Here is a 57671-nt window from a genome sequence, read left to right as displayed (position 1 = left end):
GACACTCAGGAAAGCCAACGTCGTGGTCACGGTGGTGTGTGCCCTCGCGGGAGCGGGACTGGTGGCGGGCAGGGGCTGGGCGGAAGGGCCCGCGCCGCTGGACATCGGGCCCGTCATCCGGGTTCCCGCCGGTCATGGGCCCCTGCCGCCGGCCACCGCGCGTCCGGTTCCGCCGTCCCCGATGACCCCGGTGTCACCTTCCGCCTCGCAGGTGCCGACCAGGACCGTCACCCCCCGGGCCTCCGCCCCGCCCAGGCCGTCGAAGCCTCCCTCGGCGGCTCCTTCCTCCGCGCGTCCGCAGGGCGGCCGGCCCGTGCGGACCCTGCCTCCGGCGCACAGTTCCGACGAGGAGGACCCCTTCGCGCCGGACCTCGGCGACGAGGAAGGGGAGTGGGACGACGAGGACGGCTCCGACGGAGGCGGAGGCGGCGTCGGAGGTGGTGGCGGAAGGGCTCTGGGTGACGACTTCGGTGAGGACGACTAGACGTGCGACGAAGAACCGCCAGCGCGAGATCGCGCATCGTCGGCTGGATGCTGCTGCTCGTCGGAGCGGCGCTCGCCGCCCCCACCGTGGGGATCACCGTGGTCTGGCAGGCCCAGCTCGACCACCAGGTCGACGCCCAGCTGGAGCGGGAGGTCGACAAGCTGCGCAGGTTCGCGCGGACCGTCAACGACCCCTCCACCGGCCAGCCCTTCCGCGACGGCGCCTCGCTGCTGACCCACTTCATGACGGTGAATCTGCCCAGCCGGGAGGAGACCTTCTTCAGCATCGTCGACGGCCGCGCCGACCGGCGCAGCTCCGCCGAGGCGCCCATCCAGCTCGACCGCGATCCCGCCGTGGTGAGGAAGCTGGCGAGCGTCCACGGCACCACCGTGGGCTGGATCGACTCCTCGGAGGGCAAGGTGCGGTACGGGGTGGTCCCCGTCCGGGTCGCCGGGGACCCCCAGGACGTACGGCTGGTGGTGCTGGAGTTCCGGGACCGGCAGCTCCGCGAGGAGCGGCGGGTGGCCAAAATGCTGATGGCAACCGCCTTCGGCGCGCTGGTCTGCGCCGGGCTGGCGAGTTGGCTGGTCGCCGGGCGCATCCTGGCGCCCATCCGGCTCGTCCGGCAGACCGCCGCCCGCATCGGGGAGTCGGATCTGACCCAGCGGCTCGATGTGCAGGGCGACGACGACGTGGCCGCGCTCGCGCACACCTTCAACCACATGCTGGACCGTCTGGAGCGGGCCTTCACCGCCCAGCGCCGCTTTCTCGACGAGGTCGGGCACGAGCTGCGCACCCCGATCACCGTGGTCCGGGGCCATCTCGAACTGATGGAGGACGGCTTCGAGGAGCGGGTGATGACCCGGGCCCTGCTCGTCGACGAGCTGGACCGGATGAGCCGCATCGTGGACGATCTGATGCTGCTCGCCAAGGCGGAGCGCCCGGATTTCCTGAGCGTCGGGGAGACCAACCTGACCGATCTGATCGTGGATGTGGTCGCCAAGGCGAGAGCGCTGGGCAACCGGCACTGGCGGGTCGCCGCCGTCTCCGAGGAGACGGTGCTGGTCGACGGCCAGCGGCTCACCCAGGGACTGATCCAGCTCGCGGCCAACGCGGTCCGGCACACGCTCGACGGCGACCTGATCGAGATGGGCTCGGCGGTCCAGGAGGGCCGGGTCATGCTCTGGGTCCGGGACACCGGTCTGGGCGTCGGGCCCATCGACCGGGACCGGATCTTCGGCCGGTTCGTCCAGGCGGGCCGGGTCACCTCGCCCGCGCAGGCGGGCACGGGCATCGGCCTCGGGCTCGCGATCGTCCGCGAGATCGCCGAGGCGCACGGCGGCACGGCGTGGGTGGAGGACGCCGAAACCGGGGGAGCCCGGTTCGTACTGGACTTGCCGGCGTTCTACCCCTGGCAGAGAGGACATCATGCACCGGATTCTGATAGCGGAGGACGAAGCAGGAATCGCCTCCTTCGTCGAAAAAGGACTGCGCAGCAATGGGTTCATGACCGCGGTCGTCGCTGACGGGCTCTCCGCGTACGAGCACGCGCGGGCCGGCGACTGCGATCTGATGATCCTCGACCTGGGGCTGCCCGCGGTCGACGGACTCACGGTGCTGCGCAAGCTCAGGGAGCTGAGAGTGACCCTCCCCGTGGTCATCCTGACGGCGCGGGACAGCGTCTCCGACGTGGTCGCGGGCCTGGAGACCGGGGCGGACGACTACATCTCCAAGCCGTTCGCCTTCGAGGAGCTGCTGGCGCGCGTACGGCTGCGACTGCGCGGGGAGGCGGGCCCGGAGGCGTCGGTGCTGCGCGTGGGCGATCTCGTCCTCGATCTGCGCACCCGGCGGGTCCATGTGGACGGGCGGGTGGCGGAGCTTTCGGCGCGGGAGTTCTCGCTGGCCGAGGTGTTTCTGCGCAACCCGGACCAGGTGCTCACGCGGGAGCAACTGCTCAGCCGGGTGTGGGGGTTCGACTACGACCCCGGCTCGAACATCGTCGATGTGTATGTGCGCTATCTGCGGCGGAAGCTGGGGCCCGACCGGGTGGAGACCATCCGGGGAGTCGGATACCGGCTCCGGGCCTGAAGCCCGCGACCGGCGTCCGGCCCGAGCACCCGGCCCGAGCCCCTGATCTGATCCCCCGGCCGGAGGCCGGTACCCCATGGAGGTACCGGCACACAGGGGTGGACATCGTTGTCATGGCCATGAGAACTCTCTCACGGCGATCTCACAGGTGACTCATGACTTCGGCGCATGCTTCCGGGCCAAGACATCCAGCGCCGGATGTCCCTCCCCTCCAGCCCCCCGGCTGGACAGAGCCCGGAGTATGACCATGAAACGACTCCTCGACAACGCGCGTAACTTCCGTCACCGGATCGCCCCCGAGAGCGAGACCTTCAGCCGCTTCGCGGCCGGTCAGTCCCCCGGCACCCTCTTCATCACCTGCTCCGACTCCCGGGTGATCCCCGCCCTCATCACGGGCGCCGTCCCCGGCGAGGTCTTCGAACTCCGCAACGCCGGCAACATCATCCCCCCCTACGCGCACGGAGTGCAGTCCGGGGAGGCCGCCACCATCGAGTACGCGGTGGATGTGCTGAAGGTGCGCGACATCGTCGTCTGCGGCCACTCCCACTGCGGAGCCGTCGGCGCCCTCGCCAACGACCAGGACCTCACCACGCTCCCCAGCGTCGCCCAGTGGGTCGCCGTCGCCCGGCCCGCGCTCGCCCCGATGCTCGGCACGCCGCCGGACGACATCGCCTTCTCCAGCTACGTACAGCGCCATGTCACGGCCCAGCTGGAGGCGCTGCGGAACTACCCCAAGGTCAGCGCGGCCGTAGAAGAGGGCCGGCTCCAGCTGCACGGCTGGTACTACCGCGTGGACACCGCCGAGGTCCTCGAACTCGACGAACTGCACGGAGTGTTCCAGCGCAACTGATCAGGGCTCACCCGGCTCTCCCCACCCCCCACACGCACCGGTCCGCCGGTCATGGAGCACCCCCCGGCTCCCCGGCGCCCGGTCGCGGCGAAAGGAACCCTGTGTCGACTGAACGACTGCGTCCCGGTGCTGGACGGCACGCGAGAAAGGCCGCCGGCACCCCCGCCCCCAAGCCCGCCGGCTCACCGCCCCTCGCCAGTTCCTTCAGTGCGGACTTCACCGCCTCCATCGTCGTCTTCCTCGTCGCCCTTCCCCTCTGCATCGGAGTAGCGGCCGCCTCCGGTGTCCCCGTGGCCCTCGGCATCATCACCGGCATCGTCGGCGGACTGATCGTGGGCTTTCTGCCCGGCAGCAGCCTCCAGGTCAGCGGCCCCGCCGCCGGACTCGCCGTCCTGGTGCTGGAGTTCGTCACCGAACACGGTGTGGGCCTCCTCGGCCCCGTCGTCCTGATCAGCGGAATCCTCCAGATGATCCTCGGTACGCTGAAGATGGGCCGGGTCTTCCAGTCCATCTCGGTCTCCGTGGTGCAGGGCATGCTCGCGGGCATCGGCGTACCGCTGATCCTCAGCCAGATGTACGCCCTCGTCGACGCCAAGCAGCTCGGTACGGCCCTGAAGAACATCGCCGGCCTGCCCGGGCTCGCCTCCGATGTCCTCGGCAACCGGCAGATGGGCGCCGCGCTGCTGCTGGGTGTCATGGCACTCGCCCTGTGCTTCCTCTGGCGGAAGGTGCCCGCGCCGCTGAACAAGGTCCCCGCGCCCCTGGTCGCGGTGATCCTCGGCAGCGCCATCGCACTGCTGCCGGGCTTCGACGTGAAGAAGGTCTCGTTCGGCAACATGCTGGACGCGGTGGACTTCGTCGGCCCCTCGGCGCTCGGCGGGCTCATCGACCCGGCCGTCCTCACCATGATCGTCACCTTCACGGTCATCGCCTCCGCGGAGAGCCTCTTCAGCGCCGCGGCCGTCGACCGGATGCACACCGGACCGCGCACCAAGTACAACGCCGAACTCTTCTCCCAGGGCGTCGGCAACACCATCTGCGGCTTCCTCGGCGCACTGCCCATGACCGCCGTCATCGTGCGCAGCGCGGCCAATGTCCAGGCGGGAGCCAGGACCAAGGTCTCCCGCGTACTGCACGGCGCCTGGCTGCTGGGCTTCGGCCTGCTGCTGCCCGGGCTGCTCGGACTCATCCCGGTCACCGTGCTGGCCGGAGTGCTGCTGCACGCGGGATGGAAGCTCTTCAACCCCCCGGCCTTCGTGCAGATGTGGCGGACCGACCGCGGCGAGGGCTTCGTCATGATCACCACGACGCTGGCCATCGTGGTCGCCAACCTGCTCGAAGGCGTCCTGGCGGGCCTCGCCGTCGCCATCGTCCTGACCGCCCTGCGGATGTCGAAGATGACCGTCCGCAGGACCACGGACGGCGACACCGGACGGCTGGAACTGCGCGGGAACGCCACCTTCCTGCGGCTCCCCCGGCTGATCGAGGAGCTGGAGTCCATCTCCGGCAAGGACCGCGTCTGTGTCGACGCCTCCGGCATCTCCCATCTCGACCTCGCCTGCCGGAGCCAGATCGAGGAGTGGGCCGACCAGCGCCGCAGGGGCGGCACCGGGGAAGTGGAGATTCTCTTCCCCGGCGACCGGCCGGAGCAGCCGGCGGCCGGAGAGGGCGCCGACGACGACGGGACGCCGGCCACCACGGAACCGGCGAAGCCCGAGCCCGCACGGCCCGAGCCCGCACGGCCCGAGCCCGAGCCCGAGCCGGCACGGCCGTACGCCCCCGAGCCCGCGCCCGCCCTCCAGTACAGCGCCTCCGCCCCCGGGCACTCCCACGGACACCCGGTCCACAGCGGTCCGTACCCCCGTCAGCACCAGCACCCCCAGCCGCATCAGCACGGGAGCCACGCGCCCCACGCCCCGACCCATGGGCGCCCCGTGCATCCGCAGCCGCACCATCCCCATCCGCCCCAGCCACAGCACCAGCCGCAGGCACTCATACCGCCGCAACCGCAGGGGAACGGGCGGTCCCACCCCGCGTACCAGGCGTACACCCCGCCCCAGGGTCCCCCGGTCCAGGGCTACGGCCAGCAGGGATACGACAGGCCCGTGGGAGCGGGCGGCGACTGGAGGCCCGATGACGAGTGGGCCGTCCGGCACTTCGGCGAAGGGAACCGGCGATGAAGCCGTTGAGGACAGCGCTCGCGGACGCCCTGCACTTAAAGGATCTGCGCGACCTCCGGCACCACGGCGGCCATCGGGAGGACCGCGTCCGGCGCGGCCCGGCGGACCACCGCGGAGCCGGCCCGGCCCGGGCCGACCACCGCCGCACCGAGCGTCCGGACCATCCGGACCGCTCCATCTGCCCGGAGTACCCGGAACGGGCCGAACGGCACCCCGACTGGGCGGACCGGTACTCCGGCGGCGGACGGCGCCCGGCCACCGGGCCCTGTGAGCGGGACGCGCTCTTCGAGTTCCTGCGCTCGATGCACCACTTCCTCACCGCACCCCAGCACCCCGCGCGCCCCGGCCGCCCCGAACCACCCGACGGGACCGACCCACGGCCCGTCCGGCCCTCCTAGGTCGTTTCTTTCGGATCGTGCCGGGCTCGCGAGCCCTGGCACCGCGCCTCGCCGCGTTGCCGTCCCTCGCCGGCGCTCGGCGTGGGCTCGCTCCTCCGCCTCGCGATCCACGGCACCGGACCCCGCTCATCGATCCGGCCCGATCCGAAAGAAACTCCCGGGGCCGCACCCCCGGCGGGTCACCGGACCGCCGCCCACGGAGCCGACATCCCGCAGGGCTCCGTGGGCGGCACCAGGGCCTTGATGACAACTTCCCCCACCGAGGCCCTGGCCGAGCCCCCTCTCCGTCCCCCGCGGAGAGGGGGCTCCCGCCTGCCCGGAGCCGGTCCCTCCGGGGGCCGTCCCTCCGGAGGCCGTGCCGGGAAACGCGGCGTCCGACCGCTGCCCGGAGTCCGCCTGCGCCCCGTGGGCGCAGGCGGGTGCGGCCCGGCGGCCCTTCAGAGCAGTCCCGCCTCGCGCCACACCCGTCTGCCCCGGGAGTCCAGGGCCCCCACCTCGTCGAGGAGGGCCGACAGCCGCGCCGCGCCCTTGCGCAGCACCTCCCGGCGGTGGTCGCTCGCGCGCACCTGGGCCAGAGCGGTGCGGCGGTCGAGTCCGCAGTCGGGGTAGACGTTCGGATTGACGAAGGCGCGGGCGAACACCCGTGCGAGTTCGCCGGTGACGGCGCATGTCAGCCGCCGCTCCAGCCGTCCCGACTCGGCCATCTGGCGGCGGAGTTCCTCCTTCGCATACCGCACATGTCGGGCCTCCTCGATCACATGGATGCGGGTCACCCCGCGCACCAGGGGCTGAATCCGGTCATCGGCGAAGGTCAGCCGCTGCATCCAGTCGATGACCTCCTCGCAGAGCAGCGTGAAGATCAGTGAAGTCGCCGTATTCGAGCAGGACTTGAAAATCCGGGTGACGTTCTGAATGAGCGGCGACACGGGGTAGACGGCGGTGCCCGACTTGGCGAGAAAGCGGGAGAACATCATGGAGTGGCGGCATTCATCGGCGATCTCCGTCAGCGCATAGCGCACATGCTTGCTGGTGACGGGCTTGTCGTAGATATGCCGCAGCAGAAGTTGCATGACCACGATCTCGAACCAGATGCCGATCGAGGCCAGTGCGGCGCTCTCGGTGCGGGCGAGGAGGCGGCGCTGCTCATCGGACATGTCCCGCCACAGCGGAGTTCCGTAGAGGGAAAGGAGTTCCGGCGGCCAGAACCATTTTCCCTCGTCGAAAGGGGCCTCCCAGTCGAGTTCCCGCTCGGGGTCGAAGGAATGCCTGACGCTTGCCTGCAGTAGGCGTTCTGCCACCTCCTCACGGTCCTTCAGCAGGCGCTGCGCGGTGGTGGTTGCCGGTGTCTTCGCGGTCACTGCGGTTCCTTGGTTAAGTCATACGATCTGACCTGATGGCGAAAGAGTGGTGCGTGGATCACCCTCAGGCAAAGGTCTTTATATCGCCCAAGGATGACCGTTTCGCCCACCGTGGGCCGCGGCTTGGGCTTCTCCGGCACTCAAGGGATGATGATCACTCAAACGAGCGACAGCCCGAGCGGTGACCAGAACAGCCCATAATCGTTGAGAGGGCCGTGTTCACCCATGCCGACACCCCAGCCTATGCCCGTGCCGACATCTCGGCCGACGCCGTCGAATCGGCGCCGCCCGCCCGCCGTGAACTGACCTCCGTACTCTTCAAGGACGGCCCCGCCGATGCTCATTCACATTGGCGGAAAACCATCTCCACAGAGCCCTTCCGATTCCGTCCCGAGTTGCGGACGGAGGAGCGCTGGGAGTTGTCCTATACGCGACTGCGCGCATTCAACGAGGAAATCGAATCCGCCGAGGAACTGGCACGCGACCCCCGAGGGCTCGCCGCCATGCACGAGTGGGCCGCGGTCGTCGACGGGGCACTCGCCACCGTGGCCGGAATTCACTACAACCTCTTCCTCGGCAGCCTGGTGGATGACAATTCAACGGAGCGTGACCTCACGGCCTTCGAGATTCTCGCGCGCACAGGAACGTTCCTGTGCACCGAGCGGGCCCATGGAAATGACGCGGCGGCGCTGGAGACGACCGCCACCTACGACCGCCGCGCCAATGTCTTTGTCCTGCACACCCCCAATGAGGGCGCCCAGAAGTACATGCCCAACACCAGCCGGGCGGGCGGGCCCAAGTCCGCGGTCGTCGCCGCCCGCCTCGTCGTGGACGGCCAGGACCTGGGGGTGTTCCTCTTCCTCACCCCGCTGACCGACCGGCACGGCCCGCTGCCCGGCATCAGCATCGAACAGCTCCCGGAACGCATCGGCAGCCCGGTCGACCACTGTGTCACCGCCTTCGACCGGGTACGGCTGCCGCGAACAGCCCTGGTCCAGGGGCCGCACGGCCGGCTGCTCTCCGACGGCACGCTGCGCAGCGCCGTCGGCAGTCCGCGCAAGCGCTTCCTCCAGGCCATCGGCCGGGTCACCGCGGGCAAGCTCTGTATGAGCGCCAGCACCCTGGGCGGCTGCCGGGCGGCCCTCGCCATCGCCGTCCGCTACGCCCACACCCGGCGGATCTCCGGTCCCACCGCCGGCAGCAGGATTCCGCTGGCCGCCCACCGCAGCCACCACGCCCGGCTGCTGAAGTCCCTGGCGACCGCCTACGCCATGACCTTTCTGCACCGGGCCGTCACCGATGCCTGGATCGGGCACGACCCGGCCGAGCGGGACCGGGCGGAGCGGCTGGTGGCCGTCGCCAAGGGGTGGATCACCTGGCAGGCCCGCGCCATCACGATCGAGGCCCGGGAGCGCTGCGGCGCCCGCGCGCTCTTCCCCGTCAACGGGCTGGCCGAGTACCCGGCCAACGCGGACGGGGCCATCACCGCCGAGGGCGACAACCTCGCCATCTGGTGCAAGGCGGGCGCGGAGATGATTTTCGGACACACGCCGACCGAGCCGACCGGCCGCCGGACCGTCAACCCCCAGGCGCCCTCCGCCCTGCGAGATCCCTCCTTCCTCCGCGACCAGCTCGCCGTCATGGAGAGCCGCTGGCACCACCGGGCCCGGCTCAACCTCAGATCCGGGCCGTCGGGGGACTCCCTGGGCCGCTGGAACAACGCCTCCAGCGCCGCCCTCGAACTCGTCGCGGCCCATGCCACCCTCCAGGCCGCCGATGCCTTCATCGCCGCCATCGACACGGTCACCCACCCCGGCACCCGGGCCCTGCTGAAGGACCTCTGCGCCCTCTTCCTCCTGGACTCGCTCACCCCGCGCGCCGGAGAACTGCTCGCGGACGGGCACCTCAGCGCCGCGCAGGTCCGGGCGATCCCGGATCTGACCGAGCGGCTCACCGCTCGGCTGGCCCCGCATCTCGCGGTCATCGCGGACGCGTTCGCGGTACCGGAGGAGCACCTCGGGGACCTGCCGATGCTGACCGCCCCCTGACCGCTCCCCCTCCCGGCCACCAGGACGGCCCGATCCCGTCCGTGACCGATCCCGTCCGTGACCGGCCTCGTCCGTGACCGACCCCGGCCGCGGCGACCACCCCCCGGCCGCGGCGACCACCCCCCGGCCGCGGCGACCACCACCGGCCCCCGGCGGCCGGCTCCGACCCCGGCGACCGGCCGGGGTCCCCACCGCCCGCCCCGTCCCGCCGCAGGAGTACGCATGAAGGCCGTCCAGTACCGCACCCCCGGTGCCGGGCCCGAACTGGTCACCCTCCCCGACCCCGTACCCGGACCGGGGCAGGTGCTGGTCGAGGTCACCGCCGCGGGCATCTGCCGCTCCGACCTCACCGTGATGGCCGCCCCGAGGGAGACCCTCTCCTTTCCGCTGCCCCTCACCCTGGGCCACGAGGCGGCCGGGACCGTCGCGGCCGTGGGGCCGGACACCCACGGTGCGACGGTCGGGGACGCGGTCGCCGTCTACGGCGCCTGGGGCTGCGGAACCTGCCGTTCCTGCGCGGTGGGCCGGGAGAACTACTGCCCCCACGCCCCGGCCCGCTCCATCCTCCCGCCCGGCCTCGGCGCGCCCGGTGCCCTGGCCGGGTACCTCCTCGTCGACGACCCCCGCCATCTGCTGCCCCTCGACGGCCTCGACCCCGTGCACGCCGCGCCGCTCACCGATGCCGGGCTCACCCCGTACCACGCGATCAGCGAGAGCCGCCACAAGCTCCCGCCCGGCAGCACGGCGGTCGTCATCGGCGCCGGCGGCCTCGGTCATCTCGCGGTGCAGCTGCTGCGCTGTCTGACCCCGGCCACCGTCGTCGCCCTCGATGTCACCGGGGAGAAGCGCGCGCTCGCCCGGGACGCGGGCGCCCACCACGCCCTGCCCGGCGACGACACCGCCCGGTCCGCCATCGACGGCCTCACGGGCGGGCTGGGCGCGGCGGCCGTCTACGACTTCGTCGCCTCCCCGGCCACCACCTCGCTGGCCGCCCGGGTCACCGCCGCCGACGGCCATATCGCGCTGCTCGGCATCGGCCGGGGCGCCGTCCCCGTCGCCTTCGGCGGCACCCGGCCGGGCATCACCGTCACCGCGCCCTACTGGGGCACCCGGCAGGACCTCCTCGATGTGCTCGCCCTCGCCCGCGCCGGCCGGATCACCCCGCACACCGAGACGTACACCCTCGACGAAGCCCCGCTGGCGTACGAGCGGCTGCGCGCCGGCGCCATCGCCGGACGGGCTGTGGTGGTGCCCTGAGCGGAAGCCGCGCTCACGCCGCCGAAGCCGCGCTCACGCCGCCGAAGCCGCGCTCACGCCGCCGAAGCCGCGCTCACGCCGCCGGGACCGTGCTCACGCCGCCGGGACCAGCTCACGCCGCCGGGACCGCCAGGAAACGGCTGGCCTGCCCGCTGTGCGAGACATAGAGATCCTCCCGGCCCCGGGTGCACGCCACGAAGAGCAGACAGCGCTCGGTGAGCATGTCGCTCTGGTGCTGGAGCCGGTCGATCTCCTCGGCGGTGATCGCGGGGGCGAACGGAAACGCCCCCGAGGTCACCCCGATCAGCGCCACACAGCGGAACTCCAGCCCCTTCATGGCGTGCATGGTGGCCAGCCGCACCCCCTCGTCCCGCTCCGACGGGCGTTCCCTGACCAGCCGCGCCTCGATGCCCGCGCGCCGCAGCCGCCCCCTGACCTTCTCCAGCGAGGTGTGGAAACGCGCGGCGACCGCGATCTCGGAGGGCGCCACCCCCGCGCGCACCCACCCCTCGATCCGCTCCATCAGCGCGGTCAGCTCGCTCTCCTCGTCGGGGAACTGCCGGATGGTGGGCCGCCGGCCGTGCAGCAGCGAGCGGTACCCGGCGAGCGAGTCCAGATCGTCCCCGGAGAGGTCCGACACCGCCTCCCCGCCCAGCAGCTCCGCCGACCAGCTCAGAATCTCCTCCGTGTTGCGGTAGTTGATCCGCAGCCGGCTGGACCGGCCCGCCACCGCGATCCCCAGCGAACCGAACGACACCCGCGAGTCGTAGATCCGCTGGTGCGGATCGCCGGTGATGAACAGATCATCGGGACCCGGGGCCACCGCGCCCCGCAGCACCCGCCACTGCGCCGGGTGCAGATCCTGCGCCTCGTCCACCACGACGTGCGCGTAACGGGCCGCGTCCGTCCGTCCGTCGGCCAGCAGCCGCGCGGCCTCCGCGCACAGCTGGAGATAGGTCCGCTTCCCGTCGGCGCGCAACTGCCGCTCGAACTCGGCGACCGCCCGCCACACCCGCGCCCGCTTCACCGGGCCCAGCGCCGAACCCCGGCCGTGCCGCTGGGCCCGGAGATACTCCTCCACCGTGGTGATGGCCTGGGCGAGCACGACATGCCGGTACTCCTGGGCGAGGAACTGCTCGCTCCACTCCAGCGCCAGCTTCTTCCGTATCCGCTGCCAGCGGGACCTCTCCTCCAGATCGTCCGCCAGCTGCGGCGACGGATCGGGGGAGCGCTGCACCACCTCCCGCGCATAGGCGTCCACGGTGGTCACATCGACCCGGGACAGCAGCCGCTCGTCGTGGTCCAGGAGCAGCGCCAGGGACTCGCGCAGCGCATGGGCCAGCGCCGTCGTGTACGTCGTCAGCAGCACCCGGGCGCCCTCGGGTGAGCGCTCCAGCAGATGCTTCACCCGGTGCAGCGCCACCACCGTCTTCCCGGTGCCCGGTCCGCCGCAGACCTGCGCCGGACCGGCGAAGGAGACGCGGTACGCCACCCTCCGCTGCGCCGGGTGCAGATACACCCGCCACGCGGCGAACGGCTTGGAGAGGATGTCCTCCAGCTCCCGCGTCCCGCTGACGAGGGTGATGCGGCTGCTGGTGTTGGCCATCGCCGTGGTGAGGTCCTGCGGGTCGTACGGCCCCGGGTCGGCGGGCCTGCGCAGCGCCACCACCTCGCGCCACACGGTCTCCTCGTCGAAGCCCTCGGCCAGGAACTGGAGCACCTCGAACTGGTCCTCGGGGAAGAGCGAGGAGAAGGCCTCCAGCTGCGGCTTGTCGATGACCGTGCGCACGGCCGTCAGCGTGGTGGCGTCGATTCCGAGCTTCTTCAGGGCGCCGTCCGAGAAGGTGTCGAAGAGGCGGGTCGGGGTCGAGGCCGCCGCCTGCTCCAGGACCGGCGTCAACTGCTCGATCGCCACGACATTGCGGAGTTCGAGCCCCCGGGTCGCCGTGTTGACGGTGTAGATCCGCTTGGCCGCCCACTCGTACGCCTTGTCGTGCTGGACCACATTGACCAGGAGGAAGGTGTCCCCGCCGTCGTCAGGGGCCAGCACCACCCCGCGCCAGAAGTCGGTGATACGGATGGTCCGCATCCGGGGGTCCCTGGCCTGCTCCACCGACTCCAGGTGAAGACCCTTGTCGGAGTGCAGCTCCGCCACCGTGAGGCTCTGGAACTTGACCATCGCCTTGCGCACCCCCGCGCGCACCGGCTTCTCCAGCTGCTCGTACTTCTCCCAGAACGTGTTGGCGAAAGCCAGTTGCGGCACCGTGAGCCCCTCCGCGCGACAGCCGGACGAAATCCACCCTACTGGGGGTTCTCGCGGCGCCGCCCCTCACTCCTCCCACTCCAGGACGGCGTTCCGCAGCCGCGTCGACGCGGCGTCTCCCGGGAGCCGGCCATCGGCTATCGCGCACAGGATCAGGGTGCCGTCCTTGCCGACCCTCTCCCGCATTCCCCCGCGGCCCAGCCGGTCCCGGAACCTCTGTGCCGCGATCACGAACCCGGTCGGCACCCGGGTGCTCCCGGTGCTCCCGGTGTTCCCCGTGCTCCCGTTGCTCTCCGGGCGCGCCACGGGCGCACGGGACGGGCGGACGGGGCGGTGCGCCGCCGGGCCCCGCGCGGCCTCCCTGCGCCTCCGCTCCGACTCCCCGGCCTCCTCCTCCAGCACCTCCCGCAGCCTGCGCCTCGCCTTGGTCTCGATCTGCCGGATGCGCTCGCGGGTGACCTGGTAGTCGTCGCCTATCCGGTGGAGGGTCTGGCGCTCGCCGTCGACCAGCCCGGAGCGGCGGCGGAGGATATCGGCCTGCTTGGGGCTCAACCTGCTGAGCAGCCGGGACTCGATGTCCTCCCGGGACCAGGAGTGGTGCAGCACCTCCTCCGGGCCGGGCCTCGGATGCTCGAACGACAGGGCGTCGCCGAGGTTCGCGCCTTCGAAGAGCTGCCGGTCCAGGGAGTCGGTGACCCGGCTGACCCGGCGGATCTCCCGCACCCGGGTGATGGTCAGCCCGGTGGCGACGGCGACCTCCCCGGCCGAGGCCGGCCGGCCCTCCGACCGGAGGCGGGCGGTGACCGCGGCCACCTTCCGGATCTCCTCGTGGAAGTGGACCGGGATGCGGATGGCGCTGCCGAAGTCCGCCACCGCGCGGGACATCGACTGGCGCACCCAGTGGAAGGCGTAGGTCGAGAACCGCCAGCCCAGCCGGGGGTTGAACTTGCAGGTGGCGTGCATCAGCCCGAGCACTCCGTACTGATGCAGATCGTCGTAGTCGAGGCCCTGGTCGACGTACTTCTTGCACATCTCGTGCACGAGACCGGTGTTGTGCTCGACCAGGGCCTCGTAGGCCCGGCGCCGTGGGTCGCCGGGGTCCAGGGAGGCGAGTTCGGCCTCGGTCACCTCGCGCTCGGCATGCTCCGGACCGCCGTGCATCAGCAGGGAGAGGCCGATGACCTCGGCCTCGGAGAGCAGCCGCTTGGCGGGGTTGCGGATGTGCCGCCGTCTGTCGAACAGCCGGTGCGCGGCCTCGATCGCGGCCCGGTCCCCCGCCGCCGAGACAGGGGCGGCGGGAGCGGCGCCGGGGCCCATCAGCGGCGCGCTCAGCGCGGCGGGGGCGGCGGGAGGGGTGTCGAGCGCGGTGGGGGCGTCCGAGCCGGTGTCGGTGTCCGAGCCGGCTTCGGCGTCCGCTTCGCGGTCCGATTCGGTGCCGGTGCCGGTGCCGGTGCCGGCGGGTGGAGTGGAGCCGCCGGAGGGTGCGGAGCCGGACGGGGGAGCGGTGGGCGGGCCGGGGGCCCGGGGCGGCGCGGGCTCCGCGCTCTCCCTCCCCGGCGCGAGCGCGGCGACGAGCGCCTCCCGCTCCGCCGCACCGAGCCCGCAGAGCCGCGCCACCCCGCCCGCGATCTCCGGCGGTATCCCGTACTCCGTCCCGTACCGCCGGGCCAGCTCCAGGGCCATGGCGACCCGATGGGCCGAGGTGTCCGACAGGGGCGAGGGCGCGGGCCGTGGGGATGGTGGGGACGGGGTGGGTGGTACGGGTGGTGGTGAGCCGGGCCCCTCCGCCTCGGCTGTCGCGGCGGGCGACCGCTCCACCGGCGCTGTCACGCCAGACGCCCTCCCGGCCTTGACCCCGGCCCCGGCTTCGGTCCCGGCCCCGGCCCCGGCCCCGGCCCCGGCCGGATCGGGGGCCGCCGTCCGGGGGTCCGCCGTCCGGCGGACGGCCGCGACCGGCGCCCCGGACGGTGGCTCAGGACGCACCGCCCGGCCGCCAACAGGGCCGGGAGGCGCGGGACATGGCGCGATCGCGGGACCGCCCGACCGGATGGACTCCTCCGGGGCGGGGCGCCGGGGCGAACCGACGCCCGGTCTTCCGGCCCCCCGGTCGGGCCCCCCGGCCCGGCCCCGGGGCGGGCTCACCGGGGCGGCTATGCGCAACCCGAAGGAGGGCAGGGCCTGTTCCATCCGGTCGAGCCCCGCGCGGTCGAGGCCGAGGTGGGCGGTGACCGCCTCGAACTCGGCGCGGGCCACCACCCCTCGTACCGCCAGTTCCTTCAGCCGTCGCAGCAGCGGTCCCATTGCCGCGCGCAGGTCTTGCGCCCTGTCCCCCCGGGCGCCCGGCGCAATGCCAGTCATGGCAAGACTCTGGCACAAGGCACTGACATTCGGCTCTGAACCGTGCGAACCAGCGCTAGTATCCGGAATTCCGGCAGGGGGCGGCGCACCGGACGGGCCCGGCCGGCGCACCACGCACGAGGGGGATCGATGGAGCCGCGCGACGAGCTGACCGCCTATCTGCGGCGTCAGTTGGTGGGACCCGCCCAGGGCCCCGACGAGACGCTGGACATACCACCGGACCGTCAGTACCTCGCGGGCACCCTCTACCCCCAGGAAGCCGATCTGCACCACCAGTTGGAACTGTCCGGCGACGAGCAGGAAGGGGCCGGGACGGAGCGGCGGCAGGACGACACCAGCCCCGCCGCCGACCCGCTCCCCTCGGCCAACTCCTGGCTCCCCTCCTCCCTCGGCATCAGCCTCTGCACCGACGCCCCCGCCCTGCGCGTCGTCTGCTCCGCCGCCCGCTACGAGACCGGGCAGGGCCCCCGGGGCCGCCGCTGGCAGCGCCATCCGCTCCCCGAGGAGAGCGTCCTGGTGGGGCCCTCCGTCACCGCTGTCCCCGTACTGGAGGGGCGTGCCGAACTGCGCTTCCGCTGGCGGCCGTTCGGCGACGGCCATCTCGTCACGGCCGCCCTGGTCAACGCGGGCCGCACCGAGGGGGAGGGCCCCGCGTGGGACCGGATGCTCTTCCAGGCCCGGCTCAGCCTGACTCCCGAGGGCGGCACGATCCGCCAGTACCCCAGCGTCCGGCTCGCCAGCCGCGACGAGGAGGAGCGCGAACTCCGGCTCCAGTACCGCCATGTCCGTACCCACGCCATAGGCCACGGGTGCGCGGTCACCGAGGAGACCGCCCCCGCCCCCGGGGCCCCCGCCCCCGGAACCCCCGCCCCCGGAACCCCCGCCCCCGGCACCCCCGCCCCCGGCACCCCCGCCCCCGGCACCCCCGCCCCCGGCACCCCCGTCCCCGATCACCACCCCACCCGCCCCGTCCGCCTCCACACCGAAGTCCTCCCCCAGGCCGAGGTCCCCGCCGTCCGTGCCTCGGGGCCCGCCGCCTCTCCCGTGCTCACCCTCTCCCACCTCGCCGACCCCACCGTTCCCACGGGTCTGCTCCGCGACGAGCTGCGCGCGTTCGTCGCCGGCTACCGCGCCTGGCACACCGCCCAGGACCCGGCCTCCGCCCCCGACTGGGGCCGGGAGGCCGCCGGCCGCGTCCTGGCGCGGATCGGCACCGCCGTCGCCCGGATCGAGTCCGGCGTCGAGACCCTCTGCGACCCGGAGCGCCCGGAGCTGCTGGCGGCGTTCCGCGCCGCGAATCGCGCCATGGCGCTCCAGATGCGCCACAGCGCCCCCGACCAGGCCGGCGAGCGCCATGAGCGCGGCGCCCCGCGCCAGGACGAGCCCGCCACCGACCCGGCCGCCGCCTGGCGCCCCTTCCAGCTCGCGTTCTTCCTGCTCGCGCTGGACGGCACCGTCGACCCGACCCACCCGGACCGGGACCGCGTCGATCTGATCTGGTTCCCCACCGGCGGGGGCAAGACCGAGGCGTATCTGCTGCTCGCGGCGTTTCTGATGGTGCTGCGGCGGCGGGACGCCGACGGCGGCGGCACCGCCGTCCTCAGCCGCTACACCCTCAGTCTGCTCACCACCCAGCAGTTCCAGCGCGCCGCCACCACCGTCTGCGCCCTGGAGCGGATGCGCCGGGACGACCCGGCCGCCCTCGGTACCGAGCCGTTCACCATCGGCCTCTGGGTCGGCGACACCACCGTGCCCAACACCTACGCCAAGGCGAAGACCCTCTACGACGATGTGCGCGCCGCTGCCCGCCCCGAGGAGGTCTTCATCCTCGACCGCTGCCCCTGGTGCGGCACCCGGATTCTGCCGCGCGCCAAGTCCTCGGACATCGAGGACTACGGGGTGCGCGCCACCGAGCAGTCCTTCGCCTTCCACTGCCCGCGCGACGCCTGCGCCTTCCACGGCGAACTCCCCATCGCGGTCGTCGACGAGCACCTCTACGACCGGCCCCCGACCTTCGTCCTCGGCACCGTCGACAAATTCGCCCGGCTCGCCTGGGAGCCGAGGGCGGGACGGCTCTTCGGCGCCGCGGGCCACCGCCCTCCCGGCCTGGTCATCCAGGACGAACTCCATCTGCTGACCGGCCCGCTGGGCTCCCTCGCGGGCCTGTACGAGTCGGCGGTGATCACGCTCTGCACGGCGGGCGGGGACTCCCCCGGGAACGGGAGCGGGGGCGGGGGCGGGGGCGGGCACGGTCCCAAGATCGTCGCCTCCACCGCGACCATCCGCCGCGCCGGGGAGCAGGTGCGCCGGCTGTACGGGCGGGATGTCCAGGTCTTCCCCTCGGCGGGGCTCGACGCCCGCCACTCCTACTTCGCCGAACCCGACACCGGCCGCCCCGGCCGCCGCTACCTCGGGGTGATGGCACAGGGCCACACCGCGGGCCGGGCATCGGTCACCACCGCTGCCGCCATGCTCCAGGGCGCGTACGAACTCCCCGCCGGGCACCGCGACGACTACTGGACCCTGGTCGCCTACCACCACAGCCTGCGCGAACTCGGCCGGACCGTCACCGCGGCCGGTGACGACATCCCCGCCCAGCTCGCCGGGCTCGCGGGGCCGCACGGCACCCGCGACCTGCCCGACTCCGAGGTCCAGGAGCTGACCGCCAACCTCGCCCGCGCCCAGCAGCCGGTCCTCCTCGACCGGCTGGAGAAGCCCTGGGACGACCCGGCGGCCGTCTCCTTCCTCCCCTGCACCAACATGCTCTCGGTGGGCGTCGATGTGAAGCGCCTCGCCCTGATGCTGATGCTCGGCCAGCCCAAGGCGACCGCCGAGTACATCCAGGCCACCAGCCGCGTCGGCCGGCACGGTGTCCCCGGTCTCGTGGTCACCTTCTTCAACGCCACCCGCCCGCGCGACCGTTCGCACTACGAGACCTTCGGCACCTACCACCGCGCCCTGTACCGCCATGTCGAGCCCACCAGCGTCACCCCCTGGTCGGTGCCCGCCCGCCGCCGCGCCCTCCACGCCGTGCTGGTCATCCTCGTACGCCACCGGCTCGGCCTCGCCGCCGAGGACCGGGCGGGGGAGCTTCTGGACCGGCTGCCGGAGGCCGTCGCCCTCGCCGAGCGGATCGTGGAGTGGGCCGCGTCGAGCGACCCGCGCGCCACCGCCTCCGTACGGGACGAACTGGACCGGCTCCTCGCCGCGTGGCAGCGGCTCGCCCAGGACGCCCGGGACAGCGGCAGAGCGCTCCACTACCGCAGCCAGGGCAAGGGGCAATCGCACCTCCTCAAGAACTTCGAGCAGTACGGCGGCCTGTGGGAGACCCCGCACTCGCTGCGCAGCGTCGACCGCGAATGCCAGGTCACCGTCAAGGGAGCCGACCGATGAGCCGCAAGCTGCGGGTGCGCCAGGCACAGACCGTGCTCCCCTTCGGCGTCGGCGCCGTACTCGACCTCCAGGGCGAGTCGTTCGTCGCCACCGGCATCGGCGACTGGCCCGCCAAGCGCACGCCCGTCGACTCCCCGCGCCTCGCCGCCCGGCTGCGCGCCAGCGGCTTCTACGCGGCGCCCGCCACCCTCAACGACCGCTTCGACACCCCCGACGCGCCCGGCGCCCCCTATATCCGCTTCCCCACCTGGCTCTTCTGCGGGGCGTGCCGCCGGATGAAGCGCTGGCGCATCGCGGACGAGACCCCCGGCACCCCGCCGCGCTGCCCCGGCTGCGCGCCCGGGCGACCGCTGGTCCCGATGCGGTTCGTCCAGATCTGCCGGGGCGGCCATCTCTCGGATGTGGACTGGTGGTTCTGGGCCCACTCCGAACTCGACCCGGAGAAGCGCCGCTCCTGCGCGGACCGCGACCGCCTCAGCTTCCGGGTCGAACACCGGGCGTCCGGCCTGGAGGCGCTCTCCATCGTCTGCGACGCGGGCGCCGGCTGTCCGGGAGCCTCGCGCAATCTGCTCAAGGTGCTCGGCACGCACGGCCTGCGCTGTGCGGGGCGCAACCCCTGGCAGCGCGCCGGTGAGGCCGTCACCTGCACCGAGGCCGTCCAGGTCGTCCAGCGCACGGCGGGCAATCTGTACTACCCGGTGGTGCACTCGGCGCTGGACATCCCGGGGGCCGAGACCAATCCGGCCGTCGAGAGCGCCGGGGCCGACCGGGTCCGCGCCAGTTCGCTCTGGCTCGCCCTGTGCTCCGCCCCGGAAGGCCCCTCCGCCCCCGTGCTGCGCGATCTGCTCAAGCAGGAGACGGACGCCGACGACGCGCTGCTGGACGCGCTGCTCGCCGAGGAGCACGGCACCGCCACCGGCCCCGGCGCGGCGCCCGCTCCCGGGACACCCGTCTACCCGGACCTCAGCCAGGAGGAGTGGGCGGCCTTCACCGCCCCCGCGCCCGAGGCCACCCGCGACTTCGTCGTCCGCCACACCGGGCTCGGCCTCGACCAGGAGGCCGGGGCGCCGTGGACCGCGCTCCACGAGCGCGTCGGGCGGGTCGTGCTCGCCGACCGGCTCCGCGAGGTCCGGGCGCTCCAGGGCTTCACCCGGGTCTCGCCCGATGCCGCCTTCGTCCCCGCCGACACCGCCGGGCGGCTGCGCTGGCTGCCCGCCGTGGAGGTGTTCGGCGAAGGCATCTTCCTCACGCTGGACCAGGAACGGCTCAGCGAGTGGGAGGACGACCCGGAGGTACGGAACCGGGTCGCGGGCATCCGCGCCGACCTGGACCGCAGCTTTCAGAAGGACCGGCTGGAGGCCCGTACCGGAGCGGTGCTCGCGCCGCGCTTCGTCCTGCTCCACACCCTCGCCCACCTCCTCATCCGCCAGCTCTCCTTCGAGTCCGGCTACACCACCGCGAGCCTGCGCGAGCGGGTGTACGGACGGGAGCCGAGCGGTCAGGCCGGGCTGCTGATCTACACGGCGGCCGGGGACGCCGCGGGGACACTCGGCGGGCTCGTCCAGCAGGGCGAGGCACCGCATCTCGCCGAGACCCTGCTGCGGATGACCGAGGCCGCCGCCTGGTGCTCGGCCGACCCGCTCTGCGCCGAACACTCGGGCCAGGGCTTCGGCAACCTCAACCGGGGTGCCTGCCACGCCTGCGCCCTGCTCCCCGAGACCAGTTGCGAGACCGGCAACACCCTGCTGGACCGGGTGCTGCTGATCGGCGGGGGAGGGGTGCCCGGCTTCTTCGAGCCCGTCATCGACACCGCCCGCGAGGCGGCGAGCGGCGGAGAGGACTGAACGGGCCCATGCCGGTCGACTATCTCTCCCTCGCCCCCCAGCAGCGGGATCTCCTCGCGGGCATCCCCTTCGACGGACACCATCTGGTGACCGGTCCGCCCGGCTCGGGGAAGAGCCTGCTCGCCGTCCAGCGGGCGGTGATGCTCGCCCTCACCGGCACGCCCGTCGCCCTGCTCACCCGCTCCAATCTGCTGCGCCAGTCCCTGGAACCCCTGGCCGCCGCCCTCGGGCCGGAACAGGACGCGGACCGGGCGCGGGGCCGGGGCGTGGACCGTGACCGGAACACGAGCCGGAACACGGGCCGGAACACGGGCCTGGCCACGGGCCCGGACCCGAGCCCGGGTACGGGGCTGGAGGTCGGCACCGTCCACCGCTGGCTGCACACCTGGCACCGGGGGCTCACCGGCGACCCGGCGCCGCAGACCCCGGACGGCTGGTTCGACTGGCCCCTGGTCTTCCGGCGCGCGGCCCAGCAGCCGGGCACCGCACCGGTGCTGGTGCTCGACGAGGGCCAGGATCTGCCCGTCGACTTCTACCGGCTCTGCCGGCTGCTCGGCGCCCGGGTGACCGTCTTCGCCGACGAGTGCCAGCGCATCACCGACACCCAGTCCACCCTCGCCGAGATCGCCGCCGTGCTCGGCGGCCCCGGCCGCCACGACCTCACCGACAACCACCGCAACACCCGGCCCCTGGCCGCCCTGGCCGCCCACTTCCACGTGGGCGCGGTGCCGCCACCGCTGCCGGAGCGGCCGGGTCCCGGCGCGGTGCTGCGCCGCTACGCCGACGCCCGGGAGGTCACCGACCACATCGCCCGCCACACCCGGGGGAACCCGGGCCACCGCACGGGGGTGATCCTCCGGCACACCCACCACCAACTCGACCTCCAGGCGCGTCTGGAGCCCCTTCTCCCGGCGGGGCGCCTCCAGACGTACAGCGGCAAGGCCACCGGTGGCCGGTACCGCGATCTGACGCTCGACCGCCCCGGTGTCACCCTGCTCAACCGTGCCAGCGCCAAGGGTCTCGACTTCGACACCGTCTTCGTCCCCGACACCCATCTCGACGCCGCCGTCGACCCCACCGCCGCCGCCCTGCGGATGGCGTACTACGTCCTGGTCACGCGCGCTCGCGGCGAACTGCACCTCGGCTACGCGGGCGACCGCGAACCGCCGCTGCTGGCGGGGGTGCCCAGGGAGCTGCTGGGGCGGTACGGGGGAGGGTGACCGGGTCCGCGGGCCACGGCCGTCTCCGGGTGTCTCCGGGCCTCTCCGGCCGTGTCCGGGCGCCTCCGGGGGTGTTCGGGCTTCTCCGGGCGGCGGGCTCGGCGCCCGCGCGCCACCGCTCCGTACCGCGCGATGTCCCGGCCGTCCACCGGCCGCTGTCCGGGGCCGGCGGGGTGTCTCGGGCGCGGGCCCGTGTTCGCTCGTGCCCACCCGCGCCGCCCCGTGCTGACATGCGGCAACGCGGCCCGCGCCCACCCATCCGCCCCCCGAACCGGTCGGATTCACGCCATTGTCCGCCCCGGGCCCGCACCCCGTGTGCCGCTTTCTGGTGGGAAATCCCCGTCGCGTGGCAGGCTTCGGGACCGAGACGCCACCGGAAGTCCTCTTCCGGCCCGTCACCCCACCCCCGAAGGGAGCCCCTGATGCGGCTGGAAGGCAAAGTCGCCGTGGTGACGGGCTCCGGCACCGGCATAGGGCGGGCCATCGCCCTCCGCTTCGGCCGCGAGGGCGCGAGCGTCGTGGTCAACGGCCGCCGCCCCAGACCCGTCATCCAGACCGCGAAGGACATCACGGCGGCCGGCGGCCGGGCCGTCGCGGTCCCGGCCGACGTCTCGTCCGAGGACGAGGCCCGGACTCTGATGGACACGGCCGTGGAGCTGTACGGGGCCCTCGATGTGCTGGTCAACAACGCGGGCGCGCTCATCACCCGCACCAACGCGGCGGAGTGCGCCGAGCCCGACTGGCACGCGACCCTGGACGCCAATCTCCACACCGCCTTCCTCAGCTCCCGGGCCGCCCTGCCCGCGCTTCTCCGCAGCCAGGGCAACATCGTCCAGATCGCCTCGGTCCACGGGCTGACGGGGCTGACCGACGGCGCCGCGTACGCCGCCGCGAAAGGCGCGCTGGTGAGTCTGACCCGCTCGATGGCCATGGACTTCGGCCCGCGCGGCGTCCGGGTCAACGCGGTCTGCCCGGCGTATGTCGAGACCGACATGAACCGCGAGGCGCTCAACGGACTCCGGGAGTCCGGCCGCTTCGGCACCGTCCTGGACCGGCTCCCCCTCGGCTTCCTCGGCGACCCCGACGACGTGGCCCACGCGGCCCTCTACCTGGCCAGCGACGAGGCCCGCTGGATCACCGGAGTCGCCCTCCCGGTGGACGGCGGCCTCTCCGCCGGCCGCTCCTGACCCCCCAACCCCCTGGAGCGCGCGTGAGCGACGACCGGTCCGATGGGCCCTTCCTGTACGTGGTCGTGTGCGCGGCCGGGATCGCCGGCGATGTCGGCCGGCTGATCACCGCCGCGCAGGAGGCGGGGTGGGAGGTGGGGGTCGTCGCGACCCCGCGGGGCCTCGGCTTCATCGACGCGCCGGCGGTCGAGGCCCGGACCGGGTACCCGATCCGCTCGGCCTGGCGCGCCCCCGGCGACCCCCGCCCGCTGCCTCCCCCGGACGCCATCGCCGTGGCCCCGGCCACCTTCAACACGATCAACAAATGGGCCGCCGGGATCTCCGACACCCTCGCCCTGGGCATCCTGTGCGAGGCCCACGGCCTGGGCGTCCCCATCGCGGCCCTCCCCTGCCTGAACGCGGCCCAGGCCGCGCACCCGGCGTACGCCGAGAGCCTGCGGAGGCTGCGGGGGATGGGTGTCCTGATCGGCTCGTACCCGCCTCACCGGCCCGTGGCCGGCGGCGGTGGTGGCACCCGGTTCTCCTGGGAGGAGGCGCTGGAACTGCTCGCGCCCGCCGGCTGAGGAGCCGCACCGGGCCGCGCCCGCCGGCCGTTCCTGGTCCTCCGCGAGGGAGGGGGTCCGCCGGAGAGAGAGCGGCGAGTTGGGAAGAGCGCCCCCGGCAGGACTCGAACCTGCGGCCAAGCGCTTAGAAGGCGCCTGCTCTATCCACTGAGCTACGGGGGCCGGATGGTGGCCGCGGCTACCGGAGTCCGCGGGTCCGTGACCTTGCCGGGACAAGGATAGGGGTCCGATTGCCTTGGCCTCGTTGCTTCACCTGCGTGGCACGATGTGGAGGTTCGGTGAAGCGAACCGATAATCGCAGGCGAGTGCGATTTCTGCACCGCTTTTGGCGTCCCGCGTCCCGGGTGTTGTGCACTCGTTATGCCTGCGCCCCACTCATCCCCCTTGCCCCTTGTGTCCGACCGGCGCGCAGACAAGCTCATACGCTTCAAAAAGCCGCCAAAATTAGGCATTCTTCGCATGTGGTGACCTTGGATGCACGGCCTCAGCTGATCGACGCACTTACGGCCCTCCGCGACCGTGTCGCCGCCGTGCGTCTCCCTCTGCCCCTGCCCGGGGCGCCCCGGGCCCGCCAGACCAGGGTTGAGCTGCTCGCACAGCTCGACGACTACCTCGTGCCCCGGCTCAAGGCCCCCGCGGCCCCCCTGCTCGCCGTCGTCGGCGGGTCCACCGGGGCCGGGAAGTCCACACTGGTGAACTCGCTCGTCGGGCGGCGGGTGACCGAGGCGGGGGTGCTGCGCCCCACCACGCGTACGCCCGTGCTCGTCTGCCACCCCGACGATCACCACTGGTTCGCCGGGATGCGGGTGCTGCCCCACCTCATCCGGGTCTGGCTGCCCCACCAGGACGAGAGCGACGACAGCCCGGACACCGACGAAAACACCCCCGAAGGGGGGAACCGGCTACGGATCGAGAAGGCGTCCTCGCTCCCGCGCGGGCTCGCCCTCCTCGACGCGCCCGACATCGACTCGCTCGTGGTGCGGAACCGGCTGCTGGCCGCCGAGTTGATCTGCGCCGCCGATGTCTGGGTGATGGTGACCACCGCCTCCCGGTACGCCGACGCGGTGCCGTGGCATCTGCTCCGTACCGCCAAGCAGTACGACGCGACCCTGGTCACCGTCCTCGACCGGGTGCCCCACCAGGTGATCGCCGATGTCTCCCGGCAGTACGCCGCCCTGCTCACCAAGGCCGGACTCGGCGAGGTGCCCCGGTTCACCATCCCCGAGCTGCCCGAGTCCGCGGGCGGCGGCAGCGGACTGCTGCCCACCACCGCCGTCGCGCCCCTGTTCGCCTGGCTCGCCCACCGGGTGCAGGACCCCGCCGCCCGGCAGCAGGCCCTGGGGCGCACGGCCACCGGGGTGATCAGATCGCTCAACGCGCGGATGCCGGAGCTGGCCGCGGCCGTCGCCGGGCAGTACGCCGCCGCCGTACGGCTCATGGGTGTGGTCGAGGAGGCGTACGAGGGTGAGCGCGAGCGGGTGAACCGGCAGCTCAAGGCGGGTGCGGTGCTCGCCGGCGACGCCCGTACCCGGTGGCGCGGGTTTCCGCGCGACAGTTCGGCGGGTGAGCTGCTGGACTCCCTGGTCGGCAGCCTCTGCGCGCTGGTGCAGTGTGCCGTGGCCGCCGCCGACGAGCAGGTGCACGACGCCTGGCGGCGCGACCCGGGGGCGGGAGCGGTGGTGATCCGGGGGCGGCTCGACCTGGAGGCGGCCGAGCGCATCGGGATGGCCGTGCGCCGGTGGCGGCGCGAGCTGGAGGAGCTGGCCGACGCCGAGGTGCGCACGCTGGAACTGCACGCCGCACCCGACCCCGAGACCGTCGCAGCCCTGGTCGCGGCGGCGCTCCTCGGCGGGCGGCGGGCCCGGGGCGCCGGGGAGCAGCTCGCCGAGCGGATCGGGGCGCAGGGCGCGCTCCGGCTGCGCGACAAGGGCGGCGAGGTGCTGACCGCGTACATCGACGGTGTGCTCAACAGCGAACGCGACCGCCGCCTCGCGCCCCTGGACGCGCTCGATGTGTCCCCCGAACCGCAGGCGGAGCTGATCGCCGCACTGTCGCTACTCCAGAAGGTGAGGTGACGGCGGTGACCGCCATCACGGACGACCAGAGCCGGGCGGCCGGGACCCCGCGCCGGGAGCAGGAGCAGACACAGGAGAAGGAGCGGGAGCGGGAGCAGACACAGGAGAAGGAGCGGGAGCGGGAAGAGGTGCGGGGGCGGGACGGGGGCCCGGAACGGGAGTCCGAGCCCGAGCCCGAACCCGAGCAGGCCCCCGGTGAGGGGTCCGCCGGTATCTGGGACGACGGGCTCATCGCCCGCCGCGCGGGCGGCCGGGAGAGGCGGGACTCCGCGGGGGAGGCCGCGCGGACCGGCGGGGCCCGGGACCTCCTGGGGCCCGGGGGCTCCGGGGGCATGGACGGCATCGACGGCATCGAGGGCTCCGGGGAGCACATTCCCATCGGGGGGACCTACGGCGGGCCGCTCCGCACCCGGCTCGACGCCCTGCGGGAACTCGTCGGCCTCTCCTCCACCCGGGTGGAGAGCCACACCCTCGCCGAGGCCGGACGCGTGCTCGACGAGGCCTCCGCCCGGCAGCGGCTCTCCTCCCGGCACACCGTCGTCGCCCTCGCCGGCGCCACCGGAAGCGGGAAGTCCACCCTCTTCAACGCCCTCGCCCAGGTCCCGCTCTCGGAGACCGGGCTGCGCCGCCCCACCACCGCGGCGCCCATCGCGTGCAGCTGGTCGGAGGGGTCCGCCGGGCTCCTCGACCGGCTCGCCATCCCCTCCCGGCTGCGCCGCAGGCCGCTCGCGGGCGGCTCCGAGGAGATGTCCGGTCTGGTCCTGGTCGATCTGCCGGACCACGACTCCGCGATGGTCAGACACCGGGAGCAGGTCGACCGGGTGCTGGCGCTGGTGGACGCGGTGATCTGGGTGGTCGATCCGGAGAAGTACGCCGACGCCGCCCTGCACGAGCGGTATCTGCGGCCCCTCGCGGGCCATGCCGAGGTCACCTTCGTCGTCCTCAACCAGATCGACCGGCTGCCCGGCGAGGCCGCCGACCAGGTACTGGACGATCTGCGCAGACTCCTCGACGAGGACGGCATGGCGCTGGGCGAGCACGGCGAACCGGGGGCGACGGTGCTCGCGCTGTCGGCGCTCACCGGCGAGGGCGTCGGCGAGCTGCGGGAGGTGATCGGCACCTTCGTCCAGGAGCGGACCGCGCCCGCCCGCCGGCTCTCCGCCGATGTGGACGCGGCGGCGGCCGGGCTGCGCTCCGCCTATGTCGCCGAGGGCCGCACCGGTCTCGGCGAACGGACCCGGGACGACTTCGCGGCCCGGCTGGCGGAGGCCGTCGGGGCGAAGGCGGCGGGCGACACGGCCGAGCGCGAGTGGCGCAGACACGCCATCAGGGCGTGCGGGACGCCCTGGCTGCGGCTCTGGCGCTGGTACGAGCGGTCCCGGACGCCCGGGAGCGGTCTGCCCCTCGCGGTGACGCCGGTGGAGGAGGAGCTGACCGCCCGGCAGCGCGTCGAGCAGGCGGTGCGGACGGTCGCCGACGAGGCGGCGGCGGGACTGCCCGCGCCCTGGGCGCAGGCGGTGCGGGAGGCGGCCGTCCGGGGGGCCGGCGGGCTGCCCGAGGCACTGGACGAGCTGGCCGTGCGCGAGGCGGCGGCGACCGCGAAACGGCCGCTGCGGCCCGCGTGGTGGCCCGCGGCCGTGCTGGCGCAGATGTCCATGACACTGCTCCAGGTGTACGGAGGGCTGTGGCTGGTGGGGCAGATCATCGGGGTCCTGGAGCCGGGGCTCGTGGTGCCGGCGCTGCTGATGGTGGCCGGGATCGTGGGCGGTCCGCTGGTGGAGTGGGCGTGCACGGCGGCGGTGCGGGGGCCCGCCCGGCGGTACGGGCAGGACGCGCGGCGCAGGCTGCGGGAGGCCGCCGCCGGGTGCGGGAGGGCGATGGTGCTCGATCCGGTGGCGGGGGAGCTGATGCGGTACCGGGAGGTGCGCGAGCAGTACGCGACGGTGGCGGGGAAGGCGGGGGGCGGGGGCCGGCGATGACGGGTGCCGGGGCCGGGGCCGGGGTCCCCGGGCGGCGGCGGGGGTGACGGAGTTGTCCACAGCCGGGTGGTGGTCCACAGGGCCCGGCGGGACCGGGCCGCCCGGTCCAGCATGGAAACCGGCGGGCAGGGAGCCCGCAGGAGCGGACGGGGAGGTGGCCGCCGTGCACGACACGATGGTGACGCTGGTGGGCAATGTCGCGACCCAGGTGGAGTACCGGGAGACAGCGACCGGCGGAATGGCGCGATTCCGTATCGCGGTGACCCCGAGGCGCTGGGACCGGCAGCGGGAGAGCTGGGCGGACGGGCGCACCAGTTTCTACACGGTCTCCGCCTGGCGGTCCCTGGGGGCGCATCTGGCCGGTTCCGTCTCGCTGGGCGATCCGCTGCTCGTCCATGGGCGGCTGAGGGTCCGGGAGGAGGAGCAGGACAGGGCGCAGGGCGCGCCGGAGGCCGGCGCCGGCGGCAGGCGCAGGACCTTTGTGGATATCGAGGCGGTGGCCGCGGGCCACGACCTCTCGCGCGGGACGGCCGCGTTCCGGCGGGTGGTGAAGTCCGCGCCCCCGGTGGGGGAGGAGGGCACTCCCCGGGGAGCGGAGGGGGCCGAGGGGGTCGCGGCGCAGGTCGCGGCGCCCTTCTGAACTCCCGGCGCCTCACCGGCCGGTGAGTTGTGGAGATTTGTCGATTCAGAAATGGCGAAATGGCGCGCGCCGGACAGTCGGCGATAACGATTCCGATTCGGAATGGTTGTCCGACCGTATGACGGGGGACGGGGGTCTCCCGCCTCTCTAGGATTTCCCGGTATTCACCGGGCACTTGAGTCCGCCCGCGAGGCGATCCCCCCACCAGCCGCCCGTGAGACACCGCCCGCCCGGCTGCCCGAGCAGCGCCATCGACCTCACCATCACGATCTGCACGACCCGCGAGGCCCGCGTCACCCGTACGGCTCGCAGTAGCCGTACGAGCCGCCCCCGCGCGCCCCGGTGCGCGGTGAGGCGGGTGAACGCGCCTCGCCCGGAGGGGAATTCTGTGTTTTCCAAGTTCGCTGTGCCGGTTGGACTCAGGCGGGGGACCGCGCGCCGGGCCGTGGCCGCGGTGCTGGTGTCGGGTCTGGTGGCGACGGGGGCCGCGGCGGGCACGGGGACCGCCGTGGCCGACGACAGCGCGCACCACCAGGCCGGGGCCGTCGCCACGCTCGACGGCCTCAAGACCTTCGACCGGGCCGTCCTGCGGGCGGGCGGCAAGAGCCATCCGATACCCGCGGGCCTCTTCGAGATGACCGTCGACGGCGGCGGCCGGCTCAAGACCTACTGCATCGACCTCCACAACCCGACGCAGGACCAGGCGAAGTACCTGGAGACCCCGGGGAAGCAGACCTCCCTCGCCGGCAACCGCGACGCGGGCAGGATTCGCTGGATCGTGGAGAACTCCTTCCCCCAGGTGGACGATCTGGCGGAGCTGGCGAGGAGGGCGGGCACCGGTCCGCTGACGCAGCGGACCGCCGCCGCGGGGACCCAGATCGCCATCTGGCGGTACTCCGACCGGGCGGAGGTCGAAGCGCTCGACCCGGCGGCCGAGCGGCTCGCGGACTGGCTGCACCGGAAGGCCGGGAACGTCGGGGAGCCGGCCGCGTCCCTCGCGCTGGAGCCGGGCGCGGTCGCCGGCCGGCCGGGCGGGCGGCTCGGCCCGGTGACCGTGCGCACCGGGGCGGACCGGGTCTCGCTCACCCCGCCGCTGGACAGCGGGGCCAGCGGGGTCCGGCTCACCGACGCCGCCGGGAAGCCCCTCACCTCGGCGGTCGACGGCACCAAGGTGTACTTCGCGGTGCCGGACTCCGCCCCGGACGGCACGGCGGCGCTCACCGCGCAGGCCACCACCCCCGTCCCGGTGGGCCGCACCTTCACCTCGACCACCAGGAGCCAGGCGCAGATCATCGCGGGCTCCAGCGAGTCCACCGTCACCGCGCACGCCTCGGCGGTCTGGGCCGCCGAGGGAGCGGTGCCCGCGCTCTCCGCGCGGAAGAACTGCGCCGAGGGCGGCATCGACATCACCGCGCGGAACAGCGGTGACGCCCCCTTCACCTTCGAGCTGGCGGGAACCGCGCACACCATCCCGGCGGGGAGGTCGCGGACGGTCACCGTCCCGGTCGGCGAGGACCAGCCGTACGACTTCGCCATCGCCCTGCCCGGCGGCCCGAGCAAGAGCTTCAAGGGCGTCCTGGACTGCCGGGTCACCGGTCTGCCCGATCCGGCGCCGTCCCCCGCCGCCTCGGCCTCCGAGACGCCCGTCTCCCGGCTCGCGCCCGCCTCGGCCGGCGGGACCTCGGCCGGGCTGGAGGGCGACCTGGCCGCCACCGGCGGCTCCGGCACCACCCCGCTGATAGCGGGGGTGGCGGTCGTCCTGGTCGTGGTCGGCGGCGGAGCCGTCTTCCTCCTCCGCAGGAAGAAGCCCTCGGCCGAGGAGTGAGCGGCCCCGTCACGCGGTGACCGGAAGACTACTTTCCGGTCACCTCCGGGGCTCCGGGAGCCCCACCGCTCCGGTGACCGGTTTCCATCGGGGGATGGACGTCAGGCAAGATGGGGTGTATCTGCCCACTCACTCATCTGCCGGACGGTTTCTCTTGGCTGAGTACATCTACACGATGCGCAAGACGCGCAAGGCGCACGGCGACAAGGTCATCCTCGATGATGTGACGCTGAGCTTCCTGCCCGGTGCGAAGATCGGTGTGGTCGGCCCCAACGGCGCCGGTAAGTCCACCGTGCTGAAGATCATGGCCGGTCTGGAGCAGCCCTCCAACGGCGACGCCTTCCTGTCGCCCGGCTACACCGTCGGCATCCTGCTCCAGGAGCCGCCGCTGGACGAGTCCAAGACCGTGCTGGAGAACGTCGAGGACGGCGTCGCCACGATCAAGGGCAAGCTCAACCGGTTCAACGAGATCGCCGAGCAGATGGCGACCGAGTACACCGACGAGCTGATGGATGAGATGGGCAAGCTCCAGGAGGACCTGGACCACGCCAACGCCTGGGACCTCGACGCCCAGCTGGAGCAGGCCATGGACGCGCTGGGCTGCCCCCCCGGGGACTGGCCCGTCACCAACCTCTCCGGTGGTGAGAAGCGCCGCGTCGCCCTCTGCAAGCTGCTGCTCGAAGCCCCCGACCTGCTGCTGCTCGACGAGCCCACCAACCACCTGGACGCCGAGTCGGTCCAGTGGCTGGAGGCGCACCTCGCCAAGTACGCGGGCACCGTCGTCGCCATCACCCACGACCGGTACTTCCTCGACAACGTCGCCGGCTGGATTCTCGAACTCGACCGCGGGCGCGCGATCGGCTACGAGGGCAACTACTCCACCTACCTGGAGTCCAAGCAGGCCCGGCTGAAGGTCGAGGGCCAGAAGGACGCCAAGCGCGCCAAGCGGCTCCGCGAGGAGCTGGAGTGGGTCCGCTCCAACGCCAAGGGCCGGCAGGCCAAGTCCAAGGCCCGGCTCGCCCGGTACGAGGAGATGGCCGCCGAGGCCGACAAGATGCGGAAGCTGGACTTCGAGGAGATCCAGATCCCGCCGGGCCCGCGGCTCGGCAGCATCGTCGTCGACGTGGAGAACCTCTCCAAGGGCTTCGGCGACAAGCTGCTCATCGACAATCTCAGCTTCACCCTGCCGCGCAACGGCATCGTCGGCGTCATCGGCCCCAACGGCGCCGGCAAGACCACGCTGTTCAAGATGATCCAGGGCCTGGAGGAGCCGGACTCCGGCTCGATCAAGGTCGGCGACACGGTCAAGATCTCCTACGTCGACCAGAGCCGCGCCAACATCGACCCCAAGAAGTCGCTGTGGGCCGTCGTCTCCGACGAACTGGACTACATCAACGTCGGCCAGGTCGAGATGCCGTCCCGCGCCTATGTCTCGGCGTTCGGCTTCAAGGGCCCGGACCAGCAGAAGCCCGCGGGCATCCTCTCCGGCGGTGAGCGCAACCGGCTGAACCTGGCACTCACCCTGAAGCAGGGCGGCAACCTGCTGCTCCTCGACGAGCCCACCAACGACCTCGACGTCGAGACGCTCTCCTCCCTGGAGAACGCCCTGCTGGAGTTCCCCGGCGCGGCCGTGGTCGTCTCCCACGACCGCTGGTTCCTGGACCGGGTCGCCACCCACATCCTCGCCTACGAGGGCGACTCCAAGTGGTTCTGGTTCGAGGGCAACTTCGAGTCGTACGAGAAGAACAAGATCGAGCGGCTCGGCCCGGACGCGGCCCGTCCGCACCGCGCCACCTACAAGAAGCTGACCCGAGGCTGAGGGAGCCCACAGACCCATGGCCCGGCACATCTACCGCTGTCCCCTCCGCTGGTCGGACATGGACGCCTTCGGGCACGTCAACAACGTCGTCTTCCTGCGGTATCTGGAAGAGGCGCGCATCGACTTCATGTTCCGGCTCCAGCCGGGCGACGGTTCGCCGTCGTTCTCCGGCGGGTCCGTCGTGGCCCGGCACGAGATCGACTATGTCCGGCCGCTGGTCCACCGGCACGAGCCGGTGATCATCGAGTCATGGGTCACCAGGATCGGCGCGGCGTCCCTCACCATCGCCTACGAGGTGAAGGACGCCGAGGGCGACACCGCGCAGATCTATGTGCGGGCGTCGACCGTCGTCGTGCCCTACGACCTGGAGGCGGCCCGTCCGCGCCGGATCAGCGCCGAGGAGAAGTCCTACCTCCAGCGGTATCTGCCGGCCCTGGAAGAGGGCGCTCTCGTCGGATGAGTGTGCCCGTGCAGAGTCTGCACTTCGCCGACGCGAGGGAGGCGGAGGATCTCGCCGCCTTCCTCGCCCGGCTGCTCCACTACGACCGGGCCGCCGCCGTGCGGCTCCAGGCGGGCGGCCCCGAGGGGCCGCAGGCCAGCCTGGCCGTCTTCGGCCGCCCGCCCTCCTTCGAGGTGCTGGCGATCCGGGCGGCGCGCCTCGGCGCGCCCGCCCGGATCGATCTCACCGTCTCCGCCGGTGAGCTGCTCGACTCCGTCACGGGCACCGCGTTCACCCTGCCGGGACCCGTCACCGGACCGCCGTGGGCGGGGGTCCTGCCGCCGCGCGGCGGCTGGCGGGAACTGCCCGGTCTGCCCCCGGCCCAGGCCGTGCGCGAGGCGGTCGCCGCCGCCGTCGCCGAGTTCCGCGCCCGCGACGGCGACCTGCCGGCCGAGCGCCGCACCCGCGCCGAGCGGGACCGTATCGGCCGGGAGATCTGGTCCCGCACCCTCGGCGCCACCCCGCTGCCACTGCGGGCCGTCCACGCCGCGCAGTCCCTCGGATTCCTGCGCCCCGGGGCACCCCTCGCGCTGCTGTCCACGGCCTCCTGGCTCAGACTCCGTACGCCCTTCGGGTCCATCGCCGTACGCACCCATGGCCTCGGCGGGCTGAACGTCATCCCCACCAGGGGCGCTTGACCCCCACCCGGGCCGCGCCCGCGCGCGGGCCGGGCCCGGAGCCGCCGACGCCCTTGACGGTGCGCGGGGCCGTTCCCACTATGTCTCCCATCGAGATGGCTCCATGGCGCAACCCGTCGTGCACACAGCGCAACAGCTGGGGGTCGAGACATGCCCGTGCCACCCGACGCCACCCCGGTGGACCCCGCCGCCGCTCCCGGAGCCGGCGCCCCGCGCCCCGTTCCCGGAGCCGGCGCGCCTCCCCGCGCGAGCCCCGCTCCCGGGGGAGGCGCCGGGCCCGGCGACCTCCGCGCCCCCGTGGTCGTCATCGGAGCGGGCATCGTCGGCTGTGCGCTCGCCGATGAACTCACCACACGCGGCTGGAGCGATGTCACCGTCCTCGACCAGGGCCCGCTGCCCTCGCCCGGCGGCTCCACCTCCCACGCGCCCGGTCTCGTCTTCCGCCTCAACCCCTCGCGCACCATGACCCGTCTCGCCGCCCACACCGTCGAGCGCTTCACCCGGCTCGGCGCCTTCGACCGCGTCGGCGGCCTCGAAGTCGCCACCACCGGGGCGCGGCTGACGGAGCTGCACCGCCGCGCCGGACTCGCCGCCTCCTGGGGCATCGGGGCCGAGGTCGTCGGCCCCGGACGCTGCCGCGAACTGTGGCCGCTGCTGCGCGGGACCGAGGTCGTCGGCGGACTGCACACTCCCGACGACGGTGTGGCCCGCGCCCTGGACGCCGCCGGCCGCATGCGCCGGCGCGCCGCCGCCCGGGGTGCCCGCTTCCTCGACCGCCACACCGTCACCGGGATCGAGCGCTCGGCCGGCCGGGTCACCGCCGTCGTCACCGACCGGGGGAGCTTCCCGGCCGAACGGGTGGTCTGCGCCGCCGGGTTCTGGGGGCCGCTGGTCGGCGCGCTGGCCGGGGTGCGCGTTCCCCTGCTGCCCCTCGCCCACCAGTACGCCACGACCCGCCCCCTGGACCGCCTGCCGCAGCGGCTGCCCATCCTCCGCCACCAGGGCGGACCGCTCTACTTCCGGCGGCACGGCACCCGTATCGGCATCGGCTCCTACGCCCACCGGCCGCTGCCCGTCGACCCCGCCGCCCTCCCCTCGTACGACGCCGCACCCGTCATGCCCTCCGCGCTCGGCTTCACCCCCGAGGAGTGGGCACCCGCCTGGGACGAGGCCGTCCGGCTGCTGCCCGCCCTCGCGGACGCGGGTGTCGGCGAGGGGTTCAACGGCGTCTTCTCCTTCACCCCCGACGGTCTGCCCCTCCTCGGCGAGAGCCCCGATCTGGGCGGTTTCTGGCTCGCCGAGGCCGTCTGGGTCACCCACTCCGCCGGCGCCGCCCGGGCCGTGGTCCAGTGGATGACCGACGGCCGGCCCGCCCTCGACCTCCACGAGTGCGACCCCGCCCGCTTCGAACAGGCCCAGCTCACCCCCGCGTACATCGCCGCGCGCGGCGCCCGGAGCTTCGCCGAGGTGTACGACATCGTCCATCCGCTCCAGCCGCCCGGCCGGCCCCGCCCGCTGCGGACCAGCCCCTTCCACGCGCGGCAGCGGGAGCTGGGGGCGTACTTCCTGGAGGGCGGCGGCTGGGAGCGCCCGCACTGGTACGAGGCGAACGCGCCGCTCGTCACGGAGGCGGGCCGGCCCCCGGAGCGCGACGACTGGTCGGCCCGCCACTGGTCGCCCATCGCCGCCGCCGAGGCCCGGACCACCCGCGAGGGTGTGGCGCTGTACGACATGACCCCGCTGCGGCGGCTGCGGGTCAGCGGCCCCGGGGCGCTGGACTTCCTCCAGCGGATGACCACCAACCAGCTCGCGAAACCACCCGGTTCGGTGACCTGCGCCCTGCTGCTCGACCACGCGGGCGGCATCCGCTCCGATCTGACCGTGGCCCGCCTCGGCGAGCGGGAGTTCCAGCTCGGCGCCAACACCCCGGCCGACCTCGGCTGGCTGCTGCGGCACGCGCCGCCCGGGGTGCGCGTCCAGGACCTCACCCCCGGCACCTGCTGCGTCGGCGTCTGGGGGCCGCTGGCCCACGCCCTCGTCCAGCCGCTGACCGACGACGACTTCCCGCACCGGGACCTTCGCGACCGCGCCGCCCGCCGCACCTGTATCGGCCCGGTCCCGGTCACCGCGCTGCGGATCGGCCGGGTCGGCGAGCAGGGCTGGGAGCTGTGCACCACCGCCGACCTCGGACTCGCCCTCTGGGACACCCTGTGGTCCGCCGGAGCGTCACTCGGGCTGATCGCGGCCGGGCGCGGCGCCTTCGACTCGCTCCGGCTGGAGGCGGGGTACCGGGCCTGGGGCCGCGACATGACCACCGAGGACACCCCGGACGAGGCGGGCCTCGGCTTCGCCGTCCATCTGGGCGCGGGCGGTCCCGGGGGTGACGGTGGTCCCGGGGGCGGGGGCGGTCCCGAGAATGACGGCGGTCCCGAGGACGACGGCGGGCACGGGCACGGGCACGAGGGCTGGGCCGGGTCCCAAGGCGGGACGGGGGCCGGGGCGAAGGGCGACTTCATCGGCCGCGACGCCCTCCTCCGCCACCGGGAGACCGGGGCCCGCGCCGACCGCCGCCTCCTCTGCCTCACCCTCGACGACCCCGCCGCCGTCGTCCTCGGCAAGGAGCCCGTTCTCCACGGCGGTGTCCCCGCCGGCCATGTCACCAGCGCCGGCTACGGCTACACCGTCGGCCGCTGCGTCGCCTACGCCTGGCTGCCCCCGCTGCCCCCCGGAACCGCCGTCCATATCGAATACCTGGGCGAGAAGCTGGCCGCCACCGTCGTCCGGACCCCGCTCCACGACCCGGGGACGGCCCGCGTCCGCGGTTAGTCCGGCCCCGGACCGGCGGCCCCCAGCGAAGGGAGACCCATGGCACCCGCGTACGGCGCGATCATCCTCGGACTCGGCGGGATGGGCAGCGCCGCCGCCGCCCACCTCGCCGCCCGGGGGGTGCGTGTGCTCGGACTGGAGAAGTTCGGCCCCGTGCACAGCAGGGGCTCCAGCCACGGCGGTTCGCGGATCACCCGCCAGTCCTACTTCGAGGACCCGGCCTATGTCCCGCTCCTGCTGCGCGCCTACGAGCTGTACGAGGAGCTGGAGCGCGGGACCGGGCGCGACATCGCCACCCTCTGCGGCGGGGTGATGATCGGCCGCCCCGAGAGCCGTACGGTCTCCGGCTCCCTGCGCTCGGCCCGGGAGTGGGATCTGCCGCACGAGATGCTCGACGCCCGGGAACTGCGCCGCCGCTTCCCCACGCTGACCCCCGCCGACGACGAGATCGGTCTGTACGAGGCACGGGCGGGGCTGCTCCGCCCGGAGAACACCGTCGCCGCCCATCTCCAGCTCGCCACCCGCCACGGCGCGGACCTCCACTTCGAGGAGCCGGTCACCCGCTGGGAGCCGTACCGCGACGGCGTGCGGGTGCACACCGCCGAGGACACCTACACGGCGGCCCGGCTGATCATCTGCCCCGGCGCCTGGGCGCCCCGGCTCCTCGCCGGTCTGGGGGTGCCGATCACCATCGAGCGGAAGATCATGTACTGGTTCCAGCCCCGGGGCGGCACCGGTCCGTACCGCCCCGCGCACCACCCCGTCTACATCTGGGAGGACCCGGCCGGCACCCAGGTCTACGGCTTCCCCGCCATCGACGGGCCCGAGCGGGGCGCCAAGGTCGCCTTCTTCCGCGATGGCGAGATCTGCACCCCCGAGACCATCGACCGCACCGTCCACGACCACGAGGTGCGGGCGATGGCCGACTACCTCGGACCCCGGCTGCCCACCCTGCCCGGCACCTTCCTCAAGGCCGTCACCTGCATGTACTCCACCACGCCCGATGAGCACTTTGTGATCGCCCCGCATCCGGCGCACCCGGACGCGGTCGTGGTGGCCTGCGGATTCTCCGGCCACGGCTTCAAATTCGTCCCCGTCGTCGGCGAGATCCTCGCCGATCTGGCCACCGACGGCACCACCCGCCACCCCATCGCGCTCTTCGACCCCGGCCGCTTCACCGCGGCCCCCGCCTGACCGGCCGCCCGGCCGCCCGGCCGCGCCCGCCCGAGGGAGATCGCATGACCGTTCCGCCGAGTCTGCTCACCACCCTGCCGGGGCACCACTACACCAGCCCCGAACTCTTCGCCCGGGAGCAGGAGAGGATCTTCGAGTCGCTCTGGTTCTGCGCGGCGCGGTCCACGGAACTGGCCGCTCCGGGGGCGTTCCGCACGGTCCCGGTCGGCCGGGAGTCCGTCCTGCTCACCCGCAACGGCGCGGGTGAGCCGCGCGCCTTCCTCAATGTCTGCCGGCACCGGGGTGCCCGGCTCCGCACCGAGGAGTCCGGGCTGGCCGGCCGGACCCTGCGCTGTCCGTACCACTCCTGGAGCTACGACCTCGACGGACGGCTGGTCGCCGCGCCCAATCTGGCGCGGATGCCGGACATCGACCGCACCGCCTACGGGCTCCGCGCGGTCGCCCTGCGCGAGTGGCTGGGCTACCTCTGGGTCTGTCTCGCCGACGAGCCGCCGCCCTTCGAGGAACAGGTGCCGGGGGCCGCCGCCGAACGGCTCGGCGACGCCGGTGCCATCGGCCGGTACGGCGCCGAGGGGCTCGGGCTCGGCCGGCGGGTGCGCTACGAGGTGAACGCCAACTGGAAGCTGATCGTCGAGAACTTCATGGAGTGCTACCACTGCGCCACCATCCACCCCGAACTGGTCTCCGTGCTCCCGGAGTTCGTCCGGGGCCGGGCCGCCCAGTCCTCGGTGGGCCACGGCGCGGTCTTCGCGGACGGCGCGCGCGGCTTCACCGTCGACGGAGGGGAGGGCTTCGGCCGGCTGCCGGGGCTCGCGGACGAGCAGGACCGGCGCTACTACGCGATCACGGTCAGGCCGCAGGTCTTCATCAACCTCGTGCCCGACCATGTGATCGTCCACCGGATGTTCCCGGCCGCCCCCGACCGCACGGTGGTCGACTGCGACTGGCTGTACGCGCCCGAGGTGATCGCCTCGGGCGCGGATCTGAGCCGCTCGGTGGAGCTGTTCCACCGGGTCAATGTGCAGGACTTCGCCGCCTGTGAGCGGACGCAGCCGGGGATGGGGTCCCGCGCCTACCGGGCGGGCGGGGTGCTGGTGCCCAGTGAGCACCACATCGGGGCCTTCCACTCCTGGGTGACCGGCCTCCTCGCCGAGACCCCCGAGGCCGCTGAGACCCCCGAGGCCGCTGAGACCCCCGAGGCCGCTGAGACCCCCGAGATCCCCGAGGCGGCCGGGACCGGCGGCGGCGCGGCCTAACCCGCCGTGTTCACCATCGACGCGGCGGCGTAGACGAGATAGTCCCAGAGCCGGCGGTCGTGCTCCGGCGACAGCTCCAGCTCGTCGAGGGCGTCCCGCATATGCCTCAGCCAGGCGTCATGGGCCGCGCGGTCCACCGGGAACGGAGCGTGCCGCATCCGCAGCCGGGGGTGGCCGCGGTTCTCGCTGTAGACGCGCGGACCGCCCCAGTACTGCATCAGAAAGGTGGCGAACCGGTCCTCGGCCGGGCCGAGGTCCTCCTCCGGGTACATCGGCCGCAGCAGCGGGTCATCGGCCACACCCTCGTAGAAACGGCGCACCAGGCGCCGGAAGGTTTCCTCGCCGCCGACCTGCTCGTAGAAGGTCTGCTCCTGAACGGTGCCGCGCGGAATCTCAGTCACCCCTCCATCGTCTCAGACCCACCGGCGGAGGACTCCGGACCTAGGGCGCTTCTCGTGGATCTTGCCGGGCTCGCGGGGTCCGGGACCGCGCCTCGCCGCGTTGTCGTCAGTCGTCGACGCTCCGCGTGGACTCCTTCCTCCGCCTCGCGATCCACGACCCCGGACCCCGCTCCCTGATCCGGCCTGATCCACGGGAAACGCCCTGGGGCGCTTCCCGTGGATCTTGGAGGGCCCACCGGCCCGGGGTGCTCGCGTACCGGGCGGCGGGGCAGCACAGTGGAGGCATGGGTGCGAACGCGGAACCGTACGCCGGGCCGGGGGCCGAGGCCCGGGCGGCGATGGTGCGGCTGATCGTGGCCGACGGCGGGCTGACCGACCCCGCCTGGCGGCTCGCGTTCGAGGAGGTGCCCCGGCATCTGTTCGTCCCGTACTACTTCGTCAACCGGGCCGGAGGCCATGAGCGGCTCTGGCGCGAGGACCCCGACCCCGCGCGGCGGGAGCGCTGGCTGCGCGGTGCGTACGACGACGGGCCGCTCGCCACCCGGGTGCGCGACGGCGAGCTGATCTCCTCCAGCAGCCAGCCCTCGCTGATGGCCCGGATGCTCGACGCGCTGCGGGTGCGGCACGGCGACAGGGTGCTGGAGATCGGCGCGGGCACCGGGTACAACGCGGCGCTCCTCTCCCACCGGCTCGGCGACGACCGGATCACCACCATCGACATGGAGACGGAGATCACCGACTCGGCGCGGGCGCATCTGGCCCTCGCCGGCTTCCGTCCGACGGTGGTCACCGGCGACGGCGCGCGCGGCTGCCGCGAGCGCGCCCCCTTCGACAGGATCATCGCGACCTGCACCCTGCCGTACATCCCGTACGACTGGCTCGCGCAGTGCCGGCCGGACGCCCTGATCCTGGCGCCGCTCTCCACCGGACTGATCGCCCTGCGGGTACGGGACGGGGAAGGCGGCGGCGGGCCCAGCGCGGAGGGGCGCTTTCTGCGGACCTCCGCCTACTTCGTGCCGCTGCGGGGCGGTGACGCCGTGCCGGAGCGGGCCGGCGGGACACCGTCCCGCGGAGTACTGGAGAACGATCTCTTCCGGTTCCTGCTGACGCTGACCGGCGGGAGCCTCGGTCCGCGTGAGGCGCGGGCGCTCTGGGAGCGCGAGCGACGGCCGGCCCGGGAGCGGTTCGGGGTCACCGTCAGCGGCGGCCGGCAGTGGGCCTGGCTGGACGACCCCGACGGGCCGTACGCCTGGCCACTGGGCCGCCGCGACACGTGAGGCCGTGCCCCCGCGGGCTCCCGGGGTGGCCGGCTCAGCTCCTGCGCACGGTGATGGTCGTCCAGGCGCCGACGTGGACCCGGTCGCCGTCGTTCAGCGTGACGGGGACATAGGGCTGGATCGGCTCCTCCGCGCCGTTGATCGTCGTGCCGTTGGTGGAGTTCTGGTCGACGACGGCCCAGGTGCTGTCGGGCTGCTGCACCAGCACGGCGTGCTTGTGCGAGACCCCCGGGTCCTCCGGCGGCACCGACAGATCGATGTCGGGGGACTCTCCGGTGGAGTGGCGGCGGCGGCCGATGGTGATCTGGCTGCCGGTGAGCGTGAGGTGCTGCTCGGGGGAGTACGCGGGCAGGTTGAGGCCGGTGGCGTCGGGGCCGCTGCGCTGCATCATCGCCAGGAAGTAGTCGCGGTCGGGCGCGACGACGGCGGTCCAGCCGTCGGCCGCCGGATACGACGGCGGTGACTGGTGCTGCCCGGGCGCGGAGCCGGAACCGGGGCCGCCCTGCCCGCCCTGGCCCTGGCCCTGCTGCCCGGGGCCGCCGTGGTGCTGCCCCGGTCCCTGCGGGAAGGGCGACGACGGGCCGCTCTGGGGGAACGGGTGCTGGGGCGGGGACTGGTGCTGGTGCTGGGGCTGCTGGGAGTGCGGCTGCGGGGACGGTGACTGCGGCGACGGCGACGGCGGCTGCGGCTGCGGGGACTGGTGCTGGGACTGCGACGGCGGGGAGATCATCCAGTCGTCGGCCACCCCCGGCTGCTGCCGCTGGCGCTGCGGCGGCGCGAGCGGTGCGGACTGCTGCGGGTACCCGGGCGGCGGGTTCTGGTGCCCCTGCCCGGGGCCCGGGTGCTGCCCGGGACCGCCCTGCCGGCCCGGCGCGCCGTGCTGACCCTGCGCGCCGTGCTGATCAGGTCCGCCGGGGTGCTGCGCGGGTCCGCCGGAGTGCTGCCCCGGTCCCTGGGGGAAGGGGGAGGGCGGGCCCGGCGGGAACGGCTGCTGTCCCGGCCGCTCGCCGAGCGGTTCGGCGGGCCGGTTGAGCTGCGAGGGCCGCGAGCCCTGGTACTCGTACGGATCGTGCCCCGGCCCGCGCGGCCCGGGCGGCGGCCCCTGGGGGCCGGGGCCCGGCGGGGGCGGCTGGTGGGTGAAACCGGACGGCAGATTCAGCCCGGGCGACGGCGAGTGCGGTGCCGGGGCTATCGGCGTGTAGGACGTCGCCGTGTGCGTCAGGAAGTTGTAGCGGCACTCCTCGCAGAACGGGGCCATGGCCTCGCGCGGGGTGCGGCACTGCGGGCACAGCTCCGCCTGGGCGGTGGCGTGCGGATCGCCCCCGGGGCCGGGGTATCCGTACCCGGGCCGGGGCGGCTGCGGCGCGGCCCCCGCGGAAGCGCCGGGGCCGGCCATGCGGTGTCCACAGACCTCGCACCAGTCGTCGGAACCCGACTGGTGTCCGTTCGGGCAGGTCGGCATGTCGGCGCTTCCCCCTCTCCTCGTCCGGCCCGCGGGCCGTCTCTTCGCTGTGTCGTACGTCCGGTCGGCGCCGCGGCGGAGCGGCTACTTCTTCACCCGGACCGTCTTCGTGGACCGGGTTTCGAGCGTCATCTCGTCCGCCTCGGCGACCTTCGCCTTCAGTCGCACAGTACCCGTCGCCGCGTCGACGACGTCGACCACCTTCGAAAGGAGTTTCGCGGTGTCCGCGTTTCCGGAGACCGCCGCGAGCTGCACGGCGCGTCCGAGCTTCGCCGTCGCCCCATCGATATCGCCCAGTTTGCGGGCATCCAGTCCTTGTTGGATGACGTGCGCGAGTTCCGCCTGGCCCGTGTAGTGCGCCACCTGGGGGTTGATGGAGGTGGAGGCGGCCATGTCGTCCGTCCAGACGGCCCTGATCAGCCCCTGGGAGAGCACCTCGGGCGCCCCGCCGCCCGGGGCCGGGACGATCAGCGAGGCCCGGGCGGCCAGCATCTCCTGGCCGATGTTCGCCCGGGGCACCCACACACAGATGTGGTAGTCGCGGGACTCGTCGCCCCACGAGCCGGTCGGGTAGTCACCGGCCCGAGGGCCCGCCTCCGTGCGCCGGTCCGTCAGATCCGTGACGGTGGGCGCGACCTGCTTGACGAATCCGATCTCCACCCCGACCGGGGTCCAGAGCCGCAGCGTGACATCCGCGACCCCCTTGCCCATCGCGTTCTCCATCATGCCGGTGAAGTCGGCGGCCAGACCGGCCGGATCGGCCACGATGTCCGCGGTGCCGAGCAGCGCGGACGCTATCCCGGTGACCTCCTTGACCTCCCAGTCGGTGCCGACTCCGCGCGCGTCACAGGTGAACCGGCCCGTCACGGCGGAGAGCGCCGAGCGCAGCGCCTCCGGGCTCTCGTGCTCATTGCGTCCGTCGGTGAGCAGGATGCCGTGCCGGATATCGCCGGACGAGGTCGCCAGCAGGCGGTCCGCGAGGGTGAGCCAGGTACCGATCGCGGTGCCGCCGCCGGCGGTGAGCCGCCGCAGCGCGCTCTTCGCCTCCGCGCGGGTGCGGCCGTCGGCGACGGCGAGCCGGCCGCCGCCGGGGTAGGTCTCCACGGCCCGGTGGGTGCCGCCGACGACGGCGAACTCCACTCCGTCGCGGAGGGTGTCGATCGCGGCGGAGGTGGCGTCCCGCGCATGGCGCATCTTGGTCGCCGGATAGTCCATCGAACCCGAACAGTCCACCATGATCACCACGGCCGCGCCGGGCGCGGATGCGGACGCCGAGCTTCCCCGGAGCGGCGCACCGCCGCTGGTCCCGCCGCCGGTGGAGGCGACGGTCACGATCGCGTTCACCTCCCGGCCGCCCTCGGGCAGAAACTCGTTCTGGTAGACGTCGACCGAGAAGCGCGGCACCGGGGACTTGGAGAAATTGGCCATCTGATGGGCTCCTTGAGGCTCCGCTCGGGGAGAACTGAAGCGGCCGGGCACCCGTTGGTGCCCCTGCTGCGGGCGCCTCCCCCGTTGTCGGCGCCCGGCCGTTGTGCGCGGGCGGTGCGCCCGGTTGTCCGCCGCCGGGACCCGCCCGGCCGGTGCCGGGTCAGATCCGTGGGCGGGCCGGGTCCGTGCCGTGTCCCGTGGCCCCCTGGCCCGTGACCCCCTGGCCCGCGGCGCGTTGTCCCGTCACTCCCGTCCTGTCACTCCCGTCCCGTCACCGTGAACGGCACCACAGCCACGGTCACATTGTCGTGTCCGCCGCCGTCCAGCGCGTGTCCGACCAGCACCTGAGCGCTGTGCAGCGGCCGGGTCGCGGCGTCTGCCGGGATGGCGCGGGCCATCTCCTCGGCGCTCTCCGCGTAGTTCCACAGACCGTCGGTGCAGACCACGACCACGCCGTCGCGGTCCGGCTTGAAGGCGGCGGTGTGCGGGTCCAGCTCATAGGCGTCGGAGCCGAGCCAGCCGGTGATGGCGTGGGCGCGCTCGTCCGCGTACGCCTCCTGCTCGCTCATCAGGCCCGCGGCCACCATCTGGGCCGCCCAGGAGTCGTCCTCGGTGAGCCGGGCGGCGGGACCGCCGCGGTCGTCGGGCACCCAGTAGACGCGGCTGTCGCCGACCCAGCCGACAATCAGCAGGCCGCCGGCGCTGATGGCGCCGACGATGGTGCACGCGGGCGCGTTGAGCTGGTGACCCGGCGCGGGCTCGGCCGGTTCGCTCCGCGCGGGGCGGTCCGCGAGGGCGTCGACCGCGGCGGCGGCGGCGACGATGGCGTCCCGCATGGCCTGCTGGGGGTGGGTGCCCCGGGGCAGCTCCGCCAGCAGCAGGGCGTTGGCCGCCGCGGCGGCGGCCTGGGACGCCTCGTCGGGCCGGGTGGCCGATGACACCCCGTCACAGACGATCGCCACCACGGCGGGTGAGCCGTCCGGCAGGGCGGTGGTGGAGATCGCGAACGCGTCCTCGTTGCGGTGGTGGCGCAGCCCCCGGTCGCTGACGGCGGCCACCGGGCCCAGCTCACGCTCCATGTGGTCGCGCTCCTTCGGCTGGGCGTGGCCGCAGTTCTCGCAGTACCCGTCGGTGTCGACCCGGCCGCCCCGGCAGGCCACACAGACCTTGACGGCGGCGGGCGCGGGGGAGGGCACGGCGGCGGGCGGGGACGGGGTGCGCGGGTCGGCCGGAGTGCGCGGGTCCACCGCACCGGCCGGCGGTGCCGGTGCCGGTGTCCGCGGCGCGGGCAGCTCGAAGTCCCCACCGGCCCGGCCGGTGGCCCCGGGCTCGGCGGGCGGCGGAACGGGTGGCCCCGGCGGCGTGACCGGCCCGGGGGGTCCGTACGGGGCGGGTGTCCGCGCGGCCGGAGGGGCGGGGGGCGCCGGTACGCCGGGGCCCGGGGCGGCCGGACCGGAGCCGTGCGGTCCCGGGACGGCCGGCGGTACGGAGGGGTGCGGCGGGGCTCCCGGTCCGGCCGGGGGGTGTGCGGGGACCTCCGGCAGCGGCGGATACGGCCCCGCCGGAGCCGGAGCCGGATCGGGTCCCGGAGGGGCGGGGTTCGCCGGGGCGCGGGCGGCCGACCACGCCGCCGGGACCCCGATCGCCAGGGTCGGACGGTCGGGCCCCGGTGGCGCCGACCCCGCCGACAGGCCGTGTCCACACGCGCCGCAGAAGCGGTCGCCCTCCTCCAGGGGCTCCGCGCAAGCGGGGCACATCGGACCGGCGCCGGGCCGGTGCATCTGCGGCGACATCAATCACACCCACGTCCGGGGGCGGAAGCGGTTGGCTCGCTCCACCAGTTCCATCCGCTCCTCGCCCCGCTGGGCGAGCCGGGCGAGCACCCGGTAGGAGCGTTCCAGCCCGAAGCGCAGACCGCGTTCGTCCAGCGCGCTGCCGAGCAGCACGGCGGGGGCGGCCCGCGCGGCACGCTCCACCTGGGCGGTGGGCGCGCCGCTGGGCCGCGAAGTGCTCGCCGGCGCCGGTACGGACGGCTGAGTTCCGGGACTACCGGAGAGTACCCAGTCCAGGGCCGTGCCGAGTACCTCGGTGGACAACCGTTCCCGGCGCACCGCGTCCAGACCGAGGTCCTGGAGCGCCTCCACCTGTTCCGCCGAGGCCACCAGATCGTCCAGCAGCGGCTCCCGGACACCGCGCCCGCGCAGCCGCGCCCGTACCGCGGCGACCCGGGCGGCGGTGCAGTGGACGGACGCCTCCGGCACCGACTCCAGGGTGCGTACGGCGCCGGTGCGGTCGCCCGCCGCGAGCTGCACCCGCGCCAGGCCGAACGCGGCGCTGACATAGCTCGGGTCCGTCGTCCACACCAGCCGGTAGTACTCCGCGGCGTTGTCCGACTGGCCCAGTATCTCCGCGCACACCCCGAGCGCCAGCTTGGGCGCGGGCTCGCCCGGGAAGGCGTCGTAGACCGCGTCGAAGGAGAGCGCGGCGGCCTCGTTGTCCCCGGCGATCAGGGCGGTCAGACCCCGGTACCAGACGACCCGCCAGTCGTCCGAGTGCTTGCTCTCCAGCGCCGCGAGCGCCGTGGACGCGGTGGCCGCCTCACCCGTCTCCAGCCGGGCGCGCAGCTCGCGCAGCCTGCTCTCCGGGGACGGCGCGGGCACGGCGGCGAGCGCCGCGATCAGCTCGGCGGGGGCGGAGGCCACCAGACCGGCGAGGAAACCGGCGTTGGGGTCGGCCGGGTCGATCCGGGGCACGGGCAGCGCCAGCGCCACGGCCCGGGTGTCGCGCACCGCCGGCTCCGGAGCGGCCGGCCCGGCGCCGGACTCCGGCGCCCCGGCGGCCCCCCGGGCCCCGCGACCCCTCCGGGCCCGTGCGCCCAGCCGCGACACATCGTCGGTCCGCTCCGCGAACAGCTCCGTGTCCGGCACCCGCAGTTCGGGGCCGAAGAGGGTCGACAGCGCGGGCCGGGGACGGCCCGTCTGGAGCGCGACGACCTCCCGCAGCACCCCCGTGAGCTGCTCGGCCATCTCCTGCGCCGAGGAGAAACGCCGGGCCGGATCGGGGTCCGTCGCCCGCACCAGCAGCCGGTAGAACGACTCGTAGGCACGGAAGACCTCGACGTTCTCCGGGTCCGGCAGACTGTCCGCGAAGACATGGGTGTAGCCCTGGAAGTCGAAGGTCAGCACCGCCAGGGTGCGCGCCACCGTGTAGAGGTCGGAGGCGACCGAGGGCCCGGCGCTCGCGACCTCCGGGGCCTGGTAGCCGACCGTGCCGTAGATCGCCGACTCGTCGTCGTCCATCCGCCGGACGGCGCCCATGTCTATCAGCTTCAGCTGGTCCTGCTGCTGGATGGCGTTGTCGACCTTGAAGTCGCAGTACAGCAGGTGACGGCTGTGCAGGTGCCCGAGCGCCTCCAGCGCCTCGATGCCGTACGCGCACGCCTGCTCCACGGGCAGCGGGTCGCGCCGTCCGGAGGGGTCCCTGCGGTCGTTCGCCAGCTCCTTCAGCGACTTGCCGCCCACGTACTCCATGACGATGTAGCCGTCGAGCGAACCGGTGCGCTGGTCGAGGTGCTCGACGAAGTTGTAGATGCGCACGATGTTGGAGTGCTCGATCTCGGCGAGGAAGCGGCGCTCGGATATCGCCGCGGCCATCGCGTCCTGGTCGCCCGTGTCCAGCAGGCCCTTGAGCACCACCCAGCGGTCCGAGACCGCCCGGTCCACGGCCAGATAGACCCAGCCGAGGCCGCCGTGGGCGAGACAGCCCGCCACCTCGTACTGACCGTGCACCACATCCCCGGCGGCGAGCTTGGGCACGAAGGAGTACGGATGGCCGCACCCGGTGCAGAACCCCTCCGTGCGCCCGGTCCGCCCGCCGCGCGAACGCCCCACCGGCACACCGCACTCGGCCCGTGAGCAGAACCGCTTCCGCTCGGGCACCTCCGGGTTCGCCATCACCGCCGCGCGGGGCTCCGGGCGCGGCACCTCCGGCACGGTGACCAGGCCCGCGCCCAGCCGGTTGCGGCTGGACGCGACCGTGGAGGTGCCGGAGCTGCGCACCGAGACCGAGCGGGTGGAGGTGCTGGACCCGGTCGCGGTGAGCGAGAGCCGCCCCGACACCGAACGGCGCGAGGAGGCGGGGCGCGAGGAAGCCCGCGAGGAGCGGGAGCCCCGGTGGACGGAGGTGGTGTCGCCGCTCAGCCGGCCCGCGCCCGCCGATGTGCCGGACGGCCCGGCCGCCGCGACCACGGGCGCGAGGCCGCAGGTGTCGCAGTACAGCTCGCCGCCGCCCATGTCCTCGTAACCGCCGTCGCAGCCCGGCCGCTGACAGCTCCGGTCCTCGCTCACGTGTCCCCTCCGCGGTCCTCGGGCCGGGACCGCCCCGGCTCCCGGTGGGTCAGGGCCTCCGCCGCCGCCTGCTGATAGCGCAGCACCGCCTGCTCGGCCACCCGCAGATCGCAGGGAGCGCTCCACAGCATCCGGCGGGCCGCGTCGTACCGCTCGATCAGCAGCGGGTCCTCCGCGAAGCCCAGACGGGCCACCTTCGCCCGGTACGCGTCCAGCCGGCCGCGCAGCTCAGCCCGCACCGCGAGCGGGGCGGTGACCGCCGTCAGCGACTCCCGGGCGCGGAGCAGTTCGTCCTCCGCCTCCCGCTCCAGGGCCTCCAGCAGCGGGGAGAGCCGGTGCCAGCGGGAGTGTCTGCGGTACTCCGCCGCCGTGCCGAGCCGCTCCTGAAGGGCGGTCGGCGGGCCGCTGACCGCGGGCACCTCCGACGCGGCGATCTTCGCCAGCACCTCGCCGCGCGCCACCCGGGCCTCGGCCAGGGTGCGGTCCGCGCGGGAGAGGACGTCCCGCAGCCGCATCAGCCGCTCCTCCGAGTCCTGCCGGACCCGCAGCACCGCCTCGATCTCCCGCCGGATGTCCTCCAGGGCCCGGGCCGCCCGGTCGTAGCGGTCGGTGTCGGGCCGCCCGCCGCCGGGCGCCGAACTGCCCTGAGCGGGACGCCAGAAGGCCAGCGGGTCGGAGATCACCCGCGCCCGGAGCGTGCCCAGCTCCTCGGTGATGGACTCCAGTTCGTCACCCGAGGGGTGCTCCCCGGGCCGTACGCCCACCGAGTGGGCGAGCGAGCGGGTGCGCTGGAGCTCGGCGGAGAGCAGATCGATCCGCGCGGGCAGCGCCGACCACACCGCGTCCGCCGTCACCACCACGTCCAGCGACGCGGCGTACAGATCGTTCATCCGGGCGACGAGCCGCTCCAGGGTGAACTGTTCCGACAGCCGGGCCGGCCCGGTGACCGAGGGCGGGGGGAGAGCGGCCGGGGACGCCAGGGTCACACCGCCGCCGCGCAGCCGCTCCGTCAGCTCCACCAGGTCCTCCCGGCTCGGCCAGCGGCGGCGCGACCGCAGCTCGCGGATGCCGGTGAGGGCGGCGCTGTACGCGTCGAAGTACTCCCAGAGCAGGGTTATCGCCTGCTCGGCGGAGGCCCACCGGTCCTTGGTGACCCCGGTCAGCTCGGCACCTTCGAGGAGCCTGCGGCCCGCGTGGTCCTGGAGCGCGAGCAGCGAGGTCTCGATCGCCTCGTGCTCGGCGACCAGGCGCGTCAGCGCCCGGTCCACCTCGTCCCGGTCCATCGTCGGCCCGGGGGCCCGCCCGCCGGAGCCGGGGGACGCTCCCGCGACTCCCATCGATCACCTCTTTCGTTCGTCAGCGCTGGTGGTACTTGGGCGCCGGGGGCCCCGATATGCCCGGCAGATCATCGGCCAGCAGCCGCTCGTACGCCTTCTGCCAGGCGCTCTCGCGGTACTCCTCCAGGACGTGGTTGACCCGGCGGACCACGTCGTCCTTGCCGAGTTCGGTGGCCACGCCGTAGTACTCGGTGGTGAAGGTCCGGCCCTTCAGGGCGACCGCCGGGTCCTGGGCCGCCTGGCCGGCGGCCAGGGCGTTGTCCGTGACGACGGCGTCGGCGAGGCCCTCCTGGAGCCGCACCAGACAGTCGAGCTGGTTGGGCACGGTGAGGATGTCCTCGTCGGCCGGGGTGCCGTCGTGCTTGTCCTTGAAGACCGCGCCGAAGGACTTCTTCTCCAGCGCGTCATAGGCGGTGGTGCCCTCGGCGGAGCAGACGCGCTTGCCCTTCAGCGAGGCGTTGTACCCGGTGATGGTGGAGTTCCGGGGGGCGAGGATCTGCTGCCCGACCTCGAAGTACGCGGTGGAGAAGGCGACCTGCCGAATCCGGGCGCAGTTGATCGTCATGGTGCGGACGATGATGTCCACGGTCTGGTTGTTCAGGGCCGGGACGCGCTGGTTGGTGGGGATGGCGCGGAAGATGACGGCGTCCGGTTCGCCGAGGATGTCCTGGGCGATGGCGCGGGCCAGTTCGATGTCGAAGCCCTTGAAGTCATCGGTGGCCGGGTCGCGGTAGCCCCAGCGGTAGCTGTTCTGGTCGACGCCGACGATCAGCTTTCCGCGCTTCTTGATCGCGTCGATGTTCGGCCCGTCGCCGGAGGACGCGGGGAGGGAGCGCTCCGGCTCGACGCAGGTGTCCGGCTCCGCGGGGGCCGCCGGGGCGACGGCGTGTCCGGCGCCGGTGATGGCGGTGCCCGCGCCCCGGGAGAGCGGCAGCAGGGTGACGGCGGCGGTCAGCGCGCAGGCCGCGGCCATTCCGGCGACCCCGCCCCAGCCGCGCAGACTCGGCCGGCGGGCCGCCCGGGGCCGGGGGCCGGTGCCGGGTCCGCCGATGCCCCCCGCTCCGGTGCCGTCGCTCGTCCCGTCCGTCATCTCTCCCCCTCTCACCGGTACTCCGCCAGTCTGCGGTTGACGCCGAGGATCGCGCCCGCGGCACCCAGCACCCCGAGCGCCGCCGCCCCGGCGGGCAGCCCGCCCAGGGCGTCCCGGCCGTCCCGGGCCGCCCGGCTGAACTCGCTCTGCTCGTGGGCGAGTGCCCGCTCCAGCGCCGCGTCCACCGTGTCGAAGGACTCGCCGGTGGAGTCCTCCGCCCCGATGACCTTCTTCAGGGCGCCCTCGTAGTTCCCGGCCCGGTCGGTCGTGCCGGCGTCCCGGTGCCGGGACTGCCACTCGCCCATGCCGGCCTCGGCGGCCTCGACGGGCGCACGGCCCGCGTCGTCGTCCGCCAGCCGCGCGGCCCGCTCCAGGCCCTCGCGGAGCTCGACCATCCCGGCGGCGTACTCCGTCTCGTACTTGTCGTTCCTGCCGTCGTCGGTGAGGACGGCGCCGCGCGCCACGAGCACGAGGTTCTCGTTGGCGCGGGCCTTGAGGGAGTCGATACGGGCGTCGTTGAGCACTCTCAGAGAGCTCTGGCCGTGCTCCCGCGCCTCGGTCAGCCGGTCGCGGGCCACGGTGTGGCCGGCGGCCAGCCACAGCAGGACGACGGTGGTGGCGGCGGTCGCGGCGAGCAGCCCGGGGTTGAACACCCGGTTGGTCCGCAGATACAGGCGCCGCTGGGACCAGCCGAGCCCGCCGAGCGCCAGCAGACCCGCCGCGAGGGAGAAGACGGGCCAGAAGGACGCCTTCTCGTCGTCCCGGTCGAGCCGGGCCGTCTCCGCGTCGTACAGCCTCTGGGCGGCGGGCAGCAGGACCTTGGTCATCTGCTCGTTGGCGAAGCGCAGATACGCGCCGCCGAGGGGGAGGCCCTGGCGGTTGTAGGCGCGGGCGGTCTCGATCCGGCCGGTGTAGACCGGGAGTTCCGCGTTGAGCGTGGTGATCTGGCGGCCGGACTCGCTGGCGGCGTCGGTGTTCGTCGCCGCCTTGACCAGGAGCCGGGAGGCGAGGGCGATGTCCTTCTCGTACCGCTCGCGGACGCCCGGGGGTTCTTTGACGGCGCCGGCCAGGAAGCCGCCGGCCGCGGCGGTGTCCGCGTCCGCGAGGGAGCGGTAGACGGAGGCGGCGTCGGCGCTCAGGGGCTGGCTGCGGCTCACCACGTCGTCGGCGGCGGAGGCGCGGTCGGAGACCTCCACGGCGGTGACCGCGCCGAAGGCGACGACCAGGGCGGCGAGGACCGCGCCGACGATCCGCAGCCGGCCGGGTTCGGTGGTGGTGGCGGTGCGGAGCCGTGAGCGGCCGGCGGGAAGGGGTGCGGGGCGCACCTGTGGTGGGTGTGTCATGTGACCTCCCCCTGGGTCGCTGACGGCGGCCCGCGGGCCGGCGGGTCGGAGGGGGTGTCCCCTTGGCGTGAAGTATGGCCGTCGTGACCGACAATCACAGCCTGTTGACTGGATCTTGTGGCGATCCGTGTGACATCCCCCTCCTGAATACGCCCCAGCCCCCTGATCGGTTCCCGCCCCCGGCGGGGGGAACCCTGCCGGGGGCAGCTCCGGGAGAGTCCGAGGACGACCCCCGCGCGACGGGCGGCCCGAGCGCAATCCCAGCCCGTCCGGCCTTTGAGGACGGCCCCCGCGCCACGTGCGGCCCGAGCAGTTTCAGCCCGTCCGGCGTTTGAGGACGGACCCGGCGCGACGGGTGGTCGCACCGGGCAAGACGCAGCCCGTCCGGCGTTTGAGGACGGACCCTGTGCCACAGGACCCCGCACGGTGCGGGCCCGGGTCGGGGGCCGGCCCCCGAACCCCCGCGCCTCAATCGCCGGCGGGGCTGGGTTTGCTCGGGTCTCCCGGCGGGGGCCGGGTGGGTGCGCCTCAATCGCCGGCGGGGCCGGGTTTGGCTCGGGTCCCCTGGCGGGGCTGAATCATCCAGTCGGTCTGGGGGTACTCCCGGAGGCTGAGTTCGAGGACAGCCCCTGTGCGCCAGGGCCTCGCACAAACCCAGCCCGCCCGGGGGCACCTCCCGGAGGCGGCTCTGGGCGACCCTGCGCGACAGGCCCCCGCACGAACCCAGCCCGTCCCGTGTTTGAGGACGCCCCCTGCGCCACGGGCGGCCCGAGCAGTTTCAGCCCGTCCGGCGTTTGAGGACGGACCCTGTGCGCCAGGACCCCGCACAAATCCAGCCCGTCCAGCCGCTCCTGCTGACTGCCCCCCCGTGGGGGCCTCAGGCGTACTGGGTGCGGAGGCGGGTGTGGACCTCCTGGGGGGAGGCGAGGTGGTCGAAGGCCAGGAGGGCCGCGCCCAGGACCGGGGGAGCGGTCACCACCGAGAGGCGGGCCTTGGGGGCGCGGGCCCCCATCATCGCCGTGAGGTGGGCGTCCAGCTCGGGATGGCGCGCCGCCAGCACCCCCCCTCCCAGCACCACCGGCGCCTCCTCCTCCAGCAACCCCAGCTTCCCCAGCGCCACCGCCGACATCGCCACCACCTCCTGCGCCAGCCGCCTCACCACATGCCGCGCCACCGGGTCCCCCGCCGCGCTGGTCGCGAAGAGCACCGGCGTCAGCTCATGCGTACGGGCGTACGGGATGACCTCCCGGTGCAGCGCCTCGATCAGCGCGTACATCGAGTCGAGACCGAAGTGCGCGGGCAGCGTCCGCGCCAGCTCCGTCGCCTCGCCCCGCCCGTCCTCCGCCCGCGCCCCGTACCAGAGCGCCTCCTCGGCGAGCCCCTGCCCGCCGCCCCAGTCCCCGGAGATCTTCCCGATCGCCGGATAGCGGGTCGTCCGGCCGTCCGGCAGCATCCCCACGCAGTTGATGCCCGCGCCGCACACCACCGCCACACCCCGGGGCTCGTCGACCCCCGCCCGCAGAATGGCGAAGGTGTCGTTGCGCACCCGGGTCGTACGGCCCCACCCCCGGGCGTGCAGGGCGGCGCTCAGCTCCTCCTCCTCCACCGGGAGGTCGGCGTTGGCGAGACAGGCCGACACATGCTCGATCCCGTCGGTCCTCGCCCCCTGCGCGCGGGCCTTCGCCAGCGCCTCCTCGACGGTGACCGCGAGCAGGTCCACCGCCGCCCCGATGCCGACCCTCGGCGGCTGGAAGCCGTGGTGCCCCCGCACGGACGCCAGCACGGCGCCGTCGGGGCCGACCACGGCCACATCGGCCTTGCTGTTGCCCGCGTCGATGGCGAGGACTGAAGCGGTCACGCCCACGCCAGGTGCTCCCGGTTGTGCGCGACGAGCCGGTCGGTGAGCGCCTCGGCGTACTCGTACTGGCCGATCAGCGGGTGGGACAGCAGCGCCTTGAAGACCCGGTCCCGACCGCCCCGCAGGGCCGCCTCCAGCGCCAGGTCCTCGTACGCCGTGACGTTGGCGATGAGCCCCGCGTACAGCGGGTCGACCGTGCGCACGGGCAGCGGCGACGCCCCCTGGGCGCCCACCGACGCCTGCACCTCGATGACGGCGTCGTCCGGGAGGAAGGGGAGCGTGCCGGCGTTGCGGGTGTTGACCACCTGGCAGGGGCTGCCGCCCCCGCCCAGCAGCGAGGCCGCGAGATCGACGGCGGCCTCCGAGTAGAAGGCCCCGCCGCGCTTGGCGAGCAGTTCGGGCTTGGTGTCCAGCGCCGGGTCCGCGTACAGCTCCAGGAGCTGCTTCTCCATCGCGGCCACCTCGGAGGCCCGGGACGGCTTGGTCCGCAGCTCGCGCACGACCTCGTCGTGCGCGTAGAAGTAGCGCAGATAGTACGAGGGCACCACGCCCAGGCGGTCCAGCAGCGGCCGCGGCAGGCTCAGGCTCTCCGCGATGGAGGCGCCGTGCTCGGCCAGCAGCCCGGGCAGCCGGTCCTCCCCGCCGGGCCCGCCGATCCGCACCCCGGTCTCCCAGGTCAGATGGTTGAGACCGACATGGTCCAGATGCACATCCGCGGGCGCGACATCGAGCAGCGCGGCGAACCTGCGCTGGAAGCCGATGGCCACATTGCAGAGCCCGACGGCCTTGTGCCCGGCCTGGAGCAGCGCCCTGGTCACGATCCCCACCGGGTTGGTGAAGTCGATGATCCAGGCGTTGGGGTTGGTGCGCCGCACCCGCTCGGCGATGTCGAGCACGACCGGCACGGTGCGCAGGGCCTTGGCGAGCCCTCCGGCCCCCGTGGTCTCCTGGCCGACGCAGCCGCACTCCAGCGGCCAGGTCTCGTCCTGGAGCCGGGCCGCCTGCCCGCCCACGCGGAGCTGGAGCAGGACGGCGTCGGCGTCCGCGACCCCCGCGTCCACGTCGGAGGTCACCACGATCCTCCCCGGGTGGCCCTGCTTGGCGAAGATCCGCCGGGCCAGCCCGCCGACGAGTTCCAGCCGGTCGGCGGCCGGGTCGATGAGCACCAGCTCGCTGATGGGGAGCGTGTCCCTCAGCCTGGCGAAGCCGTCGATCAGCTCAGGGGTATAGGTGGACCCGCCACCCACGACTGCGAGCTTCATACGTGTGTTAGCCCTTCACTCCGGTCAGTGTGACGCCTTCGACAAACGCCTTTTGGGCGAAGAAGAAGACGAGGATCACAGGGGCCATGACCATCACGGTCGCGGCCATGGTCAGATTCCAGTCGGTGTGGTGCGCGCCCTTGAAGGATTCCAGACCGTAGCTGAGCGTCCACGCCGCCGGGTTCTCGGAGGCGTAGATCTGCGGGCCGAAGTAGTCGTTCCAGGCGTAGAAGAACTGGAACAGCGCCACCGCGGCGATTCCCGGTCTGGCCATCGGCAGAACGACCTTGAGCAGGGTGCGCACTTCGCCGCAGCCGTCCACCTTCGCGGCGTCGATGTACTCGTTGGGAATGGTGAGCAGGAACTGGCGCAGCAGGAAGATGGCGAACGCGTCGCCGAACGCCATCGGAATGATCAGCGGCCAGAGCGTGCCGGTCAGATCGAGCTGCTTGGCCCAGAAGAGATACATCGGGACGATGATCACCTGGGGCGGCAGCATCATCATCGAGATGACCAGCATCATCGAGAGCCGCTGTCCCCGGAAGCGGAACTTGGCCAGTGCGTAGGCCACCGGGATCGAGGAGACGACGGTGAGAACCGTTCCGACGCCCGCGTACAGCAGGGTATTGCGCCACCAGGTCAGATATCCCGGTGTGTCCAGCACCCTGGTGTAGTTGCCCCACTCCCAGGTGGTGGGAATGAGATCGCGGGTCAGCGTCTGCTGATTGCTCATCAGCGAGGTCAGAATGACGAAGACGAAGGGGAGGACGAAGAACAGGGCCGCCGCTATGCCCAGGGAGTGCACCGCGATCCAGTGCAGCAGCGCCTTGCGGCGCGCGGTGCGCGCGGCGGGGGTGAGGGAGACGTTCCGTGCCGCGGGTTTTCTCTCGACGATCTGCGCCATGGTCAGTCACCCATCCGGATAAGGCCGCCGCGCCGCCGCATCAGAAGTGCGGTGAAGACCATGGCGAGTGCGAACAGCACGAGGGCGACGACGGACGCCGTCCCGTAGTCGAAACGCTGGAAACCGGCGTTGTAGACGATCTGCGGCAGGGTCAGAGTGGATTTCTCCGGATACCCGGGTTCGAACTGCTGCCCGCTGCCGCCCATGTTGCCGGACGCGACCTTCGCCGCGACCAGGGGCTGTGTGTAGTACTGCATGGTCGCGATCACCCCGGTGACCACGGCGAAGAGCACGATGGGCGAGATGTTCGGCAGGGTGACGAAGCGGAATCGCTGCCAGGACGACGCCCCGTCCAGCTCGGCCGCCTCGTACTGCTCCCTGGGCACGTCGAGCAGGGCCGCCATGAAGATCACCATGAGATCCCCGACACCCCAGAGCGCGAGCAGGGTGAGCGCGGGCTTGGACCAGTCGGGGTCGGTGAACCAGGTCGGGGGCGAGAGGCCGATCGTCTCCAGGACCGTGTTCACCGGTCCCGTGCCGGGGTTGAGCAGAAAGACGAAGGCCAGTGTCGCGGCCACCGGCGGGGCGAGATAGGGCAGGTAGAAGAGGGTGCGGAAGACTCCCGTACCCGTCTTGAGCTTGGTGATCAGCAGTCCGATGCCGAGGCCGAAGACCACCCGGAGGGTGACCATGACCAGCACCAGCCAGAGCGTGTTGCGCAGCGCGGGCCAGAACATCGGGTACTCGGTGAAGACATATGTCCAGTTGTCCAGGCCATTGAAGACCGGGGGCCGGAAGCCGTCGTACCGCATGAAGGAGAAATAGACGGTGGAGATCAGCGGATAGGCGAAGAAGACGCTGAAGCCGATCAGCCAGGGCGAGAGGAAGGCCACCGTCCGAAGCGCCGACCGGCGGCGCTTCGAACGCAGGGTGTTGGTGGTCATCGTGTTCCGTGTCGCTACTTCAGCTTGGCGATGTCGGTGTCGATCTGGCGGGCCGCCTTCTCCAGGCCGGCCTTCAGATCCTTCAGCTTGCCCGACTCGTAGCGCAGGCCCACGTCCTGGAGCGTCAGATGGTAGGCGCCGCCGTCGACATTGGCGGGGCTGGAATTGGACTTGGGGTGCTGGGCGATGTCGATGAAGGTCTGGAACGCGGCATCGTGCTTGAGGTCGGGCGACTTCAGCGCCTCGATGGTGGAGGGCACATTGCGGATGCCGTTGGAGAAGGCCACCACCGCGTCCGTGTCGGTGGTCATGTACTTCACCAGTTCCCAGGCGGCGTTCTGCTTCTTGCTGGTCGCGGCGATACCCATGATGGTGCCCGCGAGATAGCCCTTGCCGTAGTCGGCGATCTGGTCGTCGGGCACGGGCAGCGGGGCGGTGCCGATCTCGAACCCGACGCCGGCGTCCTTGGCCATGCCCAGCCGCCATTCGCCGTCGAGCTGCATGGCGACCTGACCGGTGTGGAAGGGGTGCTTGGCGCCCCATTCGTCACCGAAGGTGTTCCGGTACTTCTTCAGCTTCTCGAAGCCGCCCAGCTTGTCCACGAGCTGCTTCTGATAGGTGATCATGTCGGCGAACGCCGGGTCCTTGACGATGTTCGACTTGCCCTCGGCGTCGAAGTAGGTCGGGGACCACTGCGGGACGTAGTGGGAGATCGTCGTCTCGTAGCCGTGGTAGTTCGGCATGAAGCCGAGCTGCTCGTAGCTGTCGCCCTTGGTCTTCGTCAGCTTCTCGGCGACCTTGTCGAACTCGCTCCAGGTCTTCGGCGGCGCCTTGATGCCCGCCTTCTTGTACGCGTCCTTGTTGTAGTACAGGCCGTAGGCGTCGCTCAGCAGGGGCAGGGTGCACTGATTGCCGTCGAACTGGCTGTAGTCCAGCAGCGGCTTGTGGAAGACCTTCTGCGCGTCGATCCCGGACTTCTTCAGGAACGGGTTGAGGTCGACGAAGGCGCCCGAAGCGCAGAACTTCCCGACGCTGGTGGTGGTGAAGGAGGAGACCACGTCCGGAGCCTTGGAACCGCCCGCCCGCAGCGCCTGGTTGATCTTGTCGTCGGTCATATTGCCGACGATCTTGACGTCGATGTTCCGGTGCGCGGCCTTGAACCGGTCGACGTTGTCCTGAATGGCCTTGACCTCGCTGGGAGCCGACCAGCCGTGCCAGAACGTGAGGGTCGTCCTCGCGTTGGGATCGTCGGATGCCGCGTTCTCGGACGACCCCGTACAGGCGGAGGCGAAGAGGGATATGGCGGCGGTGGCGGCGAGCGCGGCGGCGGATTTCCTGGTGCGTATGGACATGGCGGTGTCTCCCTGATGCGGGTCAAGTGTCGTGACGCGGGAAGGGTCTGTGCCTGTCGTGCTGTCGGAGGGGGCGGGCCGGTGTCGGGGGGGTCGGGGGTCGGGGGTCGGGGTGTGTCGGGGTGTGTCGGGGACGGTGCGGCGGTCTGCGGTCGTGCTGTCGGTGGGGACGGGGTCGCGGTGGGGGCCGGGGTCGGGGGTGCGGTCAGCGGGAGGTGTCGAAGACGTCGTCCCGCGTGGTGGCGAGGGCGCTCTCCAGCGCCCCCCGCAGGACCGGGTGTTCGCGTACGGAGCCGATGACGAGCCGGGGCCGGGGCGCGGCCAGCTCGGCCAGCTCGGACTGGACCCGGGCGCGCAGCGGCTCCCCGCCGGCGGCGATCGGCTCCCCGGAGAGGACCACCAGCTCGGGGTCGAGCAGGGCGACC

Annotated in this window: 41 protein-coding genes and 1 tRNA gene (2 of these 42 cut by a window edge); 23 read left to right on the top strand and 19 right to left on the bottom strand. The window is 73.2% G+C overall.

The window, feature by feature from the left end:
• From ACWCRA_RS22995 to ACWCRA_RS22975, 5 genes are all read left to right on the top strand, one after another.
• A protein-coding gene (locus ACWCRA_RS22995) for a hypothetical protein (RefSeq protein WP_451068469.1) crosses the window boundary here: on the top strand, window positions 1-484 show its 3' portion. It extends 2 nt beyond the left edge of the window; the window shows 484 of its 486 coding nt (coding positions 3-486); its start codon straddles the left edge of the window (only 1 of its three bases is visible, at window position 1); it ends in the stop codon at window positions 482-484.
• A gap of 47 nt (window positions 485-531) precedes the next feature.
• Window positions 532-2010: a sensor histidine kinase gene (locus ACWCRA_RS22990; protein WP_351545506.1), complete on the top strand. Its 1479-nt coding sequence runs from the start codon at window positions 532-534 to the stop codon at window positions 2008-2010.
• Window positions 1913-2572 carry a response regulator transcription factor gene (locus tag ACWCRA_RS22985; RefSeq protein WP_351545428.1) on the top strand — a complete coding sequence of 220 codons (660 nt, stop codon included), beginning with the start codon at window positions 1913-1915 and terminating at the stop codon, window positions 2570-2572. The genes ACWCRA_RS22990 and ACWCRA_RS22985 overlap by 98 nt, the downstream gene beginning before the upstream one ends.
• A 247-nt stretch (window positions 2573-2819) precedes the next feature.
• Window positions 2820-3422 (top strand): carbonic anhydrase, encoded by a 603-nt coding sequence (locus ACWCRA_RS22980; RefSeq protein ID WP_351545503.1) that lies wholly within the window; start codon window positions 2820-2822, stop codon window positions 3420-3422.
• A 101-nt stretch (window positions 3423-3523) separates the two neighbouring features.
• Entirely contained in the window at window positions 3524-5602 is a 2079-nt protein-coding gene (locus ACWCRA_RS22975; protein WP_451068468.1) for a SulP family inorganic anion transporter, read from the top strand.
• Window positions 5603-5637: 35 nt separating this feature from the next.
• Here ACWCRA_RS22975 and ACWCRA_RS22970 read toward each other — a convergent pair whose 3' ends face one another.
• Both ACWCRA_RS22970 and ACWCRA_RS22965 read right to left on the bottom strand, forming a co-directional pair.
• The gene (locus ACWCRA_RS22970) at window positions 5638-5766 is read right to left on the bottom strand and encodes a hypothetical protein (RefSeq protein ID WP_351545422.1); all 129 of its coding nucleotides are present in this window, start codon (window positions 5764-5766) and stop codon (window positions 5638-5640) included.
• A gap of 671 nt (window positions 5767-6437) precedes the next feature.
• On the bottom strand, window positions 6438-7358 hold the full coding sequence (locus tag ACWCRA_RS22965; RefSeq protein WP_451068467.1) for an AurF N-oxygenase family protein: 921 nt from the start codon (window positions 7356-7358) through the stop codon (window positions 6438-6440).
• Window positions 7359-7777: 419 nt separating this feature from the next.
• On the opposite strand from ACWCRA_RS22965, the gene ACWCRA_RS22960 reads away from it, so the two are divergent.
• Window positions 7778-9406, top strand: coding sequence for an acyl-CoA dehydrogenase family protein (locus ACWCRA_RS22960; protein WP_351545416.1), 1629 nt, complete (start codon window positions 7778-7780; stop codon window positions 9404-9406).
• A gap of 222 nt (window positions 9407-9628) precedes the next feature.
• The gene (locus tag ACWCRA_RS22955) at window positions 9629-10663 is read left to right on the top strand and encodes an NAD(P)-dependent alcohol dehydrogenase (RefSeq protein WP_351545413.1); all 1035 of its coding nucleotides are present in this window, start codon (window positions 9629-9631) and stop codon (window positions 10661-10663) included.
• Window positions 10664-10775: 112 nt separating this feature from the next.
• On the opposite strand, the gene ACWCRA_RS22950 is transcribed toward ACWCRA_RS22955, so the two are convergent.
• Window positions 10776-12926 (bottom strand): UvrD-helicase domain-containing protein, encoded by a 2151-nt coding sequence (locus ACWCRA_RS22950; protein ID WP_451068466.1) that lies wholly within the window; start codon window positions 12924-12926, stop codon window positions 10776-10778.
• 66 nt (window positions 12927-12992) lie between these two features.
• A complete protein-coding gene (locus ACWCRA_RS22945) occupies window positions 12993-14756 on the bottom strand; it encodes a sigma-70 family RNA polymerase sigma factor (protein WP_451068465.1) in 1764 nt (587 codons plus the stop codon).
• 657 nt (window positions 14757-15413) lie between these two features.
• Here ACWCRA_RS22945 and ACWCRA_RS22940 point away from each other — a divergent pair.
• The 5 genes from ACWCRA_RS22940 (at window position 15414) to ACWCRA_RS22920 (ending at window position 23491) form a co-directional block, all read left to right on the top strand.
• Window positions 15414-18677 carry a helicase-related protein gene (locus ACWCRA_RS22940; protein ID WP_451068464.1) on the top strand — a complete coding sequence of 1088 codons (3264 nt, stop codon included), beginning with the start codon at window positions 15414-15416 and terminating at the stop codon, window positions 18675-18677.
• Window positions 18674-20521 (top strand): DUF1998 domain-containing protein, encoded by a 1848-nt coding sequence (locus ACWCRA_RS22935; protein ID WP_351545402.1) that lies wholly within the window; start codon window positions 18674-18676, stop codon window positions 20519-20521. Before ACWCRA_RS22940 ends, ACWCRA_RS22935 begins: the two co-directional genes overlap by 4 nt.
• An 8-nt stretch (window positions 20522-20529) precedes the next feature.
• Entirely contained in the window at window positions 20530-21741 is a 1212-nt protein-coding gene (locus ACWCRA_RS22930; protein WP_451068463.1) for a DNA helicase, read from the top strand.
• Between the two features lie 422 nt (window positions 21742-22163).
• Window positions 22164-22928 (top strand): SDR family NAD(P)-dependent oxidoreductase, encoded by a 765-nt coding sequence (locus tag ACWCRA_RS22925; RefSeq protein WP_351545398.1) that lies wholly within the window; start codon window positions 22164-22166, stop codon window positions 22926-22928.
• Between the two features lie 23 nt (window positions 22929-22951).
• Window positions 22952-23491, top strand: a complete 540-nt coding sequence (locus ACWCRA_RS22920; RefSeq protein ID WP_451068462.1) for a flavoprotein — start codon at window positions 22952-22954, stop codon at window positions 23489-23491.
• 89 nt (window positions 23492-23580) lie between these two features.
• Here ACWCRA_RS22920 and ACWCRA_RS22915 read toward each other — a convergent pair.
• Window positions 23581-23653 (bottom strand) — tRNA-Arg (locus ACWCRA_RS22915).
• 308 nt (window positions 23654-23961) lie between these two features.
• On the opposite strand from ACWCRA_RS22915, the gene ACWCRA_RS22910 reads away from it, so the two are divergent.
• The 10 genes from ACWCRA_RS22910 to ACWCRA_RS22865 all read left to right on the top strand — a co-directional run bounded on the left by ACWCRA_RS22910 (window position 23962) and on the right by ACWCRA_RS22865 (window position 38242).
• On the top strand, window positions 23962-25566 hold the full coding sequence (locus tag ACWCRA_RS22910) for a dynamin family protein (RefSeq protein ID WP_351545497.1): 1605 nt from the start codon (window positions 23962-23964) through the stop codon (window positions 25564-25566).
• A gap of 5 nt (window positions 25567-25571) precedes the next feature.
• The gene (locus tag ACWCRA_RS22905) at window positions 25572-27545 is read left to right on the top strand and encodes a GTPase (protein ID WP_451068461.1); all 1974 of its coding nucleotides are present in this window, start codon (window positions 25572-25574) and stop codon (window positions 27543-27545) included.
• Between the two features lie 163 nt (window positions 27546-27708).
• Window positions 27709-28185 carry a single-stranded DNA-binding protein gene (locus ACWCRA_RS22900; RefSeq protein WP_451068460.1) on the top strand — a complete coding sequence of 159 codons (477 nt, stop codon included), beginning with the start codon at window positions 27709-27711 and terminating at the stop codon, window positions 28183-28185.
• A 406-nt stretch (window positions 28186-28591) separates the two neighbouring features.
• Window positions 28592-30010, top strand: a complete 1419-nt coding sequence (locus ACWCRA_RS22895; RefSeq protein ID WP_351545359.1) for a thioester domain-containing protein — start codon at window positions 28592-28594, stop codon at window positions 30008-30010.
• Window positions 30011-30164: 154 nt separating this feature from the next.
• Entirely contained in the window at window positions 30165-31829 is a 1665-nt protein-coding gene (gene ettA, locus ACWCRA_RS22890) for an energy-dependent translational throttle protein EttA (RefSeq protein WP_351545356.1), read from the top strand.
• Window positions 31830-31845: 16 nt separating this feature from the next.
• Window positions 31846-32289: an acyl-CoA thioesterase gene (locus tag ACWCRA_RS22885; protein WP_351545353.1), complete on the top strand. Its 444-nt coding sequence runs from the start codon at window positions 31846-31848 to the stop codon at window positions 32287-32289.
• Complete coding sequence (locus tag ACWCRA_RS22880) at window positions 32286-32966, top strand: hypothetical protein (RefSeq protein ID WP_351545350.1); 681 nt, start codon at window positions 32286-32288, stop codon at window positions 32964-32966. Before ACWCRA_RS22885 ends, ACWCRA_RS22880 begins: the two co-directional genes overlap by 4 nt.
• 150 nt (window positions 32967-33116) lie before the next feature.
• The gene (locus ACWCRA_RS22875) at window positions 33117-35792 is read left to right on the top strand and encodes a GcvT family protein (RefSeq protein ID WP_451068459.1); all 2676 of its coding nucleotides are present in this window, start codon (window positions 33117-33119) and stop codon (window positions 35790-35792) included.
• 39 nt (window positions 35793-35831) lie between these two features.
• Complete coding sequence (gene solA, locus ACWCRA_RS22870; RefSeq protein WP_351545345.1) at window positions 35832-36986, top strand: N-methyl-L-tryptophan oxidase; 1155 nt, start codon at window positions 35832-35834, stop codon at window positions 36984-36986.
• 44 nt (window positions 36987-37030) lie between these two features.
• Entirely contained in the window at window positions 37031-38242 is a 1212-nt protein-coding gene (locus ACWCRA_RS22865) for an aromatic ring-hydroxylating oxygenase subunit alpha (RefSeq protein ID WP_451068458.1), read from the top strand.
• Here the strand turns inward: ACWCRA_RS22865 and ACWCRA_RS22860 are convergent.
• Window positions 38239-38643 carry a globin gene (locus ACWCRA_RS22860; RefSeq protein WP_351545339.1) on the bottom strand — a complete coding sequence of 135 codons (405 nt, stop codon included), beginning with the start codon at window positions 38641-38643 and terminating at the stop codon, window positions 38239-38241. The genes ACWCRA_RS22865 and ACWCRA_RS22860 overlap by 4 nt on opposite strands.
• Before the next feature lie 284 nt (window positions 38644-38927).
• Here ACWCRA_RS22860 and ACWCRA_RS22855 point away from each other — a divergent pair, with 284 nt between their 5' ends.
• Window positions 38928-39920: a methyltransferase domain-containing protein gene (locus ACWCRA_RS22855; protein ID WP_351545336.1), complete on the top strand. Its 993-nt coding sequence runs from the start codon at window positions 38928-38930 to the stop codon at window positions 39918-39920.
• Between the two features lie 34 nt (window positions 39921-39954).
• Here the strand turns inward: ACWCRA_RS22855 and ACWCRA_RS22850 are convergent, their stop codons facing one another.
• From ACWCRA_RS22850 to ACWCRA_RS22790, 13 genes are all read right to left on the bottom strand, one after another.
• Window positions 39955-41382 (bottom strand): FHA domain-containing protein, encoded by a 1428-nt coding sequence (locus tag ACWCRA_RS22850; RefSeq protein ID WP_451068457.1) that lies wholly within the window; start codon window positions 41380-41382, stop codon window positions 39955-39957.
• Window positions 41383-41466: 84 nt separating this feature from the next.
• Entirely contained in the window at window positions 41467-42810 is a 1344-nt protein-coding gene (locus ACWCRA_RS22845; RefSeq protein WP_451068456.1) for a vWA domain-containing protein, read from the bottom strand.
• Between the two features lie 257 nt (window positions 42811-43067).
• Entirely contained in the window at window positions 43068-44603 is a 1536-nt protein-coding gene (locus ACWCRA_RS22840) for a PP2C family serine/threonine-protein phosphatase (protein WP_451068455.1), read from the bottom strand.
• Window positions 44604-44606: 3 nt separating this feature from the next.
• Window positions 44607-47102: a tetratricopeptide repeat protein gene (locus ACWCRA_RS22835; protein WP_451068478.1), complete on the bottom strand. Its 2496-nt coding sequence runs from the start codon at window positions 47100-47102 to the stop codon at window positions 44607-44609.
• Between the two features lie 50 nt (window positions 47103-47152).
• Window positions 47153-48493 (bottom strand): coiled-coil domain-containing protein, encoded by a 1341-nt coding sequence (locus tag ACWCRA_RS22830; protein ID WP_351545326.1) that lies wholly within the window; start codon window positions 48491-48493, stop codon window positions 47153-47155.
• A gap of 19 nt (window positions 48494-48512) precedes the next feature.
• Entirely contained in the window at window positions 48513-49583 is a 1071-nt protein-coding gene (locus ACWCRA_RS22825; protein ID WP_451068454.1) for a glutamate ABC transporter substrate-binding protein, read from the bottom strand.
• Window positions 49584-49594: 11 nt separating this feature from the next.
• Window positions 49595-50926 (bottom strand): hypothetical protein, encoded by a 1332-nt coding sequence (locus tag ACWCRA_RS22820; protein ID WP_351545323.1) that lies wholly within the window; start codon window positions 50924-50926, stop codon window positions 49595-49597.
• An 877-nt stretch (window positions 50927-51803) separates the two neighbouring features.
• Window positions 51804-52790, bottom strand: a complete 987-nt coding sequence (locus ACWCRA_RS22815; RefSeq protein ID WP_351545320.1) for an N-acetylglucosamine kinase — start codon at window positions 52788-52790, stop codon at window positions 51804-51806.
• On the bottom strand, window positions 52781-54046 hold the full coding sequence (locus ACWCRA_RS22810) for a 6-phospho-beta-glucosidase (protein ID WP_351545317.1): 1266 nt from the start codon (window positions 54044-54046) through the stop codon (window positions 52781-52783). Before ACWCRA_RS22810 ends, ACWCRA_RS22815 begins: the two co-directional genes overlap by 10 nt.
• A gap of 7 nt (window positions 54047-54053) precedes the next feature.
• Entirely contained in the window at window positions 54054-54950 is an 897-nt protein-coding gene (locus ACWCRA_RS22805; RefSeq protein WP_351545315.1) for a carbohydrate ABC transporter permease, read from the bottom strand.
• A 2-nt stretch (window positions 54951-54952) separates the two neighbouring features.
• On the bottom strand, window positions 54953-55894 hold the full coding sequence (locus ACWCRA_RS22800) for a carbohydrate ABC transporter permease (RefSeq protein WP_351545313.1): 942 nt from the start codon (window positions 55892-55894) through the stop codon (window positions 54953-54955).
• Window positions 55895-55908: 14 nt separating this feature from the next.
• On the bottom strand, window positions 55909-57246 hold the full coding sequence (locus tag ACWCRA_RS22795) for an ABC transporter substrate-binding protein (protein ID WP_351545310.1): 1338 nt from the start codon (window positions 57244-57246) through the stop codon (window positions 55909-55911).
• Window positions 57247-57451: 205 nt separating this feature from the next.
• A protein-coding gene (locus tag ACWCRA_RS22790; protein ID WP_351545307.1) for an ROK family transcriptional regulator crosses the window boundary here: on the bottom strand, window positions 57452-57671 show its 3' portion. 1001 nt of this gene lie beyond the right edge of the window; the window shows 220 of its 1221 coding nt (coding positions 1002-1221); its start codon lies off the right edge, out of view — the gene reads right to left on this strand; it ends in the stop codon at window positions 57452-57454.

The organism is Streptomyces sp. NPDC001889 (assembly GCF_053594535.1).
This window is presented reverse-complemented; position numbering and strand designations above follow the sequence as displayed.

What these genes read in the sequence shown, in the direction of transcription:
- ACWCRA_RS22990 (WP_351545506.1), top strand. Translation starts at nt 532, where the DNA reads ATGCTGCTGCTCGTCGGAGCGGCGCTCGCCGCCCCCACCGTGGGGATC.
- ACWCRA_RS22985 (WP_351545428.1), top strand. Translation starts at nt 1,913, where the DNA reads ATGCACCGGATTCTGATAGCGGAGGACGAAGCAGGAATCGCCTCCTTC.
- ACWCRA_RS22980 (WP_351545503.1), top strand. Translation starts at nt 2,820, where the DNA reads ATGAAACGACTCCTCGACAACGCGCGTAACTTCCGTCACCGGATCGCC.
- ACWCRA_RS22970 (WP_351545422.1), bottom strand. Translation starts at nt 5,766, where the DNA reads ATGGTCCGGACGCTCGGTGCGGCGGTGGTCGGCCCGGGCCGGGCCGGC.
- ACWCRA_RS22955 (WP_351545413.1), top strand. Translation starts at nt 9,629, where the DNA reads ATGAAGGCCGTCCAGTACCGCACCCCCGGTGCCGGGCCCGAACTGGTC.
- ACWCRA_RS22940 (WP_451068464.1), top strand. Translation starts at nt 15,414, where the DNA reads ATGGAGCCGCGCGACGAGCTGACCGCCTATCTGCGGCGTCAGTTGGTG.
- ACWCRA_RS22935 (WP_351545402.1), top strand. Translation starts at nt 18,674, where the DNA reads ATGAGCCGCAAGCTGCGGGTGCGCCAGGCACAGACCGTGCTCCCCTTC.
- ACWCRA_RS22930 (WP_451068463.1), top strand. Translation starts at nt 20,530, where the DNA reads ATGCCGGTCGACTATCTCTCCCTCGCCCCCCAGCAGCGGGATCTCCTC.
- ACWCRA_RS22925 (WP_351545398.1), top strand. Translation starts at nt 22,164, where the DNA reads ATGCGGCTGGAAGGCAAAGTCGCCGTGGTGACGGGCTCCGGCACCGGC.
- ACWCRA_RS22885 (WP_351545353.1), top strand. Translation starts at nt 31,846, where the DNA reads ATGGCCCGGCACATCTACCGCTGTCCCCTCCGCTGGTCGGACATGGAC.
- ACWCRA_RS22880 (WP_351545350.1), top strand. Translation starts at nt 32,286, where the DNA reads ATGAGTGTGCCCGTGCAGAGTCTGCACTTCGCCGACGCGAGGGAGGCG.
- ACWCRA_RS22875 (WP_451068459.1), top strand. Translation starts at nt 33,117, where the DNA reads ATGCCCGTGCCACCCGACGCCACCCCGGTGGACCCCGCCGCCGCTCCC.
- solA (WP_351545345.1), top strand. Translation starts at nt 35,832, where the DNA reads ATGGCACCCGCGTACGGCGCGATCATCCTCGGACTCGGCGGGATGGGC.
- ACWCRA_RS22865 (WP_451068458.1), top strand. Translation starts at nt 37,031, where the DNA reads ATGACCGTTCCGCCGAGTCTGCTCACCACCCTGCCGGGGCACCACTAC.
- ACWCRA_RS22855 (WP_351545336.1), top strand. Translation starts at nt 38,928, where the DNA reads ATGGGTGCGAACGCGGAACCGTACGCCGGGCCGGGGGCCGAGGCCCGG.
- ACWCRA_RS22850 (WP_451068457.1), bottom strand. Translation starts at nt 41,382, where the DNA reads ATGCCGACCTGCCCGAACGGACACCAGTCGGGTTCCGACGACTGGTGC.
- ACWCRA_RS22845 (WP_451068456.1), bottom strand. Translation starts at nt 42,810, where the DNA reads ATGGCCAATTTCTCCAAGTCCCCGGTGCCGCGCTTCTCGGTCGACGTC.
- ACWCRA_RS22840 (WP_451068455.1), bottom strand. Translation starts at nt 44,603, where the DNA reads ATGTCGCCGCAGATGCACCGGCCCGGCGCCGGTCCGATGTGCCCCGCT.
- ACWCRA_RS22835 (WP_451068478.1), bottom strand. Translation starts at nt 47,102, where the DNA reads ATGGGCGGCGGCGAGCTGTACTGCGACACCTGCGGCCTCGCGCCCGTG.
- ACWCRA_RS22830 (WP_351545326.1), bottom strand. Translation starts at nt 48,493, where the DNA reads ATGGGAGTCGCGGGAGCGTCCCCCGGCTCCGGCGGGCGGGCCCCCGGG.
- ACWCRA_RS22825 (WP_451068454.1), bottom strand. Translation starts at nt 49,583, where the DNA reads ATGACGGACGGGACGAGCGACGGCACCGGAGCGGGGGGCATCGGCGGA.
- ACWCRA_RS22820 (WP_351545323.1), bottom strand. Translation starts at nt 50,926, where the DNA reads ATGACACACCCACCACAGGTGCGCCCCGCACCCCTTCCCGCCGGCCGC.
- ACWCRA_RS22810 (WP_351545317.1), bottom strand. Translation starts at nt 54,046, where the DNA reads ATGAAGCTCGCAGTCGTGGGTGGCGGGTCCACCTATACCCCTGAGCTG.
- ACWCRA_RS22805 (WP_351545315.1), bottom strand. Translation starts at nt 54,950, where the DNA reads ATGGCGCAGATCGTCGAGAGAAAACCCGCGGCACGGAACGTCTCCCTC.
- ACWCRA_RS22800 (WP_351545313.1), bottom strand. Translation starts at nt 55,894, where the DNA reads ATGACCACCAACACCCTGCGTTCGAAGCGCCGCCGGTCGGCGCTTCGG.
- ACWCRA_RS22795 (WP_351545310.1), bottom strand. Translation starts at nt 57,246, where the DNA reads ATGTCCATACGCACCAGGAAATCCGCCGCCGCGCTCGCCGCCACCGCC.